50 protein-coding genes and 2 pseudogenes (1 of these 52 cut by a window edge) are annotated in these 56911 nt (G+C 64.5%); 24 read left to right on the top strand and 28 right to left on the bottom strand.

Translation table 11 applies throughout. The features are described 5' to 3' along the window. Positions 1-196, top strand: the 3' portion of a protein-coding gene (locus CVM73_RS32305; RefSeq protein WP_100235815.1) for a hypothetical protein. 179 nt of this gene lie to the left of the window's left edge; only the last 196 of its 375 coding nucleotides appear in the window; its start codon lies off the left edge, out of view; its stop codon occupies positions 194-196. A 118-nt stretch (positions 197-314) separates the two neighbouring features. Beyond that, on the top strand, positions 315-1019 hold the full coding sequence (locus CVM73_RS32300) for a tetratricopeptide repeat protein (RefSeq protein ID WP_158237637.1): 705 nt from the start codon (positions 315-317) through the stop codon (positions 1017-1019). 6 nt (positions 1020-1025) lie between these two features. Here the strand turns inward: CVM73_RS32300 and CVM73_RS32295 are convergent. From CVM73_RS32295 to CVM73_RS32260, 8 genes and pseudogenes are all read right to left on the bottom strand, one after another. Further along, a pseudogene (locus tag CVM73_RS32295) lies at positions 1026-1202 on the bottom strand (JAB domain-containing protein); the annotation flags it as partial. Between the two features lie 222 nt (positions 1203-1424). Next, on the bottom strand, positions 1425-2327 hold the full coding sequence (locus CVM73_RS32290; protein WP_100235813.1) for an ABC transporter permease: 903 nt from the start codon (positions 2325-2327) through the stop codon (positions 1425-1427). A 22-nt stretch (positions 2328-2349) separates the two neighbouring features. Further along, complete coding sequence (locus tag CVM73_RS32285; RefSeq protein ID WP_100235812.1) at positions 2350-3321, bottom strand: ABC transporter permease; 972 nt, start codon at positions 3319-3321, stop codon at positions 2350-2352. 102 nt (positions 3322-3423) lie between these two features. Beyond that, on the bottom strand, positions 3424-5037 hold the full coding sequence (locus CVM73_RS32280; RefSeq protein ID WP_158237636.1) for an ABC transporter substrate-binding protein: 1614 nt from the start codon (positions 5035-5037) through the stop codon (positions 3424-3426). A gap of 90 nt (positions 5038-5127) precedes the next feature. Continuing rightward, positions 5128-6069 carry an ABC transporter ATP-binding protein gene (locus CVM73_RS32275; protein WP_245452496.1) on the bottom strand — a complete coding sequence of 314 codons (942 nt, stop codon included), beginning with the start codon at positions 6067-6069 and terminating at the stop codon, positions 5128-5130. Positions 6070-6221: 152 nt separating this feature from the next. Further along, positions 6222-7166: an ABC transporter ATP-binding protein gene (locus CVM73_RS32270; RefSeq protein WP_245452495.1), complete on the bottom strand. Its 945-nt coding sequence runs from the start codon at positions 7164-7166 to the stop codon at positions 6222-6224. Positions 7167-7605: 439 nt separating this feature from the next. Continuing rightward, on the bottom strand, positions 7606-8319 hold the full coding sequence (radC, locus tag CVM73_RS32265) for a RadC family protein (RefSeq protein ID WP_100235808.1): 714 nt from the start codon (positions 8317-8319) through the stop codon (positions 7606-7608). A gap of 55 nt (positions 8320-8374) precedes the next feature. Then, positions 8375-9295: a DMT family transporter gene (locus tag CVM73_RS32260; RefSeq protein WP_100235828.1), complete on the bottom strand. Its 921-nt coding sequence runs from the start codon at positions 9293-9295 to the stop codon at positions 8375-8377. A 131-nt stretch (positions 9296-9426) separates the two neighbouring features. On the opposite strand from CVM73_RS32260, the gene CVM73_RS32255 reads away from it, so the two are divergent. Further along, complete coding sequence (locus CVM73_RS32255) at positions 9427-10026, top strand: bifunctional transcriptional activator/DNA repair enzyme AdaA (RefSeq protein WP_100235807.1); 600 nt, start codon at positions 9427-9429, stop codon at positions 10024-10026. Between the two features lie 155 nt (positions 10027-10181). Here the strand turns inward: CVM73_RS32255 and map are convergent, their stop codons facing one another. After that, the gene (gene map / locus CVM73_RS32250; RefSeq protein WP_100235806.1) at positions 10182-11000 is read right to left on the bottom strand and encodes a type I methionyl aminopeptidase; all 819 of its coding nucleotides are present in this window, start codon (positions 10998-11000) and stop codon (positions 10182-10184) included. A 122-nt stretch (positions 11001-11122) separates the two neighbouring features. Continuing rightward, the gene (locus tag CVM73_RS32245) at positions 11123-12439 is read right to left on the bottom strand and encodes a mechanosensitive ion channel family protein (protein ID WP_100235805.1); all 1317 of its coding nucleotides are present in this window, start codon (positions 12437-12439) and stop codon (positions 11123-11125) included. A 207-nt stretch (positions 12440-12646) separates the two neighbouring features. Here CVM73_RS32245 and CVM73_RS32240 point away from each other — a divergent pair, with 207 nt between their 5' ends. Further along, the gene (locus CVM73_RS32240; RefSeq protein ID WP_100235804.1) at positions 12647-14440 is read left to right on the top strand and encodes a potassium/proton antiporter; all 1794 of its coding nucleotides are present in this window, start codon (positions 12647-12649) and stop codon (positions 14438-14440) included. A 316-nt stretch (positions 14441-14756) separates the two neighbouring features. Next, positions 14757-15017, top strand: coding sequence for a PepSY domain-containing protein (locus CVM73_RS32235; protein WP_100235803.1), 261 nt, complete (start codon positions 14757-14759; stop codon positions 15015-15017). 112 nt (positions 15018-15129) lie between these two features. Here CVM73_RS32235 and modC read toward each other — a convergent pair whose 3' ends face one another. The 4 genes from modC to mepA all read right to left on the bottom strand — a co-directional run bounded on the left by modC (position 15130) and on the right by mepA (position 18524). Beyond that, positions 15130-15792 (bottom strand): molybdenum ABC transporter ATP-binding protein, encoded by a 663-nt coding sequence (modC, locus tag CVM73_RS32230; protein ID WP_100235827.1) that lies wholly within the window; start codon positions 15790-15792, stop codon positions 15130-15132. A 2-nt stretch (positions 15793-15794) separates the two neighbouring features. Then, positions 15795-16490 carry a molybdate ABC transporter permease subunit gene (modB, locus tag CVM73_RS32225; RefSeq protein WP_100235802.1) on the bottom strand — a complete coding sequence of 232 codons (696 nt, stop codon included), beginning with the start codon at positions 16488-16490 and terminating at the stop codon, positions 15795-15797. A gap of 25 nt (positions 16491-16515) precedes the next feature. Then, entirely contained in the window at positions 16516-17301 is a 786-nt protein-coding gene (gene modA, locus CVM73_RS32220; RefSeq protein WP_100235801.1) for a molybdate ABC transporter substrate-binding protein, read from the bottom strand. 278 nt (positions 17302-17579) lie between these two features. After that, positions 17580-18524, bottom strand: coding sequence for a penicillin-insensitive murein endopeptidase (gene mepA, locus CVM73_RS32215; RefSeq protein WP_100235826.1), 945 nt, complete (start codon positions 18522-18524; stop codon positions 17580-17582). A 455-nt stretch (positions 18525-18979) separates the two neighbouring features. Here mepA and CVM73_RS32210 point away from each other — a divergent pair, with 455 nt between their 5' ends. Next, positions 18980-21148, top strand: a complete 2169-nt coding sequence (locus tag CVM73_RS32210) for a putative bifunctional diguanylate cyclase/phosphodiesterase (RefSeq protein WP_100235800.1) — start codon at positions 18980-18982, stop codon at positions 21146-21148. Between the two features lie 83 nt (positions 21149-21231). Next, entirely contained in the window at positions 21232-21957 is a 726-nt protein-coding gene (locus tag CVM73_RS32205; protein ID WP_158237635.1) for an RDD family protein, read from the top strand. Between the two features lie 54 nt (positions 21958-22011). On the opposite strand, the gene CVM73_RS32200 is transcribed toward CVM73_RS32205, so the two are convergent. Next, the gene (locus CVM73_RS32200; protein WP_100235798.1) at positions 22012-23190 is read right to left on the bottom strand and encodes an acyl-CoA dehydrogenase family protein; all 1179 of its coding nucleotides are present in this window, start codon (positions 23188-23190) and stop codon (positions 22012-22014) included. Between the two features lie 188 nt (positions 23191-23378). On the opposite strand from CVM73_RS32200, the gene CVM73_RS32195 reads away from it, so the two are divergent. Continuing rightward, positions 23379-24626: an OpgC domain-containing protein gene (locus CVM73_RS32195; RefSeq protein WP_245452494.1), complete on the top strand. Its 1248-nt coding sequence runs from the start codon at positions 23379-23381 to the stop codon at positions 24624-24626. Between the two features lie 697 nt (positions 24627-25323). Here the strand turns inward: CVM73_RS32195 and CVM73_RS32185 are convergent. Next, the gene (locus CVM73_RS32185; protein ID WP_100235796.1) at positions 25324-25539 is read right to left on the bottom strand and encodes a hypothetical protein; all 216 of its coding nucleotides are present in this window, start codon (positions 25537-25539) and stop codon (positions 25324-25326) included. 408 nt (positions 25540-25947) lie between these two features. Beyond that, a complete protein-coding gene (locus CVM73_RS32180) occupies positions 25948-26196 on the bottom strand; it encodes a hypothetical protein (protein ID WP_100235795.1) in 249 nt (82 codons plus the stop codon). A gap of 223 nt (positions 26197-26419) precedes the next feature. On the opposite strand from CVM73_RS32180, the gene CVM73_RS32175 reads away from it, so the two are divergent. The 8 genes and pseudogenes from CVM73_RS32175 to CVM73_RS41260 all read left to right on the top strand — a co-directional run. Then, positions 26420-26674 carry a DUF2933 domain-containing protein gene (locus tag CVM73_RS32175; protein WP_100235825.1) on the top strand — a complete coding sequence of 85 codons (255 nt, stop codon included), beginning with the start codon at positions 26420-26422 and terminating at the stop codon, positions 26672-26674. Further along, entirely contained in the window at positions 26674-27348 is a 675-nt protein-coding gene (locus CVM73_RS32170) for a methyltransferase family protein (protein ID WP_167407173.1), read from the top strand. Before CVM73_RS32175 ends, CVM73_RS32170 begins: the two co-directional genes overlap by 1 nt. Positions 27349-27396: 48 nt before the next feature. After that, positions 27397-28104 carry an ABC transporter ATP-binding protein gene (locus tag CVM73_RS32165; RefSeq protein WP_100235793.1) on the top strand — a complete coding sequence of 236 codons (708 nt, stop codon included), beginning with the start codon at positions 27397-27399 and terminating at the stop codon, positions 28102-28104. A gap of 5 nt (positions 28105-28109) precedes the next feature. Beyond that, on the top strand, positions 28110-30473 hold the full coding sequence (locus CVM73_RS32160; protein ID WP_100235824.1) for an ABC transporter permease: 2364 nt from the start codon (positions 28110-28112) through the stop codon (positions 30471-30473). 2 nt (positions 30474-30475) lie between these two features. Continuing rightward, positions 30476-31714: an efflux RND transporter periplasmic adaptor subunit gene (locus tag CVM73_RS32155; protein WP_100235792.1), complete on the top strand. Its 1239-nt coding sequence runs from the start codon at positions 30476-30478 to the stop codon at positions 31712-31714. A gap of 262 nt (positions 31715-31976) precedes the next feature. Then, complete coding sequence (locus tag CVM73_RS41860) at positions 31977-32267, top strand: toll/interleukin-1 receptor domain-containing protein (RefSeq protein WP_100235791.1); 291 nt, start codon at positions 31977-31979, stop codon at positions 32265-32267. A 330-nt stretch (positions 32268-32597) separates the two neighbouring features. Continuing rightward, positions 32598-32771: a YegP family protein gene (locus CVM73_RS32140; protein WP_100235789.1), complete on the top strand. Its 174-nt coding sequence runs from the start codon at positions 32598-32600 to the stop codon at positions 32769-32771. A 143-nt stretch (positions 32772-32914) separates the two neighbouring features. Beyond that, positions 32915-32995 (top strand): annotated as a pseudogene (locus tag CVM73_RS41260) (polyketide cyclase); the annotation flags it as partial. A 217-nt stretch (positions 32996-33212) separates the two neighbouring features. Here the strand turns inward: CVM73_RS41260 and lepA are convergent. Further along, positions 33213-35024 carry a translation elongation factor 4 gene (lepA, locus tag CVM73_RS32130; RefSeq protein WP_100235788.1) on the bottom strand — a complete coding sequence of 604 codons (1812 nt, stop codon included), beginning with the start codon at positions 35022-35024 and terminating at the stop codon, positions 33213-33215. A gap of 132 nt (positions 35025-35156) precedes the next feature. Between lepA and CVM73_RS32125 the strand changes: the two genes are divergently transcribed. From CVM73_RS32125 to CVM73_RS32115, 3 genes are all read left to right on the top strand, one after another. Further along, the gene (locus CVM73_RS32125; protein WP_100235787.1) at positions 35157-36527 is read left to right on the top strand and encodes a caspase family protein; all 1371 of its coding nucleotides are present in this window, start codon (positions 35157-35159) and stop codon (positions 36525-36527) included. Next, complete coding sequence (locus tag CVM73_RS41255) at positions 36524-37291, top strand: M15 family metallopeptidase (protein ID WP_100235786.1); 768 nt, start codon at positions 36524-36526, stop codon at positions 37289-37291. Before CVM73_RS32125 ends, CVM73_RS41255 begins: the two co-directional genes overlap by 4 nt. A gap of 83 nt (positions 37292-37374) precedes the next feature. Beyond that, positions 37375-39003, top strand: a complete 1629-nt coding sequence (locus CVM73_RS32115) for a glycosyltransferase family 39 protein (RefSeq protein ID WP_100235785.1) — start codon at positions 37375-37377, stop codon at positions 39001-39003. Positions 39004-39144: 141 nt separating this feature from the next. Here CVM73_RS32115 and CVM73_RS32110 read toward each other — a convergent pair whose 3' ends face one another. The 5 genes from CVM73_RS32110 to CVM73_RS32090 form a co-directional block, all read right to left on the bottom strand. Further along, the gene (locus CVM73_RS32110; protein ID WP_100235784.1) at positions 39145-39462 is read right to left on the bottom strand and encodes an HPr family phosphocarrier protein; all 318 of its coding nucleotides are present in this window, start codon (positions 39460-39462) and stop codon (positions 39145-39147) included. After that, a complete protein-coding gene (locus CVM73_RS32105; protein WP_028134014.1) occupies positions 39459-39860 on the bottom strand; it encodes a PTS sugar transporter subunit IIA in 402 nt (133 codons plus the stop codon). The genes CVM73_RS32110 and CVM73_RS32105 overlap by 4 nt, the downstream gene beginning before the upstream one ends. A 208-nt stretch (positions 39861-40068) precedes the next feature. Beyond that, positions 40069-40518 (bottom strand): HPr kinase/phosphorylase, encoded by a 450-nt coding sequence (locus CVM73_RS32100; protein WP_100235783.1) that lies wholly within the window; start codon positions 40516-40518, stop codon positions 40069-40071. Further along, on the bottom strand, positions 40515-42311 hold the full coding sequence (locus tag CVM73_RS32095; RefSeq protein ID WP_100235782.1) for a sensor histidine kinase: 1797 nt from the start codon (positions 42309-42311) through the stop codon (positions 40515-40517). The genes CVM73_RS32100 and CVM73_RS32095 overlap by 4 nt, the downstream gene beginning before the upstream one ends. Positions 42312-42429: 118 nt before the next feature. Beyond that, positions 42430-43131: a response regulator transcription factor gene (locus CVM73_RS32090; RefSeq protein ID WP_008542552.1), complete on the bottom strand. Its 702-nt coding sequence runs from the start codon at positions 43129-43131 to the stop codon at positions 42430-42432. A 242-nt stretch (positions 43132-43373) separates the two neighbouring features. Between CVM73_RS32090 and CVM73_RS32085 the strand changes: the two genes are divergently transcribed. The 3 genes from CVM73_RS32085 (at position 43374) to CVM73_RS32075 (ending at position 48682) form a co-directional block, all read left to right on the top strand. Further along, the gene (locus CVM73_RS32085) at positions 43374-44123 is read left to right on the top strand and encodes a HugZ family pyridoxamine 5'-phosphate oxidase (protein WP_100235781.1); all 750 of its coding nucleotides are present in this window, start codon (positions 43374-43376) and stop codon (positions 44121-44123) included. Positions 44124-44184: 61 nt separating this feature from the next. After that, positions 44185-46779, top strand: coding sequence for a CHAT domain-containing tetratricopeptide repeat protein (locus CVM73_RS32080; RefSeq protein ID WP_100235780.1), 2595 nt, complete (start codon positions 44185-44187; stop codon positions 46777-46779). Between the two features lie 286 nt (positions 46780-47065). Further along, positions 47066-48682, top strand: coding sequence for a phosphoenolpyruvate carboxykinase (locus CVM73_RS32075; protein ID WP_100235779.1), 1617 nt, complete (start codon positions 47066-47068; stop codon positions 48680-48682). A gap of 236 nt (positions 48683-48918) precedes the next feature. On the opposite strand, the gene CVM73_RS32070 is transcribed toward CVM73_RS32075, so the two are convergent. Further along, entirely contained in the window at positions 48919-49734 is an 816-nt protein-coding gene (locus CVM73_RS32070; protein WP_100235778.1) for an acyl-CoA thioesterase, read from the bottom strand. Between the two features lie 96 nt (positions 49735-49830). Beyond that, complete coding sequence (locus tag CVM73_RS32065; protein WP_167407172.1) at positions 49831-52347, bottom strand: glycogen/starch/alpha-glucan phosphorylase; 2517 nt, start codon at positions 52345-52347, stop codon at positions 49831-49833. 203 nt (positions 52348-52550) lie between these two features. Here CVM73_RS32065 and CVM73_RS32060 point away from each other — a divergent pair, with 203 nt between their 5' ends. Continuing rightward, positions 52551-52796 carry a hypothetical protein gene (locus CVM73_RS32060; protein WP_167407171.1) on the top strand — a complete coding sequence of 82 codons (246 nt, stop codon included), beginning with the start codon at positions 52551-52553 and terminating at the stop codon, positions 52794-52796. Positions 52797-52817: 21 nt separating this feature from the next. Here the strand turns inward: CVM73_RS32060 and CVM73_RS32055 are convergent, their stop codons facing one another. Then, complete coding sequence (locus CVM73_RS32055) at positions 52818-53681, bottom strand: LysR family transcriptional regulator (RefSeq protein WP_167407170.1); 864 nt, start codon at positions 53679-53681, stop codon at positions 52818-52820. Positions 53682-53792: 111 nt separating this feature from the next. Between CVM73_RS32055 and CVM73_RS32050 the strand changes: the two genes are divergently transcribed. Continuing rightward, positions 53793-54704, top strand: coding sequence for a DMT family transporter (locus CVM73_RS32050; protein ID WP_100235774.1), 912 nt, complete (start codon positions 53793-53795; stop codon positions 54702-54704). 171 nt (positions 54705-54875) lie between these two features. On the opposite strand, the gene CVM73_RS32045 is transcribed toward CVM73_RS32050, so the two are convergent. Further along, entirely contained in the window at positions 54876-55646 is a 771-nt protein-coding gene (locus tag CVM73_RS32045; RefSeq protein WP_100235773.1) for a TIGR02186 family protein, read from the bottom strand. Continuing rightward, positions 55643-56560, bottom strand: a complete 918-nt coding sequence (locus CVM73_RS32040; RefSeq protein ID WP_100235823.1) for a sulfite exporter TauE/SafE family protein — start codon at positions 56558-56560, stop codon at positions 55643-55645. Before CVM73_RS32040 ends, CVM73_RS32045 begins: the two co-directional genes overlap by 4 nt. Positions 56561-56911: the final 351 nt, after the last annotated feature.

The following is a 56911-nucleotide window of genomic DNA, read 5'->3' as shown; positions in this document are numbered from 1 at the left end:
GGTCACGGCGGCCTTGCGCGACGAGCGCTTCGACTGCATCGTGATCGGCGCCGGCCTGCGCGAGCCCAGGGAGCACCTGCTGCTGTTCGAGAAGGTGCTGAACCTCGTCCATCGCCTGGCGCCGAATGCCGCGATCTGCTTCAACACCACGCCTGCCGACACGGTCGAAGCGGTGCAGCGCTGGGTGGAGCCCTGATCGGACGGGCTCGTACAGGCCAAAAACCCGCTGATTTCGGGGTTTTTCCCGAACTTCGAACTTTTCTTGCGTCTTGAGCGACCAAGACGGAATGGTTCAAACTCGATCGGGCTTTGATATGAAATTCGTTGCCCTGGCTTTCTCGTGCCTTCTATTTTTCGCGATGCCCGCCAGTGCGAATGACGCGGGCACCTTCAATGCGATGGTGACACTGGCCAATCGCGGAGATGCCGAGGCCCAATATCATGTCGGCATGATGTATAATAACGGTATCGGCACGCAGCAGGATCGCAGCCAGGCATTCGAGTGGTTTCAGAAATCGGCCGCGGCCAACGATCCGTTGGGGGCCTACAAGCTCGGTTGTTATTATGACGGGCAAGGCGCGGGCGTCGTCGCAACTGACTCGGATCAAGCGCTGAAATACAAGCTCGTTTCTGCCAAAGCGGGATATGCGCGCGCCCAGCACGACGTCGCTCTCATGTATGACCGACAAGGGAATTCAGAAGAAGCGCTGAAATGGTGGAAGCTGGCAGGCGATCAGGGACTTCCTGCCGCCCTGTTCAGCCTGTCCCGTGCGTATTCTGCAGGAAAGGGCACGCCGAGGGATCTGTCCCTGTCGTATGCCTATTTCAAACTCTCGAAGGTGGCGCCGGCCAAGAATGTCAACGAGATGGCCAGCCTGTTGTCCAAGCCGGAACTCGAGAATGCAGAAAGGCTGGTCGCTGCATGGAAGCCGCAACCGACCGCTCTGACGCTCAAGGCATTCGCCGGCATCACAGCCGCAGAAGACCACTTGAAAGCCGCCAAGAACCAGGCGTTCTGATTTGCCCTAGATCAGCCGCATCCCGCGCAGGCTTGCATGCCCGCTTCTGCCGACGATGATGTGGTCGTGCACGGCAATCCCGAGCGGTTTTGCGATGTCGATGATCGCCTTCGTCATCTGGATGTCGGCCTGCGACGGCGAGGGATCGCCTGAGGGATGGTTGTGCATGAAGCTATGGCGCCGCGCAACGTGTTGAACATGAAATCATTTCAGTCGTCTTAGTGCGAGCAGGGGACGTGGAGAGGGGACTGTATTTGGTGACTGTTTGTGATCATCACGGCGCAACACAGCAGCTCTCATACGGAGCATTTCCATCACGCGTGATCACGTGCGCACGTCGGCTATCCGCCTCAAGAGCGGACATTCTACATACGTCATCCGAGGTCGGAGAAGGGCTTCGGCGGCTTATCGGGACCGCAGCTTGGGATCGAACTCGTCCCGGACCGCATCGCCGAACAGGCTGAAGCCGAACACCGCGAGACTGATGGCGATGCCCGGAAAGATCGCTATCCAGGGCGCGCTTTCGGCGTATTCCTCGGCGCCGCCTTGAAGCATCAGCCCCCATGCCGGCGTCGGCTCCTGAACTCCGAGACCAAGATAGGAAAGCGATGCTTCGAGCAGGATCGCCTGACCTACAAAGGCGGTGATCATAATGAGAAACGGTGCCATGACATTCGGAATCATGTGCCGCAGGATGATGCGGGCATGGCTGAAGCCGTTGGCGCGGGCGGCGTCGATGTAGGGAAGCTCGCGGATCGCCAGCGCACTCGAACGGACGACGCGGGCGCAGCGCGGGATGAACGGTATGGTGATCGCGATGATCACGTTCTGAGCCCCGGTTCCGAAGATCGCGATCACGGCGAGCGCCAGGATTATCAGCGGGAACGCCATGAATATATCGAGGATGCGCTGGAAGATCAGATCGATCTTGCCGCCGAAGTAGGCGCTGGCGACCCCGAGCACAAGGCCGAAGGCGGCGCCAACGAACGACGACGCAAATCCGACGAGCAGGGCAGTGCGCGCGCCGTAGACGATGCGCGAGAACACGTCGCGTCCGTATTGATCCGTGCCGAGCCAGTTCTCCAAGCCCGGCGGCTCGTGCATGCGGTCGAACGCGTTGGCGACCGGGTTGTAAGGGGCGATGAAATCCGCGAGCACCGCAACCAGCACCATGACGATGATGACCACGCCGCCGGCGGCACCCAACGGATTGCGGCGTGCGAACCGGCCAACGGCGGAAAGCCTGCTCCGCAGCTTCGGCTTGTCCGCCAGCTCGACTTTCGTCCCGAGGTTAGCAGCGAGAGTCATGCGCAGCCTCTGATTCCAGCCATCATTTGTACCGAATCCGCGGGTCGAGCCACGCGTAGATGATGTCCACCACAAAGTTGGTCACGACGAATATTGTCGCCACCAGCATGACCAGCGCCTGGGTCATCGTGTAGTCGTGATTGGTCACGGAAGCGACAAACAGCCTGCCGAGCCCGTTGAGGTTGAACACCTGCTCGGTGACCACGAGGCCGCCCATCAGGAACGCGAATTCAATGCCGATGATCGTGACCACCGGCAGCAGCGCGTTTCCGAGCGCATGTCGCCGGATGATGAGTTTCTGGACGAGCCCCTTGGCGCGCGCCGTTCGGACGTAGTCCTCGCGCAGCACTTCGAGCAGCGCCGACCGGGTCATACGTGTCGCAACAGCGGAGTAACGGTAGCCGGTTGCGAGCGCCGGAAAGATGGTCATGCTCAGGTTGTACAGCGGGTCGACCCAGATCGGCACATACTTGATCGGCGGCATCCACGGACTTCCGAACAGCGCCTTGCTTGTGATCAGCAGGCCGAGGATGATCAGCACGCCGAGCCAGAAGGAGGGCATCGCGATACCGGCGATGCTGAAGCCGCGCACCACGTAGTCGATCCAGGTGTTCTGCTTGACGGCCGAGATCGTGCCGAGCGGAATGGCGAGAATGATCGCGGTGAGCGTGGCCATGATCGCGATCTGCAGCGACAGTTCGAAGCGGAGCCCGACCTCTTCCAGGATCGGGCGTCCGGTCCACATCGACTTGCCGAAGTCGAACCGGACGAAGTCCCAGATGAAGGTCAGGAACTGCACGGCATAGGAGCGATCAAGGCCGAGCTCGGCGCGGCAGAGAGTGATTGCCTTGGGATCGACGTAGCCGGCTCCACCCGTCATGCGCAGCACACAGACGTCGCCCGGCACCAGCCGCAGCAGGAGGAAGACGAGCAGCGCTGCGCCGAGTAGCGTCGGAACCATCAACAGGAGTCGCTTGAGAATGTACTGGTACACTGTTGCACCACTCTTGCCCGCGCTCGCTGCCGTTTCCCGTCCACTGCCTTGCTGTGGCAGGGGACCTGGAAACGGCTGCCGTCGCCAACCGCCGTCGGGCGGCTACTTGTCGAGCCACACGTTGGCGAGGTCCTGATTAAGGTAATGGCTGGGACTGACCTTCCATCCCTTCAAGTAGGACCGGTGTGGGATAATGCGATTCCACCACAGTGTGACGAACGAATGCGCCTGCTCATCGAGCACACGCTTCTCGAACTGCCGCATCAGCTTGCGCTGCTCGGCCGTGTCGGAAGTGCGGTTCATCGCCTCGAAGATCTTGTCGAGGTCGCGATCGGTGTACCCGCCATAGCTCTCGTTGCCGATGTCCTCCGACAGGAACTTGCCGATGTCGAGCAGCGGGTTGACGACCGACTGGCAGTTGAAGTCCACCGTCACGTCGAAATCCTGCGACCTGAGCCGCGCGTAGAACGGACCGGTCGGCTCCATCTTCTGCTCGACTGTCACGCCGATCTGCCGCCACTGGTCGATGAGCCACGTGCCGACGATTGTGTAGGGCTGATCGACGGCGCGGTTCCACAACACAAACTTCAGGTCCGGGACCCCGGCTTCCTGCAGCAGCCGCTTGGCCTCAGCACGCGACTTGTTGATGTCCGGCCAATAGCCGGGAAGCTGCTCGAGTTCTACTTTCGTCGCCGCCAGCGGGTGACCCGGGAACGCGACACCGCCCACTGCCTTGACGATGGCGATGCGCGAAAGGCTCTCTGAACCGCCCCAGCGGTCGACCCCCAGCGTGAGCGCCCGGCGAACGCGGACATCATCGAACGGCTTCTTCCTGTGGTTGGGGGTGAACAGGAGCACGCAGTTCCAGTCGCTCTCCTGGACCGTGACGTCCTTGCCGAGCGCGGCGACGAGATCGTCGCGGCTCTTTGGCGGGAAGCCGCGGAACTCGATTGCGGCCCGGTCGCCGCGGATCGCCTGCACGCGCACCGCCTGCTTGTTGGAGAAGATCGCCTCGAAGCCGTCGAGATAAGGCAGTCCGGCAACATGGTAATCCTTGTTGCGCTCGCCGCGCACGTAGGCACCGGCCTCTCGCCCTACGAACTTGAAGGGCCCCGAGCCCATGACATTCTTCTCGTACCAGCGGATGTCCTCGGCGAGCTTTGCCTTCGAGTAGATGAAGTTATAGGGCGTCGCCAGCGCCGGGATGAAGGCGCCCGATGGATACTTGAGCTTGAACACGACGGTGTGGTCGTCCGGCGCCTCCACGCTGTCGACCATGACGAAAAAGGCGACGCGTGCGCTGGTCGTGCCCTCCGGCGGGAAGATGATCTTCCTGAACGACGCGACGATGTCGTGCGCCGTCAATGGCGTTCCATCGTGGAATTTCACGCCCGGCTTGATCTTGAACGTGTAGGTCTTGCCCCCGTCGGCCGGAGTCGGCATTTCCGTGCACAGGTCGCACACGAAGTCCGTGGGTGAGGACGGATTGTCGGGGTTGACCTTGATGAGCACGCTGTAGAACGGCGCAAAAGGATGGATTAGCGCGAACGTCGTCTCGCGGTGACCGTCCCAGCTCGGCGGCTCGTCCGGTACCACAAAATTCAGTGTCCCGCCCTGTTTCGGCGCAGCCTGAACCGGGGGTCCGGCGAAGCCGATCGCGATGGCCGCTCCGACCGCCGCGATCGGCACGGGTCTGAGATATCTCGACAGTTTCATGATCTCTCCTCCTCTGAAACGCATTCTCCCTGTTTTCGAAGCACCGAGGGTCTTACGCCCTCAGGCCTGGTCGCCCTTCTGACGGGGCCTTCAAATGACGGAGCAAGCCACCCAATGGCCGGGTCGCAGTTCCCGAAACTCCGGGACGGTCTTCGCACAGTTCTCGACGGCAAGCGGGCAGCGCGGATGAAACACGCATCCGCTCGGCGGATTCATCGGGCTCGGCACTTCGCCTTTGACGATACGATAGGAGCGCACCTTCTCCATGTCAGGGTCCGGCACCGGCACGGCCGCGAGAAGCGCCTGAGTATAGGGGTGCAGAGGATTGCCGTACAACTCGTCGCATTCCGCCAGCTCGACGATCTTGCCGAGATACATGACGGCAACGCGATGGCACAGGTGCCGAACGACGCTGAGATCGTGCGCGATGAACAGGTAGGTCAGTCCGAACTGATCCCGCAGATCCTCCAGCAGATTGATGATCTGCGCCTGAATCGACACATCCAGGGCCGAGATCGCCTCGTCGCAGATGATGAATTCCGGACGCACCGACAGGGCGCGTGCGATGCCGACGCGCTGGCGCTGGCCTCCGCTCATTTCGTGGGGATAGCGATCGGCAAACCTGGGGTCGAGGCCGCACATGTTGAGCAGTTCCATGACCCGCGCATCGCGCGCTGCCTTGTTCGGCTCGGTACGGTGCACCTTCATCGGCTCGGAAATGATCTCCCCGATCTTCATGCGCGGATTGAGGGAGCTGTAAGGATCCTGGAAGATGACCTGGATCTTCCGCCGGAGTGCCCGCATCGACTTGTCATCGAGGTCGACCAGATTCTTGCCGTCGAACAGGATCTCGCCTCCGGTCGGATGATCGAGCCGCAGGATGCATCGGCCTGTTGTGGTCTTGCCGCAACCCGACTCGCCGACCAGTCCGAGCGTCTCACCCTTGCGAATGGTGAAGCTGATTCCGTCGACAGCTCTCACGTGAGCTGCCACCTTGTTGAAAAGAGCGCCCTCTGTCACCGGAAAGTGCATTTTCAGGTTGCGAACCGTAACCAGATCCGGCGCAAGCGCGAAGCGCCGTTCCGACTGACGCCTCTGCTCGAGCGCTGTGTCCGGGACGAGCGTCGATACCTGCATCGCCGCCTCGGCGCTCTGGCCTGCCGCACCGGTTGATTCCATGTTGGTCATGATGACCTCGTCAGCGATCCGGCTACGTTGGCTGCCTCCCAGCACGCCGCGACATGATCGCCGCCATCGACCGGCTCCAATTCCGGCGACTGGTCTGCACAGCGCGCAACCGCAAAGCCGCAGCGCGGATGGAACGAGCAGCCGGCGCCGAGACGCGAAAGGTCGGGCGGCTGTCCCTGCACCGGGTCGAGCCGAGCCCGGCGCGGCCGATCCAAGCGCGGCACCGATCGCAGCAGCGCCAGCGTGTAGGGATGGCGGGGACAGTGATAGATGTCGTGCGCGGTACCACTCTCGATGATCCTGCCCGCGTACATGACATTGACCCTGTCGGCATAGCGCGCGACGATGCCAAGGTTGTGGGTGATGATGATCAACGCCACGCCCAGACGCTGCGTCAGATCCTTCATGAGCTCGAGAATCTGCGCCTGAACCGTCACGTCGAGCGCAGTCGTCGGCTCGTCGGCGATGATCAGCTTGGGTTCGCAGCACAGGGCCATGGCGATCATGACCCGCTGACGCATCCCGCCGCTGAAGTGGTGTGGGTACTGCTTCAGCCGGCGCGCGGGATCGGAAATCCCGACCATGCTCAACAGCTCGATTGCACGCGCGACCGCCTGGTCCCGCGTCATATCGAGATGCTGCTCCATGGTCTCGGTGAGCTGCCGCCCGATCGTCAGGACCGGATTGAGCGAGGTCATCGGCTCCTGAAACACCATGGCAATGTCCCTGCCGCGGACCCCTCGGATTTCCTCGTCGCTCAGCTTGAGAAGGTCTCTGTCCTGGAAGCGAATGCTGCCGCCAATGATGCGCCCGGGCGGATCGGCGACCAGCCGCAGGATCGAGAGCGCGCTGACGGACTTGCCGCATCCCGATTCACCCACGACGGCGATCGTCTCGCCCTGATTGACATCAAAGCTGATGCCGTCGACGGCCTTGACCACACCGGCTGCCGAGAAGAAGTAGGTTTGCAGACTGTCGATCTCGAGAAGCCTGGACACAGCGCGCTACTCGCCCGTCAGCTCACAGGCGGCCTTTCAGCCGCTTAGCCGGATCTGCCTCCAATTACGTCTTGATTCTCCTGAGTCTTTTGGCCGCGAGTCAAACCCAATCTCGGCGTTGTGACAATTTGGACCAATGCCTTGGATGCTTCGGCCCGGCTGACGGACCGGATGCCAGCCATCCGGCAGCCGTCGGCGCATGTCCTCGGCCTGTTGGCGTTCTACGGCTGTGCATTGTGTGCAGTTGCGAACGACCAATTCGAGCAGCCGGTCGTGCAAGGTGCGGTCGAAGCCTTGCACGCACCGCTCGACCGTCGGGTCGATCTCGTCGCTACCGCAGGCGGCCTAGGCATTAGGGACAACGTAAGGTCCATCCGGCCACTCAGATCAACCGCATCCCCTTCAGGCTCGCATTTCCATTCTTGCCCACAATGATGTGGTCGTGCACGGCAATCCCGAGCGGTTTTGCGATGTCGATGATCGCCTTCGTCATCTGGATGTCGGCCTGTGACGGCGAGGGATCGCCTGAGGGATGGTTGTGCACCAGGATCAGGGCGGTCGCAGACAGTTCGAGCGCGCGCTTGATCACCTCGCGCGGGTAGACCGGGGTGTGGTCGACGGTGCCGGTCTGCTGCACCTCGTCGGCGATCAGCTGGTTGCGCTTGTCGAGGAAGAGCAGGCGGAACTGCTCCTTGTCGGCAAACGCCATGCTGGTGCGGCAATAGTCGATCACCTCGTTCCAGGACGACAGCGCGTTGCGGCCGTTGACCCCGCCCTTGGCGACGCGATGCGCCGCCGCGGCAATCAGCTTGAGCTGGTTGATCGCGGATTCGCCGACCCCGTCGACCTCGCGTAAGCGCGCCACCGGCGCGTGAACGACCTCGGCGAACGAGCCGAACGTCTTGATCAGCGTCTTTGCCAGAGGTTTCGTGTCGCGCCGCGGCAGCGCCGGAAACAGCGCCATCTCGAGCAGCTCGTAGTCGCTGAGCGCATCCGCGCCCGCGCTGTAGAAGCGCTCGCGCAGCCGCTCGCGATGGCCGAGATAGTGCGGCGTGTCCTCAGGCTTGCTCTTGTCGTGGTCTGGCTTGGCGGGCATGGGCCGCCAGCATTGCCTTGTCGACGGAATTTTTCAACCGGCAATTGCACTACTCTCATGGCTTCCGCATGGGAGCGGTTACCGCCATGACGCCGATGACGATGAGCATCATACCGGCCAGCATCGACCATGTGAAGCTCTCGCCAAGGAGCGTGGTCCCAAGCGCCACGGCGAAGCCGGCGCGCAGGTAGCTGCCGCTCGTCGTGCCGAGCGGGCCAAGCGTATGGATCAGGCGGAAATAGATCACCATGGCGAGCGCGGTGCAGACGATCGCCAGGCCGAGCACCGCCGTGATCGCCTGCATCGTCGGCGCCCGTGTCCAGGGCCGATCGAGGACAGCGGCGATGGGCAGCATCAGGGCCGCGGCGCAGCTCATCGCGCCGGCCGCCGTGACGATCGCGGGAAGGCCCGCGAACCGCTGCCCCCAGATCGGCGCGAGCGCGTAGCAGAAGCTCGCGGCCAGCACGGCAGCCTGCGCCAGCGGCACGGCGGTGCCGAACCCCGAGCGCGCGTCAACCCGCATCGTCAGGGCGACGCCCGCCAAGCCCAGCGCAACGCCGATGATCTTGCGGCCGCTGATCGCCTCTCGCCCGCGTCCGGCCGACACCGCGATCGCAAGCACGAACATCGGCGGGGTCGCATTGAGTACGCCGGCGAGACCGCTTGTGATATGGGCCTCGCCCCAACTGATCAGGGTGAAGGGCAGCGCGCTTTGCAGCAGCCCTTGCACGACGAAAGCCGCCCACACCGGCCCCTGGCGCGGCAGGGCGTGTCCCTGCGCGAGAGCGGTCAGGACCAAGAGAACAGCCGCGATCGTCACCCGCGCCGCGACCATCGTGAAGGGCGGGATTGTCGGAAGCGCGACCTTGATGAGCGTGAACGAGCTGCCCCAGATCACGGAGAGAAGCAGCAGGAGCCCGATCTCGAACGCGAGACGGGTTTGCCCTGATGTTGTCTGTTGCGCCTGTGTGCTCATGCGATCTGCTCCGGGATCCATCGACACCATGATCCGGAGCGGCGATGCAGGCTGGCTGAATTCGGACCTCATCGCCCGGTCGAGTCCGATTTCAGCTACTCGGCGGGGCGCCTTGAAATTATGATTTCGCCATGACGACAGGCTCGGCGCATCGGCAAACGCTGCCACCGCATCTCGATTGGGAAACCTGCGATCGGGCGCGCCTCGCGCGGGCGCGCGCTTTCGATGGCCTGTTCTTCTCCGGCGTTCGCTCGACGCGCATCTATTGCCGGCCGGTTTGTCCGGTGCGTCCGGCCCGCTCTGAGAACGTCACCTTCTATGCGACCGCGGCGGCCGCCGAGCGGGCCGGCTTTCGCCCGTGCCTGCGCTGCCGGCCGGAAGCTGCGCCGGGCTCTCCAGCCTGGATGGGAACGGCGACCACGGTTGCGCGCGGCATGCGGTTGATCCACGACGGCTTTCTGGATCGGGCGTCCATGACGGATCTTGCGGACGCGCTTGGCGTCGGGCCGCGCCATCTCCTGCGTCTATTCATGCGCCATGCCGGGGCGAGCCCCAGCGAGATCGCGGCGACGCGGCGCGTGCAGGAAGCCAAGAGGCTTATCGACCAGACGGATATGAATTTGGCGGAGATTGCGTTTGCGGCCGGCTTCGGCAGCGTGCGCCGTTTTAACGACGCGTTTGCTGCGACCTACAAAAGGCCGCCATCGTCATTCCGCCGCCGGCGAGGGTGACATGAGAACGGCTCTCTCATCCGTCATTCCGGGGCGCGCCCATTTGGGCGCGAGCCCGGAATCCATTTACCTCCAAGGTATGCCGTACGATGGATTCCGGGCTTGCGACTTCGTCGCACCCCGGAATGACGACGGAGATGGCGCGGTGCCGGCAATCACCCGATCTGCTTCTCGCCGTGCCGCTCCGACAGCGTGAAAATCTCCACGCCCGTCGCGGTGACGCCGACGGAGTGCTCGAACTGCGCCGACAGCGAGCGGTCGCGGGTCACGGCGGTCCAGCCGTCGGAGAGGATCTTCACATGCGGCTTGCCGAGATTGATCATCGGCTCGATGGTGAAGAACATGCCGGGTTTGAGCTGCACGCCCTCGCCGGGCCGGCCGATATGGATGATGTTCGGCTCGTCGTGGAACATGCGCCCGAGGCCATGGCCGCAGAAATCGCGCACCACGCTCATGCCCTGCGGCTCGACAAAGCTCTGGATGGCGTGGCCGATGTCGCCGGTGGTGGCGCCGGGCTTCACCGCGGCGATGCCGCGCATCATCGCTTCATAGGTGACTTCGATCAGCCGCTCGGCCTTGCGCGCGATCGGGCCGATCGCATACATCCGGCTGGAATCGCCATACCAGCCGTCGACGATGAAGGTGACGTCGATGTTGACGATGTCGCCTTCCTTCAGCGGACGGTCGCCGGGCATGCCGTGGCAGACCACGTGGTTGAGCGAGGTGCAGGTCGAGTAGCGATAGCCGCGATACATCAGCGTTGCCGGATAGGCACCGTTGCTGAAGGCGAAGTCGCGGACGAACTCGTCGATGCGCGAGGTCGGCACGCCAGGCCCGACGATGTCAGTGAGCTCGTCGAGGCATTTCGCCACCAGCGCACCTGCCTTGCGCATGCCGGCAAAGGCGCTCGGCCCATGCAGCTTGATCTGTCCGGTCTTGCGCAGGGAGGTATCGGTGGCTTCGACGTAGCTCATGCGTGTCAAATCTTCTCGGGGCTGATCTCGGTATCGGCGGAAAGGCTTGATTTCACGCCCTAATTTAATGATTGGCGGCCTTCATGCAAGCCGAGGGTGGCAGCCTTGGGGGCGAAAGCGGCCTAATTCGGGACTTCTACGGTGGTTTCCACCGGCAGGGCGCCGCCGCGGATGCGGATTTCACGGACGGGGTAGGGAACCCGGATGCCCTCGCGCTTGAACGCCTCCCACAGCGCCAGCATCACGTCGCTCTTGACCTTGTCCATGCCGTCGGGGTCGGCGATCCAGAAGGTCAGCGAGAACTTCATCCCGGCCTCCGCGAACTCGGTCAGGATGCAGGTCGGCGGCTTGCCCTTCTGCGCGCGCGGATGGGCGGCAGCGATCTCGGCGGCGAGCGTGCAGACCAGCTTCGGATCGGCGTCGTAATTAGTGCCGAAGGCGATCTTCACCAGCGTGTTCTTGTCGGTATAGGTCCAGTTGACGACCTTCTGCGTCACCAGATCCTCGTTCGGCACCAGGAATTCGCGGCCGTCGCCGGCGGCGACGGAAATATAGCGCGTCTTCATCGCGCTGATGCGACCGGTATTGTCGCCGATGGTGACGAGGTCGCCGGGCTTCACCGATTTGTCGGCGAGCAGGATGATGCCCGAGATGAAGTTGGCCACGATCTTCTGCAGGCCGATACCGATGCCGACGCCGACCGCGCCGGAGAACACCGCGAGCGCCGACAGGTCGATCCCGACGGCGCCGAGCGCAATGACAATTGCGACGGCAAGAAGCCCGATGCGGATGATCTTGACCAGCAGCACCTGCACCGACGGCGTCAGGTCCGTCGTCGAGTTGATCCGGCTCTCGGCGAAATTGCTGGCGATGTTGGTGGCCCATAGCGCGATGAGAAGCAGCGCGCCGGCCTTGAGCGCCAGCAGCGGGGTCAGTCGCAACCCGCCGAGCACGATCGCGAAGGAATCCAGCAGGTCGACCGTCGCATCGAGCTGGCCGACGATGGAGAGCGCGGCGACGAACCAGGCCGTGATCGACACCAGCTTGACGATGAAGGCGTTGCGCAGCACCGAGGTCACGAGCCGGATCACGAGCCAGGCGAAGCCCAGCTTGGCTGCGACCATCAGGAGATAGCTGCGGCTCGGCCAGGTCGCGTGGTACATCACCACGCGCGAGATGATCACGAGCAGCGTGAACACCGCCGTCGAGGCGCTGGAGACCATCACCCGGACGAAATGCCGGAGCGGCAGCGGCCAGCGCATCGCCAGCGATGTCATGTCGACACGGCTGCGAATGGCGGCCTCTGCGGCATAGGCGATGCCGGCCGCGGTCAGGATGAGACCGAATTGCAGGTAGAACCAGGGTGAGGAGATTTCCGCCCCGACGCTGCGTGCGGTCGTCTGCACGAACTCCATGAAGTCTTTGAGGTCCATGTCCATCGGTCTCGTCGGAAAAGCGGGGAGGAATTGATTCGAGGGCGCCGCAGAATCCCACAAAGGGCGTACGCAGGCCATCGATACACCGGTAAGTGAAGCGCGTTAAGGCCGTAAAATGCGGGCGGATTGCCGCGAGGAGCGAAAATGGGTTGGCGCGCAGAGGCTGCGACGATAAGGATGAAATTCTAGCTATTTGTACCCGGAAGGTGGATGGCCTCCCTCGATTCCGTCAGTCTCGCCATATTGCTTGGCGCCGTCCTCGTCATGGCCGGCATCCTCTCGAGCTTGCTCGCGCTGCGCTTCGGGGCGCCCCTGCTGCTCGTCTTCCTTGCGATCGGCATGCTCGCCGGCGATTCCGGCCCCGGGCAGCTCCAGTTCGACGACGTCCGCACCACCTATCTGGTCGGCTCGGTCGCGCTCGCCTTGATCCTGTTCGACGGCGGCTTGCGCACGCGCTTTGCCAGCATCCGCACCGTGCTCGCGCCCTCCGTGGTGCTCGCGACCGTCGGCGTGCTGCTGACCGCGGTGGTCACGGCGCCGTTCGCGAAATACGCGCTCGACCTCAACTGGGCGGAATCGCTGCTGGTCGGCGCCGTGGTGGCCTCGACCGACGCGGCCGCCGTATTCCTGCTGGTGCACACCCAGGGCCTGCGCCTGCGCCCGCGCGTCGGCGCGACGTTGGAGGCGGAATCCGGCACCAACGATCCCTTCGCGATCTTCCTCACGCTGATGCTGGTGGAATACATCTCGGTCGGCTCGAGCTCGCCCGGCCATGTGCTGATGGAGTTCGTCCTCGAGGCGGCGCTCGGCGCCATCGTCGGTGTCATCGGCGGGCGCCTCGTCGTGATCGCCCTCAACCAGGTGGCGCTGCCGCAGGGCCTGCATGCACCGTTCGTGACCACGGGTGCGCTCGTGATCTTCGGCGGCTCGCAGATCATGCACGCCTCCGGCTTCCTCGCGGTCTATCTCGCCGGCATCATCATCGGCAACCGGCCGACGCGCGCGCATAATTCGGTGGTGACGTTCCTCGATGCCGCGACCTGGCTGGCGCAGATCGTGATGTTCGTGCTGCTCGGTCTTTTGGTCTCGCCGAGCCGGCTCGGCACCAGTGTGTTGCCGGCGGTTGCCGTCGCGCTCGTGCTGATGCTGGTGGCGCGGCCGCTCGCGGTGTTCGTGTGCCTTTCACCGTTCCGTTTCAACTGGCGCGAGAAGATCTTCATCGCCTGGACCGGGCTGCGCGGTGCGGTCGCGATCTTCCTGGCCTCGATCCCGATGCTGGTCGGGCTGTCCAAGGCCTATCTCTATTTCGACGTCGCCTTCGTCGTCGTCATCATCTCGCTGCTGCTGCAAGGCTGGACCCTGGCGCCGGCCGCGCGCAGGCTGCATGTGGCACTGCCGCGTGCCGAGCGCGGCCCGCGCCGCGTCGAATTGGATCTGCCCGGCCAGCTCGAGCAGCAGCTGGTCGGCTATCCGGTGCGGCCCAAGAGCCTGTATTTCCGTCGCGGCCTGATCCCGTCCTGGTCCAAGCCGACGCTCGTCATCCGCAACGAGAACATCCTGACGCCGACGGAAGCCGACCCGGTCGCGCCGGGCGACTACATCTACCTGCTGGCCCCGCCGGAAAAGGCCGAGTCGCTCGACCGCTTCTTCGTCGACATGCAGCCGAGCGCGGCGTCCGATCCGCATCTGCTCGGCGACTTCATGGTCTCCGGCGAGCACACGCTCGCCGAGCTCGCCGAGATCTACGGCGTGAAGGTGAGCGAGGACGAGAGCAAGCTCACGCTCGCCGATTATTTCGACGTGAATCTCGACCGCGCGCCGAAGGAAGGCGCTGAGCTGCCGCTGGACGAGATCGTGCTTGTCGCGCGCTCGATCTCCGGCGGCCGCGTCAATGTCGTCGGTCTCCGCCTGCCCGAAGAAGATGAGACGCCCGCGCCGCTGACGCGCCGGCAGGCGTTGCGAAAGAAGCTCGCGGATCTGTGGACGCAGGTGGCGGGGGTCTGACGCTGCCGTAGCTGCCGTAGGGTGGGCAAAGGCGCCCTTGCGCCGTGCCCACCAACAGGAAAAGACGGTGGGCACGGCGCGCGAAGAGCGCGCCTTTGCCCACCCTACGAAGGTCGTCGCGGGGATACTGGCAAACTCTCGCGTCCGGGCAACCGTATGCCGCCGCAATCATGGCGGAACCTCTCGCCAGACAACCGCCACCAAATCGCCGCAACCGCCGAAGATTTGCGCGGCTTCGTGGCCTCCGCATCCGGAACGCTCCACGGCGTCGCTCGTTCTTCGCGTGACGGTCAATGTCTTTGACAGGAGCAGTTCCATGCGAAGTTTCATTCTGCCTGCCATCGTCGCGATCGGTCTCGGATCGGCTGCGCCGGCGATGGCCTATGACACCGGCGACCAGATCTCGATGCAGGCCGCGCTCGACGTCGCCACCGATCTCGGCGTCGTGACGGTCTCGCACACGAATTTCCTCGGCGACGAATGGGAGGTCGACGGACGCGACCGGGCCGGCCGCTGGATGGAGGTCTATGTCGACGCGAGGACCGGCGAAGTGCGCAACGTCGAGCGCGGCTGGTAGCTCCGAATATTGAGCCGCGTAGCCCGGATGGAGCGCAGCGCAATCCGGGAAACCTGTTGCTGCAGCGACACTGTCCCGGATTACGCTTCGCTCCATCCGGGCTACTGCCCTGCTACGTCAGCACCTTCACTCCGCCGAACGACGTCACCCGGCCCTGCTTCAGCATCACGATCTGCGTCGCGAGCTGGCGCAGCTCGGCGGCATCATGGCTGACATAGACCATGGGTACGTTGGCTTCGTCCCGCAGCCGCACCAGATAGGGCAGGATCTCGAGCTTGCGGCCCTCGTCGAGCGCGCCGAGCGGCTCGTCGAGCAGCAGCAGGCGCGGCTTCGACAACAGCGCGCGTCCGAGTGCGACGCGCTGGCGCTCGCCGCCGGAGAGTTTTCCGGGGCGGCGGCCGAGCAGGGCACCGATGTCGAGCAGGTCGATGATGCGCCGGTGCTGGACAGGATCGGACGGCAGGCGGTTCATCTGCCGTCCGTAATCGAGATTCTGCGCGACGTTGAGATGCGGGAACAGCCGCGCGTCCTGGAACACATAGCCGATGCGGCGGCGCCAGGCCGGGACATGGATGCCGGCCGCGGTGTCGTCGACGGTTTCGCCATCGATCACGATGGTGCCGCGGTCGGGCCGCAACAGCCCTGCGATCATGTTGATCAGCGAGGTCTTGCCGGCGCCCGACGCGCCGAACAGGCCGATCACGCGGCCTTCGCTGCTGAAGGACGCGTGCAGCGAGAATTCGCCAAGCTGCTTTTCGATGTCGACGCGCAGCATGGTCAGTTCCCATGCAGCCGCGCGGTGGCGCGGCGGGCGAACCACTCGGCGGCAATCAAGGCGCCCAGCGCCAGCCCGATCGAGACGATCACCAGCCGGCCCGCCGCGGCATCGCCGTCGGGCGTCTGGATCAGCGAATAGATCGCCGATGAAATCGTCTGGGTCTCGCCGGGAATGTTGGAGACGAAGGTGATGGTGGCGCCGAACTCGCCGATCGCCTTGGCGAAGCCCAGCACCATGCCGGCGAGCACGCCGGGCAGCGCGAGCGGCAGCGTCACCGTGAAGAACACTTTCCACGGCGCCGCGCCAAGCGTCTCGGCCGCCTGCTCGAGCCGGCGGTCGATCGCCTCGATCGACAGCCGCATCGGCCGCACCAGCAGCGGAAACGCCATCACGCCGCAGGCAAGCGCAGCCCCGGTCCAGCGGAATGAGAAGACGATGCCGAGATGATCGGCCAGGAATCCGCCAACGAGGCCGCGGCGGCCAAAGGTCAGCAAGAGCAGATAGCCGGTGACGACAGGCGGCAGCACCAGCGGCAGATGCACCAGCGCGTCGAGAAACGACTTGCCCCAGAAATCACGCCGCGCGAGCAGCCACGCCAGCGCGATGCCGAATGGCGTTGCCACCAGCGTTGCAATGACGGCGACCCTGAGCGAGAGCAGGATCGCCGTCCATTCAGCGGGAGAGATGTCGAACATCAAGGCGTAATATCAGGTCGCAAAATCAGGTTGTGGGACTGACCAGAAACTTGAAGCCGTATTTTTCCAGAATGGTCTTGGCGGCGGTAGAACGCAGGAAGGCGAGATAGTCGCTGGTCCCATCCTTCGCGGTCGTGGTCGCCGCGACGGGATAGATGATTGCGGGATGCGAATCCGCCGGGAAGGTGCCGACGATCTTGACGCCGGGCTCGACCCTGGCGTCAGTGGAATAGACGATGCCGAGCACGGCCTCGCCGCGTGCCACCAGCGTCAGCGCGGCGCGCACGCTCTCGGCCATGGCAAATTTCGGCTCGGCGGTCTGCCAGGCGCCGAGCTTTTCCAGCGCCGCCTTGGCGTACTTGCCGACTGGCACCGACTTGACGTCGCCGGTCGCGATCCTGCCGTCACCGGCGAGCTTGGCGAGATCGAAGCCTTGCGCGATCGTCACGTTGTCGATCCTGGAATCCTTCGGCGCAATCAGCACGATGCTGTTGCCGAGCAGGTTGACTCTGGAAGGCTCGTTGATGGTCTTCCTGGAGATCGCGTAGTCCATCCAGTCGGTGTCGGCCGAGACGAACACGTCGGCCGGCGCGCCCTGCTCGATCTGCCTGGCGAGCACCGAGCTTGCGGCATAGCTGACGCTGAACTTGACGCCGGTCCTGGCGGTGTAGGCGGCGTCGATCTCGTCCAGCGCGTTCTTCATCGAGGCGGCGGCGAACACGGTGATGGTCTTGTCCTCGGCAGCTGCAGGCGAAAAGCTCGCGCTTGCGAGAATGACGAAGGCGGCGAAAAGTCCGGTCATGCGAAACATGGGATGCGCTCCGTGCGAGCTCGCGCGCACAGGGAGCACGCGCAAATCTGGCGTTGGGTGGGTATGGTGCGACGGGCGGACGCGCTGTTCCACGTGGCCTTGCGACGGCTTACGACCGGCAGGGATATCGCAATTGCGAAGATAGCAGGCCCCGGCTTTAGGTCAAACGAGTTCGTCATCCTGACAAGCGCGCAGCACTCACCGCCGTCGTCCCCGATCGGCGCGCTTGGGGCGCGCTTGTCCGGGACGACAGCTGAGGGTGTAGCGCCGGCGGCGCATTACGGCTTCGCATCACCAGCATGCAGCACCGCCTTGCAGGCCGCCGGCATCTGCGCGAGCGTCATCGGCGGCTTCGGCTTTGGCGGCTCCGGCGGCGGCTTGGGGTGCAGCACTGCGTCGGAGAACCAGTAGGCGAGATCGGCGGGTTTGCAGCCTTCGTCCTCGGGCTGCGACGGCTGGCCTTCGCATTCGTCGGCGCCCGGCGGACAACGCATGCGGATGTGGAAGTGGTAGTCGTGGCCCCACCACGGCCGGATCTTGGATAGCCATGCGCGATCGCCCTTGGCCTCGCGGCACAACGCCTTCTTGATCGCGGCGTTGACGAAGATGCGCTGCACGGCGGGCTCCCGCGCCGCATCGCGCAGCACCAGCACATGGCCGGGTGTGAACACCCTGGGGTCGACGTCGAGCCGGTCCGGGCGCACCATCATCACCGCCGACATGTCCTCGCGCTCCTCGCGCGAAAGCCGGCGGTCCGGCATCGGCGTCAGCCAGATGTCGGCGTCGAGCCCGATCTGGTGGCTGGCATGGCCTGACAGCGCCGGCCCGCCGCGCGGCTGGGCGATGTCGCCGACCAGGATGCCGGGCCATCCCGCGTCCTTGTGCGCCTTCGCCGCGAGCCGTCTGATCAGCGCGATCATCTCGGGATGACCGTAGCTGCGGTTGCGCGACAGGCGCATCACCTGCCAATGGTCGCCGTTGATCGGAATCTGCTCCGCGCCGCCGATGCAGCCCTTGGTGTAGGAGCCGATGACATGGGCCGGCCCCTTCGAGGGCAGCAGCTTGCGCGCGAACAGCTCCTTGGCGGCAAGATCGGGATCGTTCGGATTGGCGAGCGGCGGCAGCGGCTTCGGGTTGATGCTGCCCTTGTCCTGGGCCAGCGCGCTGCCGGCGGTCAGGAGAGCGAGCGAAAGCAGGAGGAGGGTGATGCAGCGGCGACTCATGCTGACGTTGTTATAGCCCAATGCTGGATCAGGGTTAACAATGACGCTGTCGAACTGAGCACAGCTCACCGCGGACGAGCTCGCCCAAATTGCGTCTCAAGCTGCCGTTTCTTAACGGTGCAATAACCTTATCCTGCATTGACCAAAATTCGTGCGCGGAGTGAGGAAAATCCGCAGCTCGCATGCAATCGCGCCCGATTTCGGAACTGATTCAAGCGCGCGCGCAATTTTGCGCCAGATCGATCATGGATTGCGACGCAGGACGCGGTTTGACGGCGCCTGCCGCCGCAGCCGCGCCGCGCAAACAGGCAGCAAGCTCCGCCTCGCGCGGGCCGCGGCCGGGCAAGATTACTTTTTTTTCAGACACTTGCCCCAACACTTGCGGCCGCTGGGCGCGACTGGGACGAGTGAAGTTGAGTTTGGGGTCTCGAAGAACAAAAAAGCGAAAGCAAAGCGTGCTTGCCCGCGCCGGCCAGAAGGCGCGCAAGCCGCGCTTCGCGCGTGCGCCGCGTGTCCTTTCCGAACGCGACGAAGTCCTGCGCAGCCGTGCCGAGGCGGAAGCCGCCATCGCGGAAGCGCGCAAATCCCATGAGCGCCTGCGCCAGGCGATCGACATCCTGCCGCAGGGCATCGTGTTTCTCGATGCCGAAGGTCGCTACGTCCTCTGGAACAGGAAATACGCCGAGATCTACAGCAAGACCGCCGATCTGTTCGAGGAAGGCGCGCGTCTCGAAGACACGCTGCGAATCGGGGTCGCCCGCGGCGACTATCCCGAGGCGATCGGCAACGAGGACGCGTGGATCGCCGAGCGTCTGCAAAAGCTCTATCAGCCCGGCGCGCGCCACGAGCAGAAGCTGTCGGACGGCCGCGTCATCCTGATCGACGAGCGGCTGACCGATGACGGCGGCGTCGTCGGCCTGCGCGTCGACATCACCGAGTTGAAGCAGCGCGAGGCCTCGTTCCGCCTGCTGTTCGACGGCAATCCCGTGCCCATGATCGTCTGCGCGCTGGACGACGAGCACATCATCGGCGTCAACGACGCCGCCGTCGCGCATTACGGCTACAGCCGGGCCGAGTTCGAGCGACTGAAGATCCGCTCCTTGCAGGCCTTCGACAGCGAGCCGCCCTGGACCGCCGATCGCTCCAGCGAGGAACGGGCCGGCCGCACCTGGAAGCATGTCAAGGCCGACGGCGCGCTGATCGACCTTGCGATCTATTCCCGCGAGTTGACCTATGCCGAGCGGCCCGCGGTGCTGCTCGCGCTGATGGACATCACCGAGCGCAAGCGCGCCGAGGCGCGGCTCGCCTTCATGGCCCAGCATGACGGGCTGACCGGCCTGCCCAATCGCAGCCTGTTGCGGCAGCAGATGGACGAGATGCTGCTGCACACGCGGCGCAGCACCGACAAGGTCGCGCTGCTGATGCTGGGGCTCGACAATTTCAAGTCGGTCAACGACACGCTGGGCCATGCGGTCGGCGACAAGCTGCTGCGCGGCGTCGCCAAGCGGCTGCGCTCCACCTTGCGCGAGGAGGACGCGCTGGCGCGGCTCAACTCCGATGAATTTGCCATCGTGCAGAGCGGCCTGACGCGGCCCGAAGACGCCGTGTTGCTCGCAAAACGCCTGCTGGAAGCCATTTCCGATCCTTATCTGCTCGACGGCCATTCCGTGGTGATCGGCGCTTCCATCGGCATCGCGATGGCGCCCGGCGACGGCGACGATTCCGAAAAGCTGCTCAAGAGCGCCGACATGGCGCTGTCGCGCGCCAAGGCCGATTCGCGCGGCACCTTTGCGTTCTTCGAAGCCGCGCTCGATGCAAAAGCGCAGAGCCGCCGCAAGATCGAGGTCGAGCTGCGCGACGCGATCCAGAACGACGTGCTGCGTCCCTATTACCAGCCGCTGATCGACCTCCAGAGCGGTCGCATCACCGGCTTCGAGGCGCTGGTGCGCTGGCCGCATGCCGAGCGCGGCATGGTCTCGCCGGCCGAGTTCATTCCGGTCGCGGAAGACACCGGCCTGATCAATCCGCTCGGCGGGCTGATGCTGCGCCGGGCCTGCCTCGATGCCGCGGCCTGGCCCGACGATGTCCGCGTCGCCGTCAACCTCTCGCCGCTCCAGTTCCGCAGCGGCAATCTGCTCTCGATGGTGACGGACGCGCTGAAGCATTCCGGCCTGCCGCCGCGCCGGCTCGAGCTCGAGATCACCGAGACGCTGCTCTTGGAGAAGAGCGCGCAGGTGCTGGCGACGCTGCACGCGCTGCGCGCCCTCGGGGTGCGCATCTCCATGGACGATTTCGGCACCGGCTATTCCAGCCTCAGCTACTTACGCAGCTTTCCCTTCGACAAGATCAAGATCGACCAGTCCTTCGTGCGCGATTTAGCCGCCAACCGCGAGGCCCAGGCGATCATCCGCTCGATCGTCAGCCTCGGCAAAGGCCTTGGCGTCACCATCACCGCCGAAGGCGTCGAGACCGAAGCCGAGCTGAGCTGTCTCCGCGCCGAGGGCTGCCATGAGGGCCAGGGCTTCCTGTTCAGCAAGGCCCGGCCGAATGCCGAGATCATCAGCCTGCTCACCGCGCAGCGCGGCATCGATGGCGACGACGAGGACGCTGCGCTGGTGGCGTGAGGCCGCAGTCTGGTATGGTCGAACTGTGAACCACCTGCCGGCGTCTCATAGGTGGATCTCGTGAACGGATGCGGCTTCCCCCCATGACCTCCGACGCGGCTCCTCTACCGCTCCCCGGACCGCGCTACGCGCGCTTTTCGCGGCGGCTCAAAGCCATCCTGCTCGACTGGATGCTGGCGATGGCCCTGCTGTTCGGCGCCCTGACGGTGGCGAGCAACACGCAGAGCGACACCCTGGCCCGAACCCTCGGCGTGTCGGTCGTGGTGATTCTGCTGCTTTACGAGCCGATGCTGGTCTGGCGCACCGGCGGCACGCTCGGGCACTTCTGGACCAATCTGCGCGTGGTCGATGACCGCGGCGGAAATCTGAGCTTCGCAAAGGCGTTGGCTCGCTTCGCCATCAAGAGCGTGCTGGGCTGGTACTCCTTCCTGGCCATGACCGCCACCCGCCGCAACCAGGCGGTTCACGATCTCCTGACCCATTCCACCGTGCAGATACGCAACCCGGCCAAGGCCCATCCGGGACAATTCGTGACCGAACGAAGCGCGGACGACCCGGCGATGCCGTCGCGATGGCGGCGCGCGCTCGTGACGGCGGCCTATCTCGTGCTCGGCGTCCTGTTCTATTTCGGCGTGCTCGCGGCCCTGCTTCGGGTTGGCCTGTTGTCCCGCGCGTGCCTCAATCGTGACATGTGCTCGGGAGGCGACCGCATCGTCGACTTCACCACGGCCGTTGCCTTCCTCTTGATGATTGCCGTCATCATCGGCATGGGCTGGCGAGGCCGGCTGCCCGGCGCGCGCAAGGCGTAGACGGCGATGACGCCGCGCTGGTGGCAAGGAGAGGTTGAGCGCGCGTGTGCCCGATCAACCTGCTCCCAAATCACTCGGCGTTAGACTCCCCGCCAAAATTGCCTTCCCCACATCCTCGTAATGCGTATCGCGCGCCTGGATCTGCTGGGCTATGGCATGCATGTCGCGAAATCGTCGCTCGAACGGGTTGCTGCGGAATACCGCCGTCGCACCGGCCATGTGATAAGCCGTGTCGACCACCCTCGCCGATTGATGGATGGTCCAGGTCGCAGCCAGGCGGACCGCGCTGCGATGCGCCGCGCTGAATTCGCCTGTTACGCAGAGGTCGCGCCACATCGCATGCGCGGTCGCATAGAGATAGGCGCGCGCGGCGCGCAAATCGCCCTCGGTGCGGCCGATCAGTCCCTGAACCGCCGCATTGTCGCGCATCGCGCCGACGGCGAGCGACTGGTGCTTTCCACGCGCCAGCGCGATCGCGGCATCCAGCGTGGCGCGCGCCACGCCCAGCGAGACCGCGGCAAAGCCGAGGCTGAAGGCCACGCCGGTGCCGATCTTGTAGAGCGGACCCTTCTCGCGCAGCGCGGACGGCACGTCGCGAAACGCCGTGAAGCGCTCGGCGATGAAGAGGTCGTTCACCTCGTAGGAATCCGTGCCGGTGCCGGCGAGCCCGATCGCCTGCCACACGTCGTGCAGCGTCGCGTTCGCCACCGGAAACAGGATGGTGCGCACCTCCGGCGATCCGTCGGCATTCTTGCATGGCACTCCGTCGGCATCGACGATGCGGACATGCGCCCCCAGCCAGCTCGCCTGGCGTGAGCCCGAGGCAAAGTCCCAGCGCGCGGTGACGCGATAGCCGCCGTCGACCGCGCGCGCCTCATGCGCCACCGCGCCCCAGGCGAGGATGCCGGGCGCGGTGTTGAAGATCCCATGCGCGGTGTCGTGATCGAGCCAGGCCGCGATCATCGCGCAGACGCTGCACTGGCCGAGACACCAGGCGGTAGACGCATCCGCCTTGGCGATTTCCTCCAGCATCTGCATGAAGGTTTCCGGCGGAGCTTGCGCGCCGCCGAGGCTTTGCGGCAATAGTGCCCGATAAAGCCCGTTCTCGATCAGCGCAGAGACGACGCCCGGCGTCAGCCGCCGCGTCCGCTCGATCTCGTCGGCCTCGCGTGCAATCAATGGGGCGATCGCTCGCGCCCGCTCGACCAGACCAAATCCGGGAAGCTCGGACATCCGCGCCGTCTCGCTCCTTCTGCCGTGAGCGGTAGAGGCGCGATGTTGGTCCATTTGGCTGATGGGATCAAGGTCGATGGCGTGCTCGCGCCCAATATGGGCATGATGCCGATGATGCAGGGGCGGATGGGTGCCATGCCGACGCAAGGCAAGTGAGGACTCCGACGAGACCTTGATGTGAATCAACCATGATGGCGACCGCGCCGCTAGGCTCTCGATGGCCGCAGGAGCGCGCCATGACGGTGCGTCGAGAGCGCGCGCATGCGGGGAGGCGCACCAATCAGGAAAGGCAGCGCGCAGGCGTGAAACCGATTGCGACCATATCGCCAGCCTTGATGAAGCGCGATCTTCGGATCGACCTCTTTCGGGGCCTTTCCCTGTGGTGGATCTATATCAATCACATCCCGGAAAGCTATCTGAACAGGTTCACGCCCAAGAATTTCGGCTTCAGCGATGCGGCAGAGATTCTCGTATTCCTGTCGGGCCTTGCGTCCGGCTGCGTCTACGGCGAACTCTTGCGTCGATCCGGCTTTGCGGTCGCGAGCTCGCGCATGTTGCGGCGCTCGTTCGAGATCTATATCGCGCAAATTCTGACTGTCGTCCTGTTGCTGGCGGAAGTGTCCTACATCGCGGCGTGGCAGCCCGGCATGTTCGATCACGCCAACCTGGCCATCCTGCTGCAACAGCCTGCGGAAACGCTGCTTCAGGTGGCGTTGTTGCGATATGCTCCGGTCAATCTGGACCCTCTGCTGTTGATGGTCATACTCCACTTCGCGCTCATCCTTATCGTGCCGTTGACGATCAGCGCCTGGCCGCTGGCCCTGACCGGATCCGTCGCTCTCTATGTTCTCGCCCATCTGTTTGACTGGTACATCCCGGCCTATCCGAGGGGACAGCTCTATTTCAATCCGCTGAACTGGCAGTTGCTGTTCGTGATCGGCATCTGGTGGGGGGCAAACCGCGGCGATTGGCAACTGGCCATTCTCAATTCCCGGGCTCTTGCTGTTCTCGCGGCGGGCTACGTGCTGTTCTCGTTCGTGATCACCTTGGGCTGGCAGATCCACGCCATCGAGGACTACGTGCCGGGATGGGTGTCGCGGCTGATCTACCCGGTCGACAAGACCAATCTCGACATCTTGCGATTGTTGCATTTTGCCGCGCTCGCGCTGCTCTGCTGGCGCCTTCTTCCAAGCAATGCCAACATCCTGAAAGCCAGAGCACTGTGGCCGCTGATACGATGCGGCGAATATTCGCTCGCGATCTATTGCGCCAGTGTCTTGCTGTCATTTGCCGCTCATGCGCTGCTCAGCATCGGCTGGAACAGCCTGGCATCGCAGACGCTGCTCACTTTCGTGGGCCTGGGCCTGATGAGCGCCCTGGCGATATGGCTCGCCGCAATCGATCGCGGCGCGTTTCCCGATCTCCGGCCCTTGTAATTTGAACATGAATACGCCGGCGGTCGATCGATGTCGGTGGAGGTCGGCCGCTCGCCAGCTCAGCCGAGAGTCGGTCCATGTCCGGGTCCGGTCGGATCTCGACCCGGGCGCGACACCCGTAAATTTCCCAAGTGCTGACCGCCGTCCGCAGTCGTTAAGTGGTGCAGGTCGTGGGGCCGCACCATGAAGACGCCGAAGCCAAAGCAATGGGCCGAGCAGGAGGTTCGACGGCTGGTCGCGCTGGCCCGGCGGGGCGCTGGCGCATCGAAGATAGCCGCCGAATTGGGCCGCCACGCCGGATCAGTCAGGCGAATGGCACGAACGAAGGGAATATTGTTGAAGAAGTAGCCGCTGGCTAGGGCGCTGCCTGATCGACGAGGCGCGCGGACGGGGCCCTACAGCCCGAAGCCACGGCCGATGTCTCGCATGAGACTGAGCGCAGCCTCACTATTGCGACCATAGAAGAGCGCTCGATCGAGCTGAGACAAGATGCCCATTCCGAATAGCGCTATAGCGATGCCTCTAAGCATGGTTGTGGACCGGGTTTGAACGATGCTGCGAAAGTTCAAAACGGCCCCAGCCGCAGGATGGGGTAACAGCCGGGGCCGGCATTCCCATTCCAATGTGCCGCAATCGGCGGCGGGCGGCACTCTTCAGGTTAGGCACACGGAAGCTAACAAACTATTTTGTTTCGCACTCACCCCGCGAGGGCCGCGGCCGGTTTCTTGATACCAGGCTCTCGATCAGGCGGTGAACGAACCGAGCAACGCTCGACATGATCGAGCGGCGCATCATTGGCCAAATGCTCCCAATACTCGGCTTCGGCGAGCAGTTTCCAGCTTCGATCAGGATGACGCGCGGCTGTCTGACGGCACAACACCGCCATCGCGCGCAGGCGACCCGCAGTATCCATTTACTCCTCCCATTATTCTTGTTGATTTCATTCTTGTTGATTTCACCCTATTTTCTTTTTTTGCGTCGGAGTCATTACGATTATGACGCAAAACTAATTTTCACTTTTCGAAGCGCGACTCGCCTTCGCCTACGGCTCAAATCGCGTTTCGAGCACAACCGGCGCAATCCAACTTGTAGGATGGGTAGAGCGACTTGTCCGCCGTAGCTCGAAGAGCGAAGGCGGAAGCGAAACCCATCGAACTTCATTCTTCCGAATTGGAAATGGCAAAAACGAGAACCTGCGTCCGCCCGCTTGGGCGTGGGTTTCGCAAGAGCTCAACCCATCCTGCGAGCTCGGCGCAGCCATAGCGGCCAGCGTAGCAGCCGGCCCGAGAGCAGCACCGTCACGGACCGCCGCTGGGCAAATTCACTTGGCCTTGTCGCCCTTGTGGTGCGGTGTCGAGCTGTTCGGTCCACCGGTGTAATGATGACCGCCAGACGCCGCGTTCGTCGAAGCGCCGGTCGTTTCCTTCTTGCCCATGTGATGGGGGACCTCGGTCTTCGGCCCACCGCTGTAGTGATGGCCGGCCCTTTCCTTGTCGGTCGTCTGAGCCATCGCGGGAACGGCGAGCAGGGAAACTGCGCCGATGGTGGCCAAGAGCTTCTTCATGATCATGTCCGTTCTCCCGGATCGTAAAAATAACACCGTAAGGCGCAGCGGGAGTTCCACTTTGACAAGGCTCAAGCGATGAGCACTTCGCAGGCATGAGGCCGATCCCGCAGGGGCGATGGGCTCCATGCCGATGCAAGGCAAGTGAGGGCTTGCGTGAGGGCTTTGATGTGAATCAACAATGATGGCAACCGCACCGCTAGCCTCTCAACGGCCGCAGGAGCGCGACATGACGGTGCAAGACCATTCCGGGTATCGACAGCGCCCGCAAGGGCGCATCTCCACAAAGGCCAGGGCTGGCTTGGTCCTGATCGGATTCCTGGTCGTCGCCGGCGCGCTGCTGTTCACCGAGCACCGGGCCCACGTGCTGGGTCTCCTGGTCTGGGTCCCGCTCCTTGCCTGTCCGCTGATGCACGTCTTCATGCATGGCGGACATGGTCACCATCACGGCGGCGGCCAGCCGAACGATCAAAGGAGCGCGTGATGCACGACGCCGCGCCCGCCTACGGTCTCTGGAGCCTCGTCATCGTCAACTCGGCGGTCTTCATCCTGTTTGCCTACACTTTCTTCAAGCCGCAGACCTCCCGCGACTGGCGCTCCTTCGGCGCCTTCAGCGCGTTCCTGGTGGCGCTGTTCGTGGAGATGTACGGCTTTCCACTCACAATCTATTTCCTTTCGGGCTGGCTGCAGTCGCGCTACCCGAACATCGACTGGTTCTCCCACGACGCCGGTCACCTGCTCGAGATGGTGTTCGGCTGGAAGACAAATCCGCACGCCGGACCGTTCCACGTCCTGAGCTTCATCCTTATCGGTGCAGGGTTCCTTCTGATCGCCGCCGCCTGGAGGGTGCTCTACGACGCGCAGCAGACCCGCAGTCTCGCGACCTCCGGCCCCTACAGCTACGTTCGGCATCCGCAATATGTCGGATTCGTCCTGGTCATGTTCGGCTTCCTGCTGCAATGGCCGACCATCCTCACGCTGGCGATGTTCCCGGTGCTGACGGTCATGTACGTGAAGCTCGCTCGTGACGAGGAACAGGACGCCAGGGCGGAGTTCGGTGACGCCTACGCGAAGTACGCAGCGGAAGTCCCGGCGTTCATTCCTCATCTCGGCCGATTGCTGGGCCGGAACACGCCCCGCGATTATCGGCACGGCTGACTTCGCGAAGCATGTGCCCTCGGGTGGTAGCGGCTCGAAAGGACGTCGATGAGCGAGCCTGTCTTCACCGCCAAGGCACTGACCAAGACCTACGTCTCAGGCGAGGTGATGGTGCACGCCCTCAGGAATGTCGATCTGGAGATCGCCGGGAAGGAAGTGGTCGTGCTGCTCGGCCCCTCCGGCAGCGGCAAGACGACGTTGCTCAACATCATGGGCGGTCTCGACCGGCCGAGCAGTGGCAAGCTGTATTTCCGCGATCTCGACCTGACGGACCTTCAGGACCGGGAACTGACGATGTATCGCCGCGACCATGTCGGCTTCGTCTTCCAGTTCTACAATCTGGTGCCGAGCCTCACCGCCTATGAAAACGTCGCGCTGGTCACCGAGGTCGCCAGAAACCCGATGCGGCCTGCCGATGCGCTCGCGCTGGTCGGGCTGGAAGAGCGGATGCATCATTTCCCCGCCCAGCTCTCCGGCGGCGAGCAACAGCGCGTCGCTATCGCCCGCGCGATCGCAAAGCGCCCAGCGGTGCTGCTCTGCGACGAGCCGACCGGGGCGCTGGACTCGAAGACCGGCATTCGTGTCATCGAGGCGCTGCTCGGCGTCAACCGGCAGCTCGGAACCACCACGCTCATCATCACCCACAATGCCAGCATCCAGGAGGTCGCCGACAGGGTGCTGTTCTTCGCCGACGGGCGGATTTCCCGGATCCGGATCAACGAGACCCGGCGGGAAGCCGCCGCGCTCACCTGGTGACGGCTATGAGGGCGCTCGACATCAAGCTGTTTCGGGACGTCAGGCGGCTCTGGGCGCAGGTCCTCGCCGTCGCGCTGGTCGTCGGAGGCGGGGTTGCGACGCTGGTGCTCGCGGTCGGCTCGCATCGATCGCTGGAGGAGACCCGGATTGCATATTACGAGCGCTACGGCTTTGCCGACGTGTTCGCGCAGGCCAAGCGCGCCCCCAAGGCGCTCGCCGGCAGGATCGGCGAGATCCCCGGCGTCGCCGCTGTCGACACCCGCATCGCCAAGCCGGCGCTGCTGGACATTCCCGGCTTCTCCGCGCCTGCCAGCGCGCACTTCGTTTCGCTGCCCGACAACGGCGAGCCGCATCTCAATCGACTCTATATGCGGTCCGGGCGCCATCCGGAGCCCGGGCGTTCCGAAGAGGTCGTCGTCAATGAGCCGTTCGCCCGGGCTCACGGCTTCTCGGAAGGGGCGCGGTTCTCGGCCATCCTGAACGGCAGGAAGCGCGAGCTCGTCATCGTCGGCACGGCGCTGTCCCCCGAGTTCGTCTTCACCGTCGGCCCGGGCGACCTGATGCCGGATGATCGCCGCTACGCCATCGTCTGGATGTCGGAGAAGACGCTCGCCGGCGTCTATGATCTCGACGGCGCCTTCTCGGCGGTGTCGATCAAGCTGCAGCGCGGCGCGTCGGAGCGCGAGGTGATCGCGCGGCTCGACGCCTTGCTCGATCCGTATGGCGGCCAGGCGGCTCACGGGCGGAAGGATCAGACCTCGCACGCCTGGCTCGATCATGAGCTCGACATGCTCAACAACATGAGCCGCACGCTGCCGCCGATCTTTCTGCTGGTGGCCGCGTTCCTGGTCAATCTCACTTTGACCCGGATGGTCGCGCTCGAGCGCGAACAGATCGGGCTGTTCAAGGCGCTGGGCTATTCCAATGGCAGCGTCATGCTGCACTATCTGAAGTTCGTGGCCCTGATCGTCGTGATCGGAATCGTCCTGGGCGGCATTGCCGGCACCTGGCTCGGATTGCGTGTCACGGCGCTGTTCGGCGACTTCTTCCACTTCCCGTTCCTGGTGTTCGCGAAGGCCCCGGATCTGTACGTCACCGCAGGCGCGCTCAGCGCGGCGGCCGCCGCCATCGGCGCGCTGCGGGCGCTGCGGGGGGTGGTGAGGCTGCCGCCGGCGGTCGCCATGCAGCCGCCAGCCCCGCCGGTCTATCGGCGGCTGCTGCCGGCAAGCATCCAGCTCGATCAGATCGTGTCGCAGCCGACGCTCATGATGATCCGCAACATCGCGCGGCACCCCGTCCGCGCCGCGTTCACGGCGCTCGGCATGGCGCTCGCCACGGCGATCCTGGTCGTCTCGCTGTTCACGCGAGACTCGATGGAGCACCTGATCGATGTCACCTACTTCCTGGCCGACCGGCAGGACGCGACGATTGGCTTCGCCGAGAAGCGGATCGCGAACGTGGTGGAGCAGGTGCGCAGGCTTCCGGGCGTTCTCGCCGCCGAGCCGTCCCGCGAGGTGCCCGTCCGCATTCGCCATGGCAACACCGAACGGCGGATCGCCATCAGCGGCCGGCCCACTGACGCCGATCTCAGGCGCATCATCGACGCTGAGCGCCGGCCGGTCGCGCTGCCGCAAACGGGCCTCGCGATCTCCAGCATGCTCGCCCACATCCTCCACGTCCGGCCCGGCGACACCGTCGAGCTCGATCTGCTGGAGGGCGCCCGTCGCACTGTGACGATCCCGGTCGTGGCCACGGTCGAGGACTATTTCGGCATCAGGGGAATGATGGATATCGAGGCGCTGCGCAAGCTGATGCGCGAGGCGCCGGTGGTGAACAGCGTGAACCTCAGCCTCGATGGCAACCGGACGGAGGAGTTCTACGCGGCGGTGAAGTCGATGCCGACCGTCGGCGGCGTGGCGCTGCAGCGCGTCTCGCTGGCGAACTTCCGCAAGACGGTCGCATTGCTCGTCACCACGATGGCGAGCATCTACACCGGCCTCGCCGCCGTGATCGCGTTCGGCGTGGTCTACAACAACGCCCGGATCTCGCTGTCCGAACGGGCGCGCGAGCTGGCCAGCCTGCGCGTGCTCGGCTTCACGCGTGGCGAGGTGCTGCGCATCCTCCTCCTGGAACTCGCCATCCTCACCGCGATCGCCCAGCCGCCCGGCTGGCTGATGGGCTACGGGCTGGCATGGGTGATGAAGACGAATCTGGCCGGCGAATTGATGCGGGTTCGCCTCGTCGTCGAGCATTCGACCTATGTCATCGCGACCTCTGTCGTGGTGCTGGCGGCCATCGCCTCCGCAGCGGTCATCCGTGAACGCATCGACAAGCTGGACCTGGTCGCGGTCCTCAAGACGCGAGATTAGCCATGCCGGCCAATTGGACCAAACGTATCATCGGCGCCGCGCTTCTGGCCGCGATTGCAGGAGGGCTGGCCTGGTTCGCCTGGCCGCGCCCCGTTCTGGTCGATCTCGCGACTGTGGCGAAGGGACCGATCGAAATCACGGCGGATGACGACGGCAAGACCCGCGTCCGCCACGTCTACACCGTCTCGGCGCCGATCGCAGGAAAGGTCCTCAGGATTTCGCATCCGCTCGGCGAGCAGGGGCCCTCGCTTCATGTCGGCGACGAGGTTGTTGCGAACCAAACCGTCGTCGCGCTGATGCAGCCGACGCTGCCGGGCTTTATCGACGTGCGCTCGCGCGACCAGCTGCAGGCCGAGGTCCTGGCCGCAGATGCCGCTATCCAGCAGCAGGAGGCGGAAGTGCAGCGGATCGAAGCCGCGCTGGATTTTTCGCGGACGGAGTTCCAGCGGTCGCAGACGCTGCTGCGGACCCAATCCACCTCGGCCCAGGCCTACGACAAGGCGAAATTCGACGTGGCCACCAACGAGGCCGCCTTGAAGAGTGCCAAGGCCCAGGTCGAGATGCGCCGCGCGGTGCGGACCAGCCTGGCGGCGCGGCTGATGGACCCGGCGAGCGCGGTCCCGTCGGCGGAGCCGATGTGCTGCATCCGCGTGCCGGCACCTGCAAGCGGGCGGGTGCTGAAGATCATCCAGGACAGCGAGACGACGGTCCTGCCCGGGACGCCGCTGGTCGATATCGGCAACCCGCTCGATCTCGAGGTCGTCGCCGACCTGCTCTCGACCGACGCCGTCCAGATCAAGGTCGGCGCGCCGGCGCGGATCGACGGCTGGGGCGGGCAGCCGATCAAGGGCAAGGTGGTCCGCGTGGACCCGGCCGGCTTCCTGAAAGTCTCCGCGCTCGGCATTGAGGAGCAGCGCGTCCGCGTCACCATCGATTTCGCCGACCCGCCGGAGGTGTGGGCCCCGCTCGGACACGACTACCGCGTCATCGTCCACGTCACCACCTGGAGCGCCCCTGACGCCCTGACCGTGCCGGTGAGCGCCTTGTTCCGGAAAGCCGATCAGTGGGCCGTTTTTGTCGACGACAACGGCCGCGCCAGGACGACCCTCGTCCAGATCGGCCACCGCAACAACCGCACGGCCGAAGTTCTCTCCGGACTCGCCGCCGGCGACCGCGTCGTGCTGCATCCGAGCGACCGGATCGCGGATGGGGTCAGGATCGCGGAGAGGGGCGTGGATTAGGCGTCGCTCGGAGCTCGTAGCTCGTAGGATGGGTAGAGCGAAGCGAAACCCATCAGACTTCATTCTTACGAATTAGAACTGGCAAGAACGCGAACCTGCGTCCCGCCCGCTTGGGCGATGGGTTCCGCCAGAGCTCAACCCATCCTACGAGCTACGAACTGGGTGGCGCGGTCTGCTGAGAAGGTATACAATTAGAAATTGCCGTGCGTAATTCTTTAGATGCTTCCTTGCGGAATTCGATTGTTGTGGGGGGGCCAATTTGATGTTCACCGTACTGAATTTAGACAAAATCTTTGAACCCGACTGGACGCCTGCACTACGTGATCGAGTGTTCAAGTTTGACGGCTTTATCAGTCACAACCGCAATGATGGATCATCTCGCATAGCAGCGCAATTGCGCTCGCTCGGCGTCTCCATTTGGCATGATGAGGACGCGGATCTAAGGGAGCGAAAGGTTCAAGCCCACGTCGTGCAGGCTCTAAGAGCCTCCCGCTATCTTGTTGTTTTTGTGTCCGCACAGTTTCGTGATTCAGCTTGGGTTCAATGCGAGTAACCGATTCGATTGGCCGCAAGCAAAAATTGCATCGCTCCAACATGTTTATTTTATCGGAGCATAATGCAGTGATGCTCGTAGCGCGCGTCTATTGCACTAATTCAAATACCCAAGACACTTCGGATTCGGGAAAGAGCCCGAACCATTGGGCCGGGGACGACGGGGACCTTTGCGTAAATCTCCCCTTTGTACTGCGCCCAACTGATCGCCTTTAGCCTCTCGTTGGCTTCGGTTGGGTTTGCAGCAACGATCTCGATACCCCATTCCGAATTGTCGAATTTGTATTCGAATAGGTACCGACGAACATCACTTCCATTGGAGATTATTGACATGTTCTTCTACCTCTACCGTGACCGGGCTTTACAATGGCGTTGGACCCTCTACGCCGCGAACCATAAGAAAATTGCTGACTCAGGCGAGAGCTACCACAACAAGGCGGACGCCCAGCACGGCATCTATCTTGTGATGGGTACGAATACCTCGACGCCGATCCGCGAAGGCTGAATCCATCGCGGTTAACGATTGGTTAAGGCCCGGCCTTCGCGCCGGGCTTTTGCTTTCGAGCCTCAAATTTTCAAAATGAGGTACGACCGACACAGCAGGTGAGGAATTCGACACGACGGCAAGGCGGAGACAACGGCCGCGACGCCGTTCTTCAGCAGCAAGGCGGCTGGCAGGCGATCCTCGACGATTTCGCGCGATACGTCGAGGCGAAGCGGAAGTCGTGATCGATCAGCATGCCGATCGATGCCTGCGTCACACACCCCGCAATGATGCCACCATACCCCTGTTTTGCCCGACGGAGCAAACGGATTTCGTAAAATCAAAAAAACACAGTGCCGCCAGAAGGGCGGCTACTGTGCATGGGGTTGTTTTCGCACTTTTTGTTTGGTGGACGGAGATCGCCTGTTTGGGAGATCGGGGCGGCTCGTCCCGCGTCCCGCCTCAGCTATCCACCTTCAGCGCGGCGATGAAGGCTTCCTGCGGGATGTCGACCTTGCCGAACTGCCGCATCTTCTTCTTGCCTTCCTTCTGCTTCTCCAGAAGTTTTCGTTTACGCGTGATGTCGCCGCCGTAGCATTTTGCGGTGACGTCCTTGCGCAGCGCGCGCACCGTCTCGCGGGCGATCACCTTGCCGCCGATCGCCGCCTGGATCGGGATCTGGAACATGTGCGGCGGGATCAGTTCCTTCATCTTCTCGACCATGGCGCGGCCGCGCCCCTCGGCACGGGTGCGATGCACCAGCATCGAGAGCGCATCGACCGGCTCGGCATTGACCAGGATCTGCATCTTGACGAGGTCGGCCGGCTTGTAGTCGGTCAGGTGATAGTCGAACGAGGCGTAGCCCTTGGAGACCGACTTCAGGCGGTCGTAGAAGTCGAACACCACTTCGTTCAGCGGCAAATCGTATTTCACCATGGCGCGCGAGCCGACGTAAGTCAGCTCCTTCTGCGAGCCGCGGCGGTCCTGGCACAGCTTCAAGACGCTGCCGAGATATTCGTCGGGCGTCATGATCGTCGCCTCGATCCAGGGCTCGTCGATCTCGGCGATCTTGACCACGTCAGGCATGTCGACGGGATTGTGGATCTCGATCTCCTGGCCGTCGGTGAGCTTCATCTTGTAGATGACGCTCGGCGCGGTCGCGATCAGGTTGAGGTCGAACTCGCGCGACAGCCGCTCCTGGATGATCTCGAGATGCAGCAGCCCGAGGAAGCCGCAGCGGAAGCCGAAACCGAGCGCGGCCGAGGTTTCCATCTCGAAGGAGAAGCTGGCGTCGTTGAGGCGCAGCTTGCCCATCGCGGCGCGCAGCGTCTCGAAATCGTCGGCATCGACCGGGAACAGGCCGCAGAACACCACGGGGATCGCCGGCTTGAAGCCCGGCAGCATCTCGGCGACGGGCTTCCTGTCGTCGGTGATGGTGTCGCCGACGCGGGTGTCGGCGACTTCCTTGATCGCGGCGGTGATGAAGCCGATCTCGCCGGGGCCGAGCTCCTCGACCTGCTGCATCTTCGGCGTGAAGAAGCCGACACGCTCGACGTCGTAGGCCGCGCCGGTGCCCATCATGCGTACGCGCTGGCCCTTCTTCATCGTGCCGTCGACGATGCGCACCAGCACGACGACGCCGAGATAGACGTCGTACCAGCTGTCGACCAGCAGCGCCTTCAGCGTGGCGTCGCGGTCGCCCTTCGGCGGCGGCAGGCGGGTGACGATGGCTTCCAGCACGTCGGGAACGCCGAGGCCGGTCTTGGCCGAGATCATCACCGCGTCCGACGCATCGATGCCGATGACGTCCTCGATCTGCTGCTTGACCTTCTCCGGCTCGGCCGCGGGCAGGTCGACCTTGTTCAGGACCGGAACGATCTCGTGGTTGTTGTCGAGCGCCTGGTAGACGTTGGCGAGCGTCTGCGCTTCGACGCCCTGGCTGGCGTCGACCACCAGCAGGGAACCCTCGCACGCCGCCAGCGACCGCGAGACCTCGTAGGCGAAGTCGACATGGCCGGGCGTGTCCATCAGGTTGAAGATGTAATCCTTGCCGTCCTTGGCGCGGTACTGCAGGCGCACCGTCTGCGCCTTGATGGTGATGCCGCGCTCGCGCTCGATGTCCATGGAATCGAGCACCTGCTCCTTGCCCGCCATCTCGCGGTCGGAGAGGCCGCCGGTCATCTGGATCAGGCGGTCGGCCAGCGTCGATTTGCCATGGTCGATATGGGCGACGATGGAGAAGTTGCGGATGTTGGAAATGGGGACGGTCGTCATGGGCGCGGGATACCACTCACATCCCCGTGCGGCAACCATTCCCTTACCCTCCCGCGCTTGCAGGGAGCTGCCGGCGTCGATTTTAGTGGCGGCCTCTGCTATTTTCCCGACTTTCGGCCATGGAAACAGGCAATGCGCTGGAAGCTTCTTTCCGCCCTGCTGTTCGCAGCATGTTTCATCTCGCCGGCCGCGGCCGAAAAGCGCGTGGCGCTCGTCATCGGCAACTCCGCCTATCAGAGCGTGCCGCGGCTGGAGAATCCTGCGAATGATGCGCGGCTGGTAGCCGATACGCTGCAGCGGCTCGGCTTCACACTGGTCGGCGGCGGTGCCCAGGTCGAGCTGGACAAGGCGGCCTTCGACACCGCGGTCCAGCGCTTCGGCAGCCAGTTGATCGGCGCCGACGTCGCCTTGTTCTACTACGCCGGGCACGGCATCCAGCTGCGCGGGACGAACTACCTGGTGCCGGTCACGGCAAATCCGGCGCGTGAGACCGACGTGGATTTCCAGATGGTCGATGCCGCGCTGGTGCTGCGGCAGATGGACGGCGCAGGAACCAAGCTGAACATCGTGATTCTCGACGCGTGCAGGAACAATCCGTTCGGTGGACGGGGCCTGCGTGCCTCCGACGGCGGCCTCGCCCAAATCCGCGCCCCCGAGGGAACGTTGCTCTCCTATGCCACCCAACCCGGCAACGTCGCGCTCGACGGGGCCGACGGGCATAGCCCCTATACGCGGGCGCTGGTGGAAACCATGCAGCGGCCCGGGCTCGACGTGCTCCAGACCTTCAATCAGGTGGGCCTCGTCGTCAAACGTGCGACCGGCAGCGCCCAACAGCCCTGGGTTTCCTCTTCGCCGATCGACGGCTCGTTCTACTTTTCAGGCGCCCCGGCGCAGATCGCGGCAGCCCAGGCCGCGACAAACCCGGTGGCGACCGCCGGCGTGCCGCCCGCATCGAACCTTCCATCGTCTGCACCTGCGGCTGCCAGAACTCAATCGGATCTCCTGTTTCCCGATTCGGACAGCCGGCTGCTTGCCGATGACGATTTGCGGCCGCTGAGCAAGGACGAGTTGCGCATCGCGCGAAACGAGATCTTCGCGCGGCGTGGGCGCTACTTCAACGCGCCCGATCTGACGGCGCGGTTCAGCAGGTACGCCTGGTATGTCCCGCGCACCTGGGACCCGCAGCTGAGCGCCGTCGAGAAGGCGAATGTTGCGCTGATCGAGCGCTATGAATCCGGCGGCCCGGCGCAAGGCGGCTTCATCTTTCCGGATTCGGATCGGCGCCTGCTCACGCTCGCCGATCTGCGCGGGCTTTCGAACGACGAGCTCCGGATCGCACGCAACGAGATCTTTGCGCGGCGAGGGCGATATTTCGAATCGGCAGATCTCAAGGCGCGCTTCGAGCGCTTCTCCTGGTACTCGCCCAACACCTGGAATCCCAAGCTCAATCCGATCGAGGAGGCGAATGTCGCGTTGCTCGATCAGGCCGGCAAGCGCCGATGATCGCACTGCGGGCCGCGCAAATCTTCGCCATCTTCGTGCTCGCATCCGCCCCGGCGAAGGGGCAGTCCAGGACCGAGCTGCTCGATCGGCTGGTGCGTGCCTATCCCGAGGCTCTGTCCGGCCACGACGGCAAGCAGATCTTCTGGCGCGACGGCACCGCTATGCCTGTGGACGACGGCATTGAGGGCAAATCCTTCGATCAGCGCCTGCGCGATGCCTCGATCCTCGACCAGCTCCGTTTGTCCTATCCGGGTGGCGTTTCCGCAGCCCCCGCAGTGAACGCCGATCCCGGACGGTTCAGGAACGAAGCGTTCTTCAGGAAGATGTATGGCGACTGCCATGCCGGCGCGGTCCAGCGCAATCTCGTCACCATCGTCTGGCTGCCGCGATCATGGGGCAAGGCGATCCGGGTGACGCGGATCAACGGCGTCGCCGATCGGCTCAGGGAGGTGTCGGCGGAAATCGACAAGCTCGAGCCGGCGCTGAAGGCTGCCGCCTTTCCGATTGCCGGCGTGCTGTCGTGTCGGCCCGTCGCCGACACCGGCAAGATGAGCATGCACGGCTATGCCGCCGCGATCGACCTGAACCTGCGATATTCCGATTACTGGCTGTGGTCCGGCCGGGGAAAGTCGATTCCCTACAAGAACAGGATGCCGCAAGAGATCGTCGACATCTTCGAGCGTCACGGCTTCATCTGGGGCGGCAAATGGTATCATTACGACACCATGCACTTTGAATATCGCCCGGAACTGCTGGCCCGGTGAACGGGACGGTTTCCGGGCCGAGATGGCGTCATTCACGCCAAGCTGATTTCACTCGCGCGCAAAACGCGCTACCCAAGCGCCCCATGTCGACCACATCCCTCCCCACCGCCAGGGCGCGTCAGAAAACCCGGGTGAGTTACCATCGCCTCCGGGCCTGGCTGGTTGCCTGTGCGGTCCGCCCCGAGGCGGGCCTGTGGCTGGTGATCCAGCTCGCCATCCTGCATGCGGTGCTCTGGACCTTCATCCTGATCAATCTCAAGGCGGCGCAGGACGTTCACATGGACGTCGCGGAAGCCTATGGCTGGGGCCAGAAATTCCTCTTGGGCTACGGCAAGCCCCCGCCGCTGTCGGGCTGGGTGGCCGGCCTCTGGTTCAAGGTGTTCCCGGCGGCGGACTGGGCGACCTATGCGCTGGCGATGGCGACGGTGAGCGTCGGCATGGTGATCTGCTGGTTCGTGAGCTTGCGCGTGGTGGATGCGCGCCGCGCGTTCCTGGTCGTGGTGATGATCGCACTCTACCCGATCTTCAATTTCAAGGGCTTCAAGTACAATCCGGACCTGCTCCAGCTCGTCACGTTGCCGCTGCTCGTGCTCGCTTATCTCAACGCATTCGAGAAGCGGAGCTGGCGGTCCGGAATCTTGCTCGGGCTTGCCGGCGCGCTGGCGCTGATGACCAAATATTGGGTGCTGACCATGATCGGCGCCATCGGCCTTGCCGCGCTGATCCATCCCGACCGGTTGCGCTTCCTGTCGTCGCCGGCGCCGTGGGTCGCGATCGCGACGATGGTCGCGGCGATGATCCCGCACATCGTCTGGCTGGCGGATGCGCATTTCGTGCCGCTGACCTATGCCGGCGACACCTACAGCCTCCAGGACAAAAGCCAGGTGCACCAGCTCGTCGCCGGCTACGCGCTGCATAATCTGGGCTTGCTGGCATTGCCGGTGGCGCTTGCGGCGCTGGCCATGGCGCTGGTGCCGCCGTGGGTCAAATTGCTGCTGCGCGCGCCCTCGCGCATCGTCACGCGCGCCTGGGCGCGCGGCGCCAATGCGGGCGTCAATGTTTCGCAGGCGCTGAACGTCTGGATCATCCAGGTCATCGTCGCATTCGGGCCGCCGCTCGGCGCGCTGGTCTTCAGCATCTACATGAAGACCGATTGGGGCATCTCGCTGTTCTTCCTGGTCCCGCTCGCGCTGGTCGCGATCCCGGCGTTGCGGGTGCAGGGCGCTGCGCTGTTCAACATCGCCGCGATCTGGCTCGTGCTCAGCGCCGCGACGCTTGCCGCCTCGCCCCTAATCGCCGCGCGCGAGATGGCGGCCAATGCCGGCAACACTGCGACCTACGGCGCGCGCTCGGAACTGGCGCGCAAACTGACGCAGGAGTGGCACATGCGCTTCGCCTCGCGCTGGGCCGTCGTCGCGGGAACGATGGAGACGATTCAGCCGATGGTGTTCTACAGCCCCGATCACCCCAGCCCGTTCACGCCGAACGAAGCCTGGGCCTCCGGGCTGACCTCGCTCGACGACGTCAAGAGATATGGCTTCATCGGCGTGTTCGATGCGACCGACGAACGCCTGCCCAAGTTCGAGAAATGGGTGTCGGAGGTGGCGCCGAACGCCGAGCGCATGGTGATGTCGACGCGCCGCTTCACCCACGGCAAGGCTGGCCCGGCGATGAGCTGGAACGTCTATATCGTGCCGCCGGGGAAACAGTAAGGCATTATGCCCGACGTTCCCCGGACCCAGCGCAGCGCGCAGCGGTGCGCTGCAGATCCGGGGTCCAGTTGCTGATGCATGGGTCCCGGCTCGGCGGCGCGGCACTGCGCGCCGCACCGCGTCCGGGACACGAGAGGAAGCCTAAACCCCTTCCTCGTTGAACTTGCTCTCGACGAGCTCGGTGATCGCCGCAAGCGCGGCTTCGGCGTCAGTCCCCGCCGCCGCCACGGTGATCGTCGTGCCGGGACCCGCGGCGAGCATCATCAGGCCCATGATCGAGGCGCCGCCGACGGTCTCGCCGCCGCGCGTCACCCACACCTGCGCGTCGAAGCGCTCGACCGCCTGGACGAATTTCGCCGAGGCGCGCGCATGCAGGCCGCGCTTGTTGATGATCAGAAGCTCCTTGGAGATCGCGCCCGCGGGCACGCCGGTCCCCGCTTGTGGCGCCTCGTCGCTCATTTGCCGGCGAGCACGCGGCTGGCGATGGTGACGTATTTGCGGCCCGCTTCCTGGGCCATCGCGATCGCGTCGGGCAACGTCCGCTCCTCGCGCACCTTGGCGAGCTTCACCAGCATGGGCAGGTTGATGCCCGCGAGCACTTCGACCTTGGGCCGGCTCATGCAGGATATTGCAAGGTTCGAGGGCGTGCCGCCGAACATGTCGGTGAGGATCGCAACGCCGTCGCCGGAATCGACGCGGTTAACCGCCTCGATGATGTCGCTTCGACAGAGATCGGAATCATCTTCGGCGCCGATCGTGATCGCTTCGATTTGCTTTTGTGGGCCCATGACATGTTCAAGCGCCGCCTTGAATTCGTCGGCAAGGCGCCCGTGGGTCACAAGTACTAGACCAATCATCGGAAAACTCCTCGCGGGCGCTTTTGGTGCACCGCACGAACGCGCCACTTTGACCATCCAGAGCCCCCGCGCAAGAGGGGATGTTGCGTATCTCCCTGAATATAGACGGATGGATAAGGGGAGCTGCGCCGGTCTATTCGGCCGCGATAGTGGGCTTCATATGGTTACCATTTCCCTTCAAACAATCGCCTGAGGGATTAGCAGAAGGTTAACTCTTGGTAGTGGTCAAGGCCGCGACAACCAGGGGGAGGGGCGAATAGCCGCGGGGGACCGGGATTCGCGGTATTTCGACACCAGAAATGCTGGTTTTCAGGGATTCCGCCGCAGGCAGGCGGTCCGCATCCGCCGCGTCGAGATCGACCACGAGGCCGACGGTCGCATGCTCCACGAAGTCGCAGCGGCGGATTCCGAGGCCCCGGATCTCGATCAGGCCAGCCAAGCGAGGTGCGGGGCGGACCTCAATTTCATCGCCGACTGTCGCCAGATGGACACGGTCATCACCGACCAGAACGGCCCTTTCGACCACACCAGCGCGGCCTGCCATGATCAAATCAAAGGCAAGGCGCGACTTGCCGGAGCCCGAGGGCCCGCGGATCAGCACGGCAAGAGTCCCGACCTTGACGGCGGAGGCGTGAACGCTGGGCCCGCCGTCGCTCATAGCGCCGGCAGCCTCACCACGAAGCGCGCGCCGGTCACCGTCGGAGCGCCGTCGGCATCCAGCGGGCCAGGACGGTTCTCCGCCCAGATGCGCCCGCCATGGGCGTCGATGATCTGCTTGGAGATCGACAGCCCGAGGCCGGAGTTCTGGCCAAAGCCCTGATGCGGACGATCGGTGTAGAAGCGCTCGAAGATGCGCTCCAGCGCGTCGTCGCGAATGCCGGGGCCGTCGTCGTCGACCACGATCTCGATCTCGCCGCGCGCGCGGCGGCAGGTGAGGCGCACCTTGCTGCCGCGTTCGGAGAAGGATTGTGCGTTGGAGAGCAGGTTGGAGACGACCTGTCCGAGCCGCGAATCGTGGCCGGTCACGGCGAAAGTGTCGGCCGGGCTGCGGCCCTCGAAACGCGTCTCGACCGCGACGTCGTGACCGAGCTTGGTCTCATTGGCGACGGACGCCAGCGTCGTCAGCAGGCGGCGCAGGTCGACCGGGATCGCGTCCTGGCGCTGCAATTCGGCATCGAGGCGGCTGGCGTCGGAGATGTCGGAGATCAGCCGGTCGAGCCGCTTGACGTCGTGCTCGATCACCTCGAGCAGGCGCGCGCGGCTGTTCTCGTTGCGCGCCAGCGGCAGCGTCTCGACCGCCGAGCGCAGCGAGGTCAGCGGGTTCTTCAGTTCATGAGCGACGTCGGCGGCGAACATCTCGATCGCCTCGATGCGGCTGTAGAGCGCGCTGGTCATGTCGCGCAGCGCGCCGGAGAGATGGCCGATCTCGTCGCGGCGGCGGGTGAAATCGGGAATCTCGATGCGCGCCTTGATGCGGCGGCGGACGCGCTCGGCACTGTCGGCGAGCCGGCGCACGGGGCCGGCGATCGTGCTCGCCAGCAAGAGCGACAGCATGATCATGACGGCGGCCGCGACGCCGCCGACCTTCAGGATCGCGAGGCGCTCGGCGGTGACCATCTGGTCGATGTCGTCGCCCTGCGTCGACAGCATCAAGGCGCCGTGGATCGCGCGCGAGCGCAGCACGGGGACCGCGACCGACACGATCACCTCGCCGCGCGCATTGACCCGCACCATCGAGCGCTTCTGGCCCTGGAGCGCGTCGCCCACCTCCGCATAGCCATTGCCGTTCTCGGGTCCGAGCTCGCGATAAAGCGGCAGGTCGCCGCGGTTCAGCCAGGTGCGCACCGCGACCATGCCGCGCTCGACGATACCGGGCTTGTCGGCCGGAGGCGGCAGATCGAAGCGCAGCACGTTTTCGAGGTTGCGGCTGTCGAGCAGCAGGCTGCCGTTGGGATCGTAGATGCGGGCGCGCGTCTTGGTCGGCGAGATCAGCGTGCGCAGCACCGGCGCCACGCGCTCCGGATTGATCGGGAAGTCCAGCGGTGAATACTCGTCCGGGCCGCCATAGGTCTCGCCCGGCTTGAGGTCGAGCAGCCGGTCGGGATCGATGGTGATGGCGTTGGTCTGCACCGTGGCGGAGGCCGCGATCGCGCCGGCGATGATCTCGGCCTGGACCAGGAGGCTCTGCGCGCGCGCGTCGATCAGGCCGGCGCGGAATTGCGACAGGTACAGGATGCTCGCGACCAGCGCGACGAGGCCGGCGAGGTTGAGCGAGACGATGCGGCGGGGCAGGCTCGAGAAGGACAGTGCAAAGAAGAACTGCCCGGCGCGTTTCAGCCAGTTCAGCGGTCGCCAGCCCTGCGGCTTATCATCGGTGACGTGCTCCAGAACGCCGTCGGACGCGACATCCGCGGCGCTCTGGTTTGGGTCAGGCTGCGTTCGGTCAAGCAATGCTTACGCCCGCGTTAGGACAGCTCGTGCGAAGGTCCCCCGCATCCTAGAGCGATCCTGGTCCCGATGGAACGAGAACCGGAGATGCTCTCGATCGTCGTGGAGGGCGCCCGCCGCCTCAGGCTTCCTTGAAACGGTAGCCGACGCCGTAAAGCGTCTCGATCATCTCGAACTCGTTGTCGACCACCTTGAACTTCTTGCGCAGCCGCTTGATGTGGCTGTCGATGGTGCGGTCGTCGACATAGACCTGGTCGTCATAGGCGGCGTCCATCAGCGCGTTGCGGCTCTTCACCACGCCGGGCCGGGTCGCGAGCGCCTGCAGGATCAGGAATTCGGTGACGGTCAGCGTCACCGGCTCGTTCTTCCAGGTGCAGGTATGGCGTTCCGGATCCATGCGCAGCAGGCCGCGGTCGAGCGCCTTGGCGTCGTTCTCCTTCGGCGCGACGGTCGGGTCCTTCGGCGCCGAGCGGCGCAGCACCGCCTTGACGCGCTCGACCAAAAGGCGCTGCGAGAACGGTTTGCGGATGAAGTCGTCGGCGCCCATCTTGAGGCCGAACAGCTCGTCGATCTCTTCGTCCTTGGAGGTGAGGAAGATCACCGGCAGATCGGATTTCTGCCTGAGACGACGCAGCGTCTCCATGCCGTCCATGCGCGGCATCTTGATGTCGAGGATGGCAAGATCGGGCTGGGTGGTGCGAAAACCGTCGAGCGCGGAGGCGCCGTCGGTGTAAGTCATGATGCGGTAGCCTTCGGCTTCCAGCGCGATCGAGACGGATGTGAGAATGTTGCGGTCGTCGTCGACCAAAGCGATTGTGGGCATGAGCCTCTCTGCTTTCTGCTTTCCGTTTGGGTCGTGGCTTAAAACGGCGAGCAATCCAGTGATGCGCCGCATACATGGGTGCCGAAGTGGCGTTCGAACCTTGTCACCGAGCAATGCAAGCTGGGCTGAAGTGTGACCAAGTTCCACGAAACACGGCAGATTCGCCGCATCCCGACCCATAACCGGGCCCCCGTTTACCCGAAACAAGGCCCCACATGCAACCACCTGACCCGAGAAAGCCGATGCAACCGACCCCCGATTTCGACCCCGCAAAGCTCGCAAAATCGCTGCTGCGACGGTCCCGGCAGGGGGCCCTGGCGACGCTGATGACCGGCAGCGGCGATCCCTATTGTTCCCTGGTCAATCTCGCCAGCCACCCCGATGGCTCGCCGATCCTTCTGATCTCACGGCTCGCCGTGCACACCCGGAACATCCTTGCGGACAGCCGGGTCTCGCTGATGCTGGACGAGCGCGTGGCCGGCGATCCCCTGGAAGGCGCCCGGATCATGCTGTCAGGCTCGGCGGAAGCGGCCGCTGCGGACAAGGATCTGCTCCAGCGACGGTATCTCAATGCCCATCCATCGGCAGAGGGCTTTGTTTCCTTTAAGGATTTCTCGTTCTTTCGGATCCGCCCCACGGGAACTCATCTGGTCGCGGGTTTCGGCCGGATTGTCGATCTCAAGCCTGAGCAATTCCTGACGGATCTCACCGGGGCCGAGGACCTGCTGGCCGCGGAAGAGGGCGCCGTCGCGCACATGAACGCCGACCATCGCGATGCCATGAATCTCTATGCCACAAAGCTCCTCGGCGCCGCCGCGGGCGACTGGCGCTGCACCGGCTGTGATCCTGAAGGCCTCGACATGCAGGACGGCCAAACCACACTGCGGCTGGACTTCCCGGAGCGGGTGACCGATGGCACGGGCTTGCGCAAGATGCTGGTCCGTCTCGCTGGCGAAGCGCGCATGAAGGTGGACCAGAGCGCAACAGGTTGAACGCCGCCGCCCGTCGCTGCGACCCAGATCGTAACCGGTCCGGTTGGCAGCGAGAGGGTTCATGACGCATCGTCGTTTGGCATTGGCCGCGGGTCTGGCACTCGCGATCACCACGTCATTTGCTCCGCCTGCGCTCGCCCAGACGGTCAGTCCCGCCGCACAGGGCGCGCGGATCAACGCGCTCATGAGCGCCGGCAAATATGCGGAAGCGCTTCCACTCGCGCAGGCGATGGTTACGAGCCTGGAGAAGGGCAATGACGGTCGCGAGCTGTCCGCCGGGCTCAACAATCTCGGCCAGGTCTATGCCGGCCAGGGCCGCGACGATCTCGCCGAGCCGATCTACAAGCGGGCCATCGCGCTGTTGGAAAGGTCGCTCGGCCTCGACACCGCCTTGATCGCGCCCGAGCTGAGCAATCTCGCCGCGCTGTATCAGCGGCAGGGCCGCTTCACTGAGGCCGAGCCGCTGTTCAAGCGCGCGCTCGCCGTCAGCGAAAGGAGCCTGTCGCGCGAGCATCCCGACGTCGGCCGGGCCCTCAACAATCTCGCCACGCTCTACGTGAAGCAGGAGCGCTTTGCCGATGCCGAGCCGCTGTTTCAGCGGGCGCTCGCGATCTATCAGAAAGCCGCCGGGCCCGAGCATCCCGCGGTTGCGACCGTCCTGAACAACATCGGTCAGGTCGATCGCGATCTCAATCGCGATGCCGATGCCGAAGCTCCGATCAAGCGCTCGCTCGCGATCCGTGAAAAGGTGCTGGGGCCGGAACACCCCGACGTCGCGCGCTCGCTCAACAATCTCGCCGGGCTCTATCAGCACCAGCAGCGCCATGCCGAGGCCGAGCCGCTCTATCGCCGCGCCCTGTCGATCCGCGAGCGTGCACTCGGACCGGATCATCCTGACGTCGCGACGTCGACGAGCAATCTCGCCCATTTCCTGCAGGCGACGGGACGGACTGCGGACGCTTTGCCGTTCGCGCAGAAGACGCTCGCTGCCAATCGTGCGCAGCTGCGTGTCGTGTTGCCGATCCTGTTCGCTGCGCGGCAGCAATCGCTGCTGGCGAGCGACAAGGCGCTCGATGACGCGCTCGGTGCGATCCAGCGCGGCACGCAATCTTCTGCCGCCTCTGCCGTGAACAAGCTCGCGGTGCGGCTTGCTGCCGGCAGCGACCGGCTCGCCGAGCTCGTGCGCAAGGATCAGGATCTCGCGGCCGAGTCCGAAGCGCTCGACAAGGCGATCATCGCTGCGGTGTCGAAGCCATCCGCCCAGCGCGACGTCGCGGCCGAGCAGCGCAGCCGCGCGCGGATCGCCACGATCGCGAGCGCGCGCAACGGATTGCAGAAGACGCTCGCGGTCGAGTTTCCCGACTATGCCTCGCTGTCCAACCCGCTGCCGCTGACGGTGAAGGACATCCAGCCGCTGCTCTCGGCCGACGAGGCGATGGTGATCTATTCCGTCGTCGACAAGCAGAGCTATGTCGTCGCGATCAGCCGCGAGGGCGTCGACTGGAAGGAGATCTCTCTCGGAGCGGACGCGCTGGCGCAAAAGGTCGCCGCTTTCCGCAAGGGGCTGGATGTCGGCAAGGCGCGCGATGCCTCCGGCAAATCGGGCCTGTTCGATCTCGCGCTCGCGAGCGAGCTCTATGTCGCGCTGGTCGGCCCGGTCGAGGCGTTGACGAAGGACAAGCGCAACCTGCTGGTCGTGCCGTCGGCGGCGCTGACCGCATTGCCGTTTCATCTGCTGGTCACGGAGAAGCCGCAGGCGGCGATCCCGGACAAGCTCGATGGCTATCGCAGCGCCGCCTGGCTGCTGCGGCGCCAGGCCGTCTCGGTGCTGCCGTCGGTGATCAGCCTGAAATCGCTGCGCGCCTTTGCCCGCAGGGACCAGGACGTCAAGCCGATGACCGGTTTCGGCGATCCCGTGTTCAATCCTGCAGCCGAGGGGCCTGCCGACCGGCGCGCCGCGAGCGGCAGGATCGCCGCGCGCAGCATCGCGACGATTGCCTATGCGGAGTTCTGGCGCGGCGCAGGTGTCGATCGCGCGCGGCTGGCGCAGGCGTTGCCGCAATTGCCCGATACCGCCGATGAGCTGAGCGCGGTGGCGAGGAACGTCGGTGCCACTGATGCCGATATCCATCTCGGACGCGATGCCAGCGAAACGACGCTCAAGCGTGCAGCGCTTGCCCAATACGGCATCATCTACTTTGCCACCCACGGCCTCGTTGCCGGCGACGTCAAGGGACTGGGTGAACCTTCGCTTGCGCTCTCCATTCCCGACCAGCCATCGGAGCTCGACGACGGTCTTCTCACGGCGAGCGAAGTGGCTCAGCTCAAGCTCAACGCCGATTGGGTGGTCCTGTCCGCCTGCAACACCATCGCCGGCGACAAGCCCGGCGCCGAGGCGCTGTCGGGACTGGCGCGCTCGTTCTTCTACGCAGGTGCCCGCGCGCTGCTGGTTTCGCATTGGGCCGTGGATTCGGAAGCTGCGACCCGCCTGACCACATCGACGTTCGAGCTGCTCAAGAACGAACCGAAGATCGGTCGTGCCGAAGCCTTGCGCCGCGCGATGCTGACCTATCTCGACGACGCCTCGTCACCACGCAACGCCTATCCCGCCATGTGGGGACCGTTCGCGCTGATCGGCGAGGGCGAGGTACGATAGGAAGCTACTGCATGGATTGTGCGTCGCAATAACTGGAAGCAACGCGCAAACGCGCGTTTGGTTGCGCGATCATTCGCACTTTTCTTGATGCGCCTGCTCAGAGCTGACATGCGCGACGTTTGGCGCAGTCCTTGAATAAACCAAATCCTGCGGGATCAGCTTGGCAACGCCAGCGTTCATCAGTATTACGTCGTTCAGCTGAGGCCGAATGGCCCATAATCACGATGACCGCGATGGCGCCAAACTTGGTCGCGCTGAGTGTCGCGGGTTCTAGGAGGATTTTTTCGTGCAAGAGACGGGCGTGCGCAACGGTGCCTTCGGCGCCGACAAATTCGGCTTAAAGAATCTCGAGCAGGTTCACTGGAATCTCGGTGCGCCACAACTCTATCAATACTCGCTCTCGGCGGGCGAGGCGGTGCTGTCCGCTGACGGCGCACTTTGCGCCGACACGGGCGAGTTCACCGGGCGCAGCCCGAAGGACAAGTTCACGGTGCGTGACGCCACCACCGACAAGAAGATGTGGTGGGCCGGCAACCAGTCGATCACCGCGGAGCAGTTCGAGACGCTCTACCAGGACTTCCTCAAGCACGCCGAAGGCAAGCGCCTGTTCGCGCAGGACCTCTATGGCGGCGCCGACCCCGCCTACCGGATCAAGACGCGCGTCTTCACCGAGCTCGCCTGGCACTCGCTGTTCATCCGCACGCTGTTGATCCGCCCCGAGGCGATCGAGCTGTCGACCTTCGTGCCGGAGCTCACCATCATCTCCATGCCGAGCTTCCGCGCCGATCCCAAACGTCACGGCGTGCGCTCGGAGAACGTCGTCGCGATCGATTTCGCCCGCAAGATCGTCCTGATCGGCGGGTCTTATTATGCTGGCGAGATGAAGAAGTCGGTCTTCACCACGCTGAACTACTACCTGCCCGAGCGCGGGGTGATGCCGATGCACTGCTCGGCCAATGTCGGCGCCAACGGCGACGCGGCGATCTTCTTCGGGCTGTCAGGCACCGGCAAGACCACGCTGTCGGCCGATCCGAACCGCACGCTGATCGGCGACGACGAGCATGGCTGGGGCCCGAACGGCGTCTTCAATTTCGAGGGCGGCTGCTATGCCAAGTGCATCAAGCTGTCGCAGGAAGCCGAGCCGCAGATCTATGCCGCCTCGACCCGCTTCGGCGCGGTGCTCGAGAACTGCGTGCTCGACGACGACACCCGTGTCGTCGACTTCGACGACGGCTCCAAGACCGAGAACACGCGCTCGGCCTACCCGCTCGACTTCATCCCGAACGCCTCGCGCACCGGCCGTGCGCCGCAGCCGAAGAACGTGGTGATGCTCGCTGCCGATGCCTTCGGCGTGCTGCCGCCGATCGCAAAGCTCTCGCCGGCGCAGGCGATGTATCATTTCCTCTCCGGCTACACCGCCAAGGTCGCCGGCACCGAGCGCGGTCTCGGCAACGAGCCGCAGCCGGAGTTCTCGACCTGCTTCGGCTCGCCGTTCCTGCCGCTCGACCCCAGCGTCTACGGCAACATGCTGCGTGATCTCATTGCCCAGCACAATGTCGATTGCTGGCTGGTCAACACCGGATGGACCGGCGGCAAGTACGGCACAGGCAGCCGCATGCCGATCAAGGTGACGCGCGCGCTGCTCACCGCCGCGCTCGACGGCTCGCTTCGCAACGTCGAATTCCGCACCGACAAGTATTTCGGCTTCGCGGTCCCGACCGCGCTGCCGGGCGTGCCCAGCGAAATCCTCAACCCGGTCAACACCTGGAAGGACAAGGACGAGTTCGACAAGACCGCCCGCGCGCTGGTCGGCATGTTCCAGAAGAACTTTGCCAAGTTCGAGGCCCAGGTCGATGCCGAGGTGCGCGCCGCCGCGCCGGACGTGAAGCTGGCGGCGGAGTAGGGCTCCATCGTCTTGAATGCAAAAGGGCGGCCGCGAGGCCGCCCTTTTTGTTGGTGGCCCGACCGTCAGCCACATACCCAGTGTCGTCCCTGCGAACGCAGGGACCCATACCGCGTGATCTATCGAGAGAGTGCGGTGCCCGTACCGGCGAAGAAAAGAAAACTATTAGTCTTCGCCAAACGGCTCCCTGTGGTTATGGGTCCCTGCGTTCGCAGGGACGACAGCGGAGCGAAATCTCACGCCTTGAAATACGCGATCTGCGTCGTGGTCGCGAGCAGCCGTCCGTTCGGCGACCAGAGCTCGCCGTTCTGATCGCCGTAGCTCTTGTGCATGATCTTCGAATCGGCCGTCGCGAGCACGCGCGTGATGTCTTCAGTCGCGAGCTCCTCGGCATCGGTGTGGAAATAGGTCGTCAGCGACACCGTGCCGAACGGCACCAGCTCGCGCCGCGCGTGGAAGACGCGGCCGAAGAAGGCGTCCGACATCGCCATCAGCGACAGCATGTCGAGCTTGCGCGGCGTGCGGTCACTGATCCAGATCTTCGAGTAGGTGCTGGCGGGCTCGGCCTGCGGCGGGCCGATCCGCATCTCGCCCTCGACGAAGCGGAATTCGTACTGGTTGGCCCAGGACGCCGCGATCTTCGGGAACGGCAGGGTCTGCTCGAATGGCTTTGCGTCCGGGCACCTCGCCACCCTGTGCTCCCAGGACGGCCGGCGTTCGGCGAACACGGCGGTGGCGAGCGTTGCGACCTCGCCGCCGCCTTGGCTGAGCTCGACACTCCAGTGCTGGCTGGAGCGGTTGGCCTTCACCAGCCGCACGTCGAGATCGAACGGCCCCTTGGCGATCGGCGCGCAATAATTGACGGTGAGGGCGAGTGGATCGCCGGCGGCTTGCGGATGCTCGATCAGCGCACGCAGGATGGTTGCGGCGGTGGTGCCGCCGAACGGGCCGACAAAGGCCCAGTAATCGTCGCTGGTGTGTCCCTGCCAGCTGCTGTCACCGGCGGTGATGCGCGTGGCCTCATCGAAGGGGTGCGGGAGCTTTGCGTGCATTGGTGTTTCCGGCTTTCAATGACGGACGTCATATCACGTCCGCCGCCGGCTTGCGCAATAACCTCGCAGGTAACACCGCTTCCGCGCCGCGGAAAATCAGCCCGCGACGTCGCGCAAATCCGGCAGCAGCGGCGTGGTCGGGTTGACCGGCACGTTCCAGATCTCCTCGGCGTATTCGCGGATGGTGCGGTCCGACGAGAACCACGCCATGCGCGCGACGTTGAGGATGGAGGCGCGCGTCCAGGCCGGTGCAACCTGCCAGCGCGCGTCGACGCTGCGCTGCGCTTCGTAATAGGAATCGAAGTCGGCGCTGACCATGTAATGGTCGAGATAGCGCAGCGCGTGCGCGATGGATTCGAAGCGGCCGGGATCGCCGGGCGAGAACTCGCCGGCGCCGACCGCATTGATGGCGCGCTGCAGCTTCGGCGAGTTGCGGATCACGTCGGAGGCGTCCAGCCCCTGCTTGCGGCGGATCATCACGTCGCCGGCTTCCATGCCGAAGATCGCGATGTTCTCGGCGCCGACATGGTCGCGGATCTCGATATTGGCGCCGTCGAGCGTGCCGATGGTGATGGCGCCGTTGAGCGCCAGCTTCATGTTGCCGGTGCCGGAGGCTTCCATGCCGGCGGTGGAGATCTGCTCGGACAAATCGGCGGCGGGAATGATCACCTCGGCGAGGCTGACATTGTAGTCGGGCAGGAAGACGACCTTGAGCTTGCCGCCGATCGCGGGATCGTTGTTGACGATGTCGGCGACGTCGTTGATCAGCTTGATGATCAGCTTTGCGTAGCGGTAGCTCGCCGCCGCCTTGCCGGCGAAGATCTTCACCCGCGGCACCCAATTGCCGTTGGGGTCGTCCTTGATCGCCTGGTACAGCGCAACCGTCTCGATGACGTTGAGCAGCTGGCGCTTGTACTCATGGATGCGCTTGATCTGCACGTCGAACAGTGCGCTCGGGTCGACCTTGATGCCGAGCCGCTCGCCGATCAGGCGGGCGAGCTGCGTCTTGTTGTGGTGCTTGACGCTGCGGAATTTCTTCTGGAATTCGACGTCGCTGGCGCGCGCCTCGATCAGCGAGAGCTGGGTCGGATCGTCGAGCACGGCCTCGCCGCAGGTCTCGCGCAACAGGTCGGTCAGCTTCGGGTTCGCCAGCATCAGCCAGCGGCGGAAGGTGATGCCGTTGGTCTTGTTGGTGATGCGGCCGGGATAGAGATGGTTGAGGTCGTGGAACACGGTCTCGCGCATCAGGTCGGAATGCATCGCCGAGACGCCGTTGATGCGATGTGAGCCGACGAAGGCGAGCTGGCCCATGCGCACGCGGCGGCCGCTCTTCTCGTCGATCAGCGAGACCGAGGCACGGAAGTCGATGTCGCCGGGGCAGCGCGCCTCGGCGAGCGCCAGATGCTGCACGTTGATGCGGTAGATGATCTCCAGATGCCGGGGCAACAGCCGCTCGAACAGTTCAACCGGCCAGGTCTCCAGTGCCTCCGGCAGCAGCGTGTGGTTGGTGTAGGAGAGGGTGGCGACCGTGATCTTCCAGGCCTCGTCCCAGCGGAAATTGTGGAGGTCGACGAGGATCCGCATCAGCTCGGTGACGGCAAGCGACGGATGGGTGTCGTTGAGCTGGACGGCAACTTTCATCGCTAGGCTGCGCAGCTGGCCGTCGGAGGTGAGGTGGCGCTTGACGAGATCCTGGAGTGAGGCCGAGACGAAGAAATATTCCTGCCGCAGCCGCAGCTCGCGGCCCGCCGGGCTCTCGTCGTTCGGATAGAGGAATTTGCAGATCGCCTCCGCGCGCGCCTGCTCGGCGCTGGCGCTGACGTAATCGCCCTTGTTGAAGGCGTCGAGCTTGAGCGGATCGGGCGAGCGCGCCGACCACAGCCGCAGTGCGTTGACGTGCTGGCCGCGCCAGCCGACAATCGGCGTGTCATAGGCGATCGCCTGCACGGTCTCGCCCGGATGCCAGATCGCGCGGTCGCGGCCCTTGTCGTCGACATGCTCGACGCCGCCGCCGAAATTGACGTCGTAGATCACCTCGGGCCGCTGCAATTCCCAGGGGTTGCCGAAGCTCAACCATTCATCGGGATACTCCTGCTGCCAGCCTTGATTGATGATCTGGCGGAACAGGCCGTAATCGTAGCGGATGCCGTAGCCGATCGCGGGGATCGACAACGTCGCCATGCTCTCCATGAAGCAGGCGGCGAGGCGGCCGAGGCCGCCATTGCCGAGCGCGGCGTCCGGCTCGCATTTGCGCAGCTCGGGCAGCGAGACGCCGAGATCGCCGAGCGCGACCTCGAAGATCTTGAGGAGGCCCATATTGTTGAGCGCGTCGGTGAAGAGGCGGCCGATCAGGAATTCGAGCGAGAGATAATAGACGCGCTTGCGCCCCGCATCGTAGCTGTGCTTCTCGGCCGTGAGCCAGCGATGCACGATGCGGTCGCGCAGCGCGAGCGCCGCGGCCTGATACCAGTCGTGCCTGGTCGCCATGCCCGCGTCCTTGCCGATGGCAAGGCGCAGCTTCGCCAGGATCGCGCCCTTGATCTCAGCCAGCGCGAGTTCGTCGATGGGCTGCCCGGGGGCCGGAAAATTGGGCTGGAACGATGAATCCTGCAAAACCGTCACTTCCTGGGTCGAAAGAACTCTTACCAATCTACGCGTCCTGCCCTTGCATCGGAACTGTCGCCCGTGCGGTCGTGCACTGCGCTGGCGTAAATTTATGCAAGGAACGGGCCGAGTTGGGAACCCGGACGAGCACGGAGAAACCCGGATTCGATGCTAGATTACGGAAGATTCAGCCATCAGTGTGGAGACGCCCCATGAGACCGCTGACGCGACTGCTGATCGAAATCGCCACTGCGGCCCTGCTCGTCGTCTGCATCAGCGCCTCGACCGCGGCGTTTGCCGCCGGCAAATCCGGTCGCAGCGCCGACGGCCTCAGCTGCGGCTTCATGGTCCCTCAGAATGCGTCGCCCGCGGCCCGTTGCGCCGCGATCAAGCGCCAATGCGGCGGCAAGTTCTACGCAAATGCGTGCGGCGACAAACTGATGTCCGCGGCCAAGTGAGCGCCCTGACGTCCCGCGAAATCAAGCCGCCTTGCTCTGCACCGCATCGCAAAACTCCGCGAGACGATCCGCAAGCCGCAGCGTTGCCGGGCTCGCATCCGGCGAAGCCATCAGCGCCACCTCGGTCTTGTTGATTGGCGCAAAGCCGTCCTTGGCCGTCAGCACGCGGTGGTCGGACTGGATCGCCATCTCCGACAGGATGCTCAGCCCCATGCCGGCGGCGACCGCGGCCTGGATGCCGGCCAGGCTCGATGACGTGTAGGCGGTGTGCCAGGCGCGGCCCGCGCTTTCCAGCGCGTGGATGGCGCCGGCGCGATAGATGCAGCCGAGCGGAAAGCCGATCAGCGGCACCGACGACACGTCGACGTCGACCGGGTGGCTCTTGCTGGTGACCCAGTGCACCCGCTCGGGCCACACCGCGATCGCGTCCTTCGCGCCGGCCTCGCGCTTGTAGAGCGCAAGATCGAGCTCGCCGCGTCCGAGATCGCGGGCGAGGTGCTTGCTCTGGTCGGCGCGCACGTCGAGCCGCAACCCCGGATGCGAGCGCGAGAACGCGCCCAGCAGTTTTGCCAACCGATAGGCCGCAAAATCCTCGGGGATGCCGAGCCGGATCGCACCTTCGCCGCCCGGCTGGCGCAAAACGTCGCGCGCCTCCTCGGCCAGCGAGAGCAACCGCCGCGCATAGGAGAGCAGCCGCTCGCCGGCCTCGGTCGGGCGCACGTCCTTGCCGTCGCGGTGCAGCAGCACCTGACCGACATCCTCCTCCAGCCGCTTGATCTGCTGGCTCACGGTCGACTGCGTGCGGTGAACGCGCGCGCCGGCACGGGTGAAGCCGCCGGCCTCGACCACCGAGACGAAGCTGCGCAGGAGCTCGAGATCGAGCATTGCCGCCTCCATTCGAAAATCCACTGAGGCGGAGTTAATCATTTAATTTCCAAATGACAAGCGGCATCCCTAGATCGAGGGCCAGAAGAAAAAACATCCGAGAATGCCCTCATGTCGCTCGCCACCTCGCTTCCCGCACCTCGCAGCCGCTTCAATACGCTGCCGCTCGCCATCGGGCTGTTCTGCCTGCTCTGGAGCTATGCCTTCGTCGCCGGCAAGATCGGCGTCACCCATTGCCCGCCGCTGATCCTGCTCGCCGCGCGTTTCTCGCTCGCCGGCATTCTGATCCTGGGCGCCACGCTGCTTCGTGGCGAGGGCTGGTCATTGTCGTGGCGCGATGCAGCCATTTTCGCGGTGCTCGGCATCGCCAACAACGCGCTCTATCTCGGCCTCGGCTACACCGGCCTGCAATCGGTCTCCGCCAGTCTCGGCGGCCTGATCGTCTCGGCCAATCCCGTGTTCACGGCGGCGCTCGCCGCGCTTCTGCTCGGCGAAGGCATGACCTGGCGCAAGGCGAGCGGCCTCTTGCTCGGCGTCATCGGCGTGACGGCGATCGTCTGGCACCGCCTGTCGGTCGGCACCGACAGCCTGCACGGCATCGTCTTCACGCTGGCCTCGCTCGCCTCGATCGTCGCCGGCACCATCCTGTTCAAGCTGCTGGCACCGAAGGGGTCCTTGTGGATCGGCAACGGCGTGCAGAACCTCGCTGCCGGCATCGTGCTGACGCCGATTGCGCTCACCTTCGCCGATGTCCACGCGATCGACTATACGCCGAGCCTGATCGGCGCCTTCGCCTTCCTCGTGCTCGGCGGCTCGATCCTCGCCTACTGGCTCTGGTTTCATCTCCTGAAAGTGTGTGGCGCCACCGCCGCCAGCGCCTATCACTTCCTGATGCCGCCGCTCGGCATGCTGTTCGCGTTCCTCGTCCTCGGCGAGCATGTCGAGGCCCGCGATTTGCTCGGCATCATCCCGGTCGCGCTCGGCATCTATCTGGTGACGCGGCCGGCAAAGGCGGGGTCGTGAGGAAGGCGTCACAACCTCAACTGTCATGCCCCGGCTTGACCGGGGCATCCAGTACGCCGCGGCGGTTGTTGTGAGAGCGAGCTGACCGACGAAGGTCTGTGGGATACTGGATCGCCCGGTCAAGCCGGGCGATGACGAGCGGAGAAGGCGGCGCGTCCGAAGCGACGGCACCTAATCCTTCCTGAACACGATCGACGCCATCCAGCCCGTCATCAGCGCCATCGCCGCGGTGGCGAGGCCGTAGATCAGCCCGTTCTGCCGCGCCGTCGTCGCGACGAACTGCTCGAAACCGACTTTGACGATCTCGAACGCGGTCTCGGTCTTGCCGATGAACGCACCGTTCGCGAACAGCTTGATCTCGATCTCATAGGTCCCGATCGGCACCTCTGCCGGCAGCGGAATGCCGGTACGGAACAGGGTCGGCGTCAGGAACGTCACCGCGCTCGAATCCTCGCGATAGAGCCCGCGCTGAGTGCGCAGGCGAATGAAAGCCGAGCGGAACGCATCGTTCGGCACCACGTCGGCGTAGTCGCCGCCGACCCGCTGCGTCAGCAGCACGTTGTTGAGCCCGATCTGCTGTCGCCGTGCGATCTCGGGCGACGTGATCGCATCGAAGGGGCGGTTGGCGAACAGCGCGAGATAACTCGGCACCTGCAGGAATTGCCGGTAGTCGGTGTTGATCCAGATGCCGAAGGTACGCTCCTTGCGCCGCGTCACCATGTCGGCGCGCGGGCCGATCACGGTGACGACGAGATCGTAAGCCGTGCGGTCGGCCGGCGTCGTCGCATCTCGCTCGACCGAGCCGAACAACACCAGCTCCTCGCCGGAATAGTTCGGCGTCACCGTGACGCGATGGTTGGAGACCGACACGATCAGCCGCTCGGCCCGCGCAGCGCCGCCGAGCAGCAGGACGAGAACGATGGCGAGAGCTGCGCGCATCATCCGCTCACTCCCAGCTCGCGGATGGTGAAGAGGTCCTCGGGGCGGATCACGAGCTCGATCGCGAAGCGAACGCCGACGGAGAGGATGAGCAAGCCGAGCAGCAGCCGCAGCTGCTCGCCGCGGATCTTCTGACCGGCGCGGGCGCCGAACTGCGCGCCGGTGACGCCGCCGACCATCAGGATCAGCGCCAGCACGGCGTCGACGAGGTGATTTGTCACGGCGTGCAGCATGGTCGCGAACAGCATCGTGACCAGCGTGAGCACCATCGATGTCCCGATCACCGTCGAGGTCGGTACCCTCAAGAGATAGATCATGATCGGCACCAGGATGAAGCCGCCGCCGATGCCCATGATGGCGCCGATGAAGCCAATCACGGTGCCGACAATCAACACGGGGATGACCGAGAGGTAGATCTTCGAGCGCTTGAACCGCATCTTCAGCGGCAGGCCATGGATCCAGCTGTGCGTGCGGCGTGGCGGCAGCGCACCGTGCCGGGTCCGCATCAACGCGCGCAGGCCCTCGGAGAACATCAGGCTGCCGACCGTGGTGAGCAGCACGACGTAGGAGAGCGCGATCATCAGATCGAGCTGGCCGAGCGCGCGCAGCTGCGTGAAGGTCCACACGCCGAGCGTCGTCCCGGTCACGCCGCCGCACAAGAGAACACTCGCCAGCGCCGGATCGATCGCGCGCCGTCGCCAGTAGGAGAGGGCGCCGGAAAAGGACGAGGCCGCGATGTGGCTCGCGACGGAGGCGACCGCCACCGCCGGCGTGATGCCGATGAAGATCAGCAGCGGCGTCATCAGGAAGCCGCCGCCGATGCCGAACATGCCGGACACGAAGCCGACCGCTGCGCCCATCGCCAGCACCAGGAAGACGTTGACCGGAAGATCGGCGATCGGAAGGTAAAGCTGCATTGAATCACGCGCGGGCGGGACGGATCGATTGCCGCGTCCCTCAATAGCGGAATTTGCGCCGAAGCGGATCAGGAAATTTGCCTGGTGAATGAGCCAGGCCGGATCAGACGGCTGCTTCACTGCGCCGAGGATTTCGTCACCTTCTCCGCTGTCATGCCCCGGCTTGACCGGGGCATCCAGTACGCCGCGGCTTCTCCGCATCAAACCGGCGTCTCTGGAATACTGGGCGAATTCAATCGGTCGTTGCAACACCTTGACAAAGGAGGTTGCGATGACGCGGTCCCAAGGAATTCTGCGAGAGAGTTGTAGGCCGTTCTGGGCTGCGATTGCCGCGGGGCGCTCGAGCGAGGA

The organism is Bradyrhizobium forestalis (assembly GCF_002795245.1).
Classification (GTDB): domain Bacteria; phylum Pseudomonadota; class Alphaproteobacteria; order Rhizobiales; family Xanthobacteraceae; genus Bradyrhizobium; species Bradyrhizobium forestalis.
This window is presented reverse-complemented; position numbering and strand designations above follow the sequence as displayed.

What these genes read in the sequence shown, in the direction of transcription:
- CVM73_RS32185 (WP_100235796.1), bottom strand. Translation starts at nt 25,539, where the DNA reads ATGGATACTGCGGGTCGCCTGCGCGCGATGGCGGTGTTGTGCCGTCAG.
- CVM73_RS41255 (WP_100235786.1), top strand. Translation starts at nt 36,524, where the DNA reads ATGATCGCACTGCGGGCCGCGCAAATCTTCGCCATCTTCGTGCTCGCA.
- CVM73_RS32235 (WP_100235803.1), top strand. Translation starts at nt 14,757, where the DNA reads ATGCGAAGTTTCATTCTGCCTGCCATCGTCGCGATCGGTCTCGGATCG.
- CVM73_RS32080 (WP_100235780.1), top strand. Translation starts at nt 44,185, where the DNA reads ATGACGCATCGTCGTTTGGCATTGGCCGCGGGTCTGGCACTCGCGATC.
- CVM73_RS32165 (WP_100235793.1), top strand. Translation starts at nt 27,397, where the DNA reads ATGAGCGAGCCTGTCTTCACCGCCAAGGCACTGACCAAGACCTACGTC.
- CVM73_RS32300 (WP_158237637.1), top strand. Translation starts at nt 315, where the DNA reads ATGAAATTCGTTGCCCTGGCTTTCTCGTGCCTTCTATTTTTCGCGATG.
- CVM73_RS32045 (WP_100235773.1), bottom strand. Translation starts at nt 55,646, where the DNA reads ATGATGCGCGCAGCTCTCGCCATCGTTCTCGTCCTGCTGCTCGGCGGC.
- CVM73_RS32175 (WP_100235825.1), top strand. Translation starts at nt 26,420, where the DNA reads ATGACGGTGCAAGACCATTCCGGGTATCGACAGCGCCCGCAAGGGCGC.
- CVM73_RS32060 (WP_167407171.1), top strand. Translation starts at nt 52,551, where the DNA reads ATGAGACCGCTGACGCGACTGCTGATCGAAATCGCCACTGCGGCCCTG.
- CVM73_RS32105 (WP_028134014.1), bottom strand. Translation starts at nt 39,860, where the DNA reads ATGATTGGTCTAGTACTTGTGACCCACGGGCGCCTTGCCGACGAATTC.
- CVM73_RS32245 (WP_100235805.1), bottom strand. Translation starts at nt 12,439, where the DNA reads ATGGACATGGACCTCAAAGACTTCATGGAGTTCGTGCAGACGACCGCA.
- CVM73_RS32040 (WP_100235823.1), bottom strand. Translation starts at nt 56,560, where the DNA reads ATGCAGCTTTACCTTCCGATCGCCGATCTTCCGGTCAACGTCTTCCTG.
- CVM73_RS32170 (WP_167407173.1), top strand. Translation starts at nt 26,674, where the DNA reads ATGCACGACGCCGCGCCCGCCTACGGTCTCTGGAGCCTCGTCATCGTC.
- CVM73_RS32050 (WP_100235774.1), top strand. Translation starts at nt 53,793, where the DNA reads ATGTCGCTCGCCACCTCGCTTCCCGCACCTCGCAGCCGCTTCAATACG.
- lepA (WP_100235788.1), bottom strand. Translation starts at nt 35,024, where the DNA reads ATGACGACCGTCCCCATTTCCAACATCCGCAACTTCTCCATCGTCGCC.
- CVM73_RS41860 (WP_100235791.1), top strand. Translation starts at nt 31,977, where the DNA reads ATGTTCACCGTACTGAATTTAGACAAAATCTTTGAACCCGACTGGACG.
- CVM73_RS32255 (WP_100235807.1), top strand. Translation starts at nt 9,427, where the DNA reads ATGACGACAGGCTCGGCGCATCGGCAAACGCTGCCACCGCATCTCGAT.
- CVM73_RS32275 (WP_245452496.1), bottom strand. Translation starts at nt 6,069, where the DNA reads ATGCACTTTCCGGTGACAGAGGGCGCTCTTTTCAACAAGGTGGCAGCT.
- CVM73_RS32140 (WP_100235789.1), top strand. Translation starts at nt 32,598, where the DNA reads ATGTTCTTCTACCTCTACCGTGACCGGGCTTTACAATGGCGTTGGACC.
- map (WP_100235806.1), bottom strand. Translation starts at nt 11,000, where the DNA reads ATGAGCTACGTCGAAGCCACCGATACCTCCCTGCGCAAGACCGGACAG.
- CVM73_RS32240 (WP_100235804.1), top strand. Translation starts at nt 12,647, where the DNA reads ATGGCCTCCCTCGATTCCGTCAGTCTCGCCATATTGCTTGGCGCCGTC.
- CVM73_RS32115 (WP_100235785.1), top strand. Translation starts at nt 37,375, where the DNA reads ATGTCGACCACATCCCTCCCCACCGCCAGGGCGCGTCAGAAAACCCGG.
- modC (WP_100235827.1), bottom strand. Translation starts at nt 15,792, where the DNA reads ATGCTGCGCGTCGACATCGAAAAGCAGCTTGGCGAATTCTCGCTGCAC.
- modA (WP_100235801.1), bottom strand. Translation starts at nt 17,301, where the DNA reads ATGTTTCGCATGACCGGACTTTTCGCCGCCTTCGTCATTCTCGCAAGC.
- CVM73_RS32155 (WP_100235792.1), top strand. Translation starts at nt 30,476, where the DNA reads ATGCCGGCCAATTGGACCAAACGTATCATCGGCGCCGCGCTTCTGGCC.
- CVM73_RS32110 (WP_100235784.1), bottom strand. Translation starts at nt 39,462, where the DNA reads ATGAGCGACGAGGCGCCACAAGCGGGGACCGGCGTGCCCGCGGGCGCG.
- CVM73_RS32205 (WP_158237635.1), top strand. Translation starts at nt 21,232, where the DNA reads ATGACCTCCGACGCGGCTCCTCTACCGCTCCCCGGACCGCGCTACGCG.
- CVM73_RS32070 (WP_100235778.1), bottom strand. Translation starts at nt 49,734, where the DNA reads ATGCACGCAAAGCTCCCGCACCCCTTCGATGAGGCCACGCGCATCACC.
- CVM73_RS32200 (WP_100235798.1), bottom strand. Translation starts at nt 23,190, where the DNA reads ATGTCCGAGCTTCCCGGATTTGGTCTGGTCGAGCGGGCGCGAGCGATC.
- CVM73_RS32260 (WP_100235828.1), bottom strand. Translation starts at nt 9,295, where the DNA reads ATGAGCACACAGGCGCAACAGACAACATCAGGGCAAACCCGTCTCGCG.
- CVM73_RS32290 (WP_100235813.1), bottom strand. Translation starts at nt 2,327, where the DNA reads ATGACTCTCGCTGCTAACCTCGGGACGAAAGTCGAGCTGGCGGACAAG.
- CVM73_RS32180 (WP_100235795.1), bottom strand. Translation starts at nt 26,196, where the DNA reads ATGATCATGAAGAAGCTCTTGGCCACCATCGGCGCAGTTTCCCTGCTC.
- CVM73_RS32100 (WP_100235783.1), bottom strand. Translation starts at nt 40,518, where the DNA reads ATGAGCGACGGCGGGCCCAGCGTTCACGCCTCCGCCGTCAAGGTCGGG.
- mepA (WP_100235826.1), bottom strand. Translation starts at nt 18,524, where the DNA reads ATGAGTCGCCGCTGCATCACCCTCCTCCTGCTTTCGCTCGCTCTCCTG.
- CVM73_RS32280 (WP_158237636.1), bottom strand. Translation starts at nt 5,037, where the DNA reads ATGAAACTGTCGAGATATCTCAGACCCGTGCCGATCGCGGCGGTCGGA.
- CVM73_RS32090 (WP_008542552.1), bottom strand. Translation starts at nt 43,131, where the DNA reads ATGCCCACAATCGCTTTGGTCGACGACGACCGCAACATTCTCACATCC.
- CVM73_RS32085 (WP_100235781.1), top strand. Translation starts at nt 43,374, where the DNA reads ATGCAACCGACCCCCGATTTCGACCCCGCAAAGCTCGCAAAATCGCTG.
- CVM73_RS32195 (WP_245452494.1), top strand. Translation starts at nt 23,379, where the DNA reads ATGATGGCGACCGCGCCGCTAGGCTCTCGATGGCCGCAGGAGCGCGCC.
- radC (WP_100235808.1), bottom strand. Translation starts at nt 8,319, where the DNA reads ATGCCCGCCAAGCCAGACCACGACAAGAGCAAGCCTGAGGACACGCCG.
- CVM73_RS32055 (WP_167407170.1), bottom strand. Translation starts at nt 53,681, where the DNA reads ATGCTCGATCTCGAGCTCCTGCGCAGCTTCGTCTCGGTGGTCGAGGCC.
- CVM73_RS32125 (WP_100235787.1), top strand. Translation starts at nt 35,157, where the DNA reads ATGCGCTGGAAGCTTCTTTCCGCCCTGCTGTTCGCAGCATGTTTCATC.
- CVM73_RS32160 (WP_100235824.1), top strand. Translation starts at nt 28,110, where the DNA reads ATGAGGGCGCTCGACATCAAGCTGTTTCGGGACGTCAGGCGGCTCTGG.
- modB (WP_100235802.1), bottom strand. Translation starts at nt 16,490, where the DNA reads ATGTTCGACATCTCTCCCGCTGAATGGACGGCGATCCTGCTCTCGCTC.